The organism is Buchananella sp. 103232 (genome assembly GCF_058725725.1).
In genome coordinates, this window is sequence record NZ_JBZXJM010000002.1 from 1 (window position 1) to 57671 (window position 57671).

Below are 57671 nucleotides of genomic sequence, written 5' to 3' on the forward strand. Positions count from 1 at the left end.
GTGCGTACCTGGTTCATTGCTATCGAACCGATATTAAGCGCGCCTCGCCTACCGTGACAACGAGTCTCTTGGGACCCATCAGAGCGTTTTGCGTGCGCCGCTTCAGCCGGGGTGGCGCCGCTGGTGCGCGTCAGCGACGTGGACGAGAACGCGGTGCTCGCCCGGCTGCTGGCCGAGCAGCCGACCGCCGGGCCGGGCGTGCAGGTGCAGGCCCTGGCCGACGCCAAGGCCGCCGACGTGCTCGCCCGCCTGCGGGCGGACGGCGTAGACCGGGCGGGCTCCGCGCCGGTGCCGGGCGCGCCTGCGGGCCTGGACCTCGCGGCTCCCACCATCGTGGTCGGCTGCGACTCCATGCTGGAGATCGACGGCAAGGTGGTGGGCAAACCGGCGGACGCGCGCGAGGCCCGCGAGCGCCTGCGCGCCCTGTCGGGCGGCAGCGGAGTACTCCACACCGGGCACAGCGTCCGCTTCTGCCCCACCGGCCTGACCGGACCCGCCGCCACGGAGGGCGGCGCACCCGTGAGGGGCGCGGGCGGGACGTCGGCCACCACCGTCCACTTCGCCACACTCACCGAGGCTGAGATCGAGGCGTACGTGGATAGCGGCGAGCCGCTGCACGTGGCCGGGGCGTTCACGATCGACGGGCTGGGCGGCCCGTTCGTGACCGGAATCGAGGGCGATCACCACGGCGTGGTGGGCATTTCCCTGCCGCTGCTGCGCCTGCTCCTGCTCGAGGTAGACGTGGGCTGGCCCGCTTTGTGGAAGTCCTCGCGTCAGCCGGAAGAATCGTTGTAGTCGCACGAGAATCGCCGGGCACCACGCCGCGAAGGTTGTGCCAATCCTCCAAAGGCCGGTTAGGTTGAGCCCATGACTGTGCTGCCCACCTCCGTCCTCATCGCCAACCGTGGCGAAATCGCGGTGCGCGTCGCCCGCGCCTGCAAGGACTCCGGTATCCGCTCCATCGGCGTGTACGCCTCCGGCGACCGCGATGCCCTCCACACCCGCGTGGTGGACGAGGCCTACGCCCTGCCCGGGGCCAGGGCGGCAGACACCTACCTGAACATCCCCGCCATCCTGGAGGTGGCCGAGCGCTCCGGTGCCCAGGCCGTCCACCCCGGCTACGGCTTCCTGGCGGAGAACGCGGACTTCGCGCGCGCCGTCATCGCGGCCGGGCTCACCTGGATCGGCCCGCCGCCGGAGGCGATCGAGGCGCTGGGAGACAAGGTCACCGCCCGCCGCATCGCGGCGGAGGTGGGCGCCCCGCTGGCCCCCGGCACCCCCGGCCCGGTGGCCGACGGCCAGGAGGTGCTGGACTTCGTGGACCAGCACGGCCTGCCCGTGGCCATCAAGGCGGCCTTCGGTGGGGGCGGGCGCGGCCTGCGCGTGGCCCGCAAGCGCGAGGAGGTGGTGGAGGCATTCGAGTCCGCCTCCCGCGAGGCCATCGGCGCGTTCGGGCGCGGCGAGTGCTTCGTGGAGCGCTACCTGGAGCGGCCCCGCCACGTGGAGACCCAGTGCCTGGCCGACGCCTACGGCAACGTGGCCGTGGTCTCCACCCGCGACTGCTCGCTGCAGCGCCGCCACCAGAAGCTGCTGGAGGAGGCCCCCGCCCCGTTCCTCACCGAGGAACAGGAGCGCGTGATCTACGAGTCCTCCCGCGCCATCCTGCGCCACGCCGGCTACGTGGGGGCCGGGACCTGCGAGTTCCTGGTGGCCGCCGACGGGCTGGTCAGCTTCCTGGAGGTCAACACGCGCCTGCAGGTGGAGCACCCCGTCTCCGAGGAGGTCACCGGCATCGACCTGGTGCGCGAGCAGATCCGCCTGGCCGCCGGGGAGAAGCTGGGCTACGAGCGGGCGGAGGTGCGCGGCCACTCCATCGAGATGCGCATCAACGCCGAGGACCCGGCACGTGGCTTCCTGCCCACCCCGGGGCGCGCCACCGAGATCGTCTGGCCCGGCGGCCCGGGCGTGCGCGTGGACGCAGGCATCGCGCAAGGCGACGAGCTCTCGGGCATGTTCGACTCCCTGGTGGCCAAGGTGATCGTGTGGGGCCACGACCGCCAGTCCTGCCTGGCCCGCGCCCGCCGCGCGGTTGGCGAGATGAGCGTGACCGGCCTTTCCACCACGCTCTCCTTCCACCGCGCCATCCTGGAGCACCCGGCCTTCGTGGGCACCGAAGGGCTGGAGGTGGACACCACCTGGATCGACGCGGGCAACCTGAACCTGATGGACTCCCTCTCAGACACCGAGGCGAGCGAGGGAGTGGAGGATGACGCCCCCACCGAGCGCGTGGTGGTGGAGGTGGGCGGCAAGCGCCTAGAGGTCATCCTGCCGGCCGCGCTGCTCTCCCCCCGCCCGGCCGCCACCGGCCCTATCAAGACGCGCACGGCGCGTCCCTCGCGCGGCTCCAGGCGCGGACCGGCCTCCCCCGGCGCCGTCACCTGCCCCATGCAGGCGACCGTGATCGGAGTCGAGGTGGCGAACGGCACCGAGGTCCAGGAGGGCCAGGTGCTGGTGGTCATCGAGGCGATGAAGATGGAGCAACCCATCAAGGCGCCGCGCACCGGCGTAGTCAGCGAGCTGACCGTCAAGGTGGGTGACCAGCTCAGCGCGGGCGCGGTGATCTGCGAGGTGGAGGGCTAAGCAGGTTTTTGGGCGCGCCGAGCGCGGGCGCGCCGGAGGCCTAACTGGCTAGGCTGGCTACGTGGTGAAACGCGGGGCAGACGGCTGGCTGGAATGCGCGTGCGGCAAGCGGCACTGGGGGCTGCTGGGGGCCGCAGGGCTCTACCTGTGGCGCGAGGCGCCTGGGCAGGAGGCTGAGGCGGGCCCGGGCTCTGCGGCGAGCGTGGAGCGCACTGGGGCTGCGGGCGGTGCTTTGCCCCACGAGTACCTGGGCCAGCTGCGCGCGCCTGGCACTCACCTGGGCCGCATGTGGGGGCTGCCCGGCGGGGCGCGCGACTACGGCGAGAGCGCCGTGAGCGCGGCCCTGCGGGAGGCGGCGGAAGAGACGGGACTGGCCCCCGACGCGGTGCGCGTGTGGGGCTGGCGCCGCCTCACCCACCCAGGGCCGGCCCACCAGACGTGGTCCTACACCACGGTCGTGGCGGAGTTGAGCCGCGCGCAGGCGGTTGACTCGATCGGTGCACAGGACTGGGAGTCGGAGGTGGTGGAGTTCGTCCGCCCGGGCCAGGAGGATGGGTTGGTGCTGCCGCAGCTGGCGGAGGTGGCCGGAGAGCTGGCGGCTATGACTGTGCGGCCGCTGGTGATAGTGGACGCGGCGAATGTGGTCGGTTCCCGCCCGGACGGCTGGTGGAAGGACCGCGCCGGCGCGGCCGCCCGCCTGCTGGAGGATTGCGCGCGGGCCCTTTCGAACGGGTTCTCCGCCCAGGAGCTGTCCCTACCCGGCGCGCATTGGTACCCGGACATCCTGGTGGTGTTGGAGGGCAAGGCACGCCCAGCCGGCTTCCCCGGCGAGGTGACTTCGCCCTACGGCGCAAACTTGCGGGTGGAGTTGGCGGCAGGCGAGGGGGACGACGCTATCGCCGCCCACGCCGCAAACGAGGCCGCCACCCCGGGCCGCCACGTGGTGGTGCTGACGGCGGACAAGGCACTGTCCGCCCGCTGCCGCGCGGCGGGGGCTTTGGTGGCGCCACCACGGACCCTGATCCGGCAGGCACGCGCCGTGCACTAGCGCAAGGTGCCCCGGTGCAGCGAAGCAGCGACGTCGCACAAACGCGCCGACCGGCGGGGCGGCACCATGGCGGCACCGGCTCGGAAGAGTGGTTAGCGACGGCCGTGAGTCGTCCTGGCGTTTCCGCAGTTTCCACACGGCGGGGTGGCTGGTTGCCCCGTTCAAGCGGGGAGGGTTCTAATTGAAACTCGATGGAACCACGAGGAGGTGTGCGTGTCTGAGCGTCCCAGTGACTGGTCTGCGGTGGGTTGGGAGCGGGACCCGGTCCCGGGGGACCCAGCCGTTGTCCGCCAAGGGGGCAGGAACTACATCGAGGTAGCTGACCGGATCAAGCAGTGCGCCGAATCCTTGCGAGCGCTGGAGGCTGGGGCCTCCACCCGTGCCCAATCAGTCACGGCACTACTGGAGCAGCGCGACGAACTGGTGGACGGCATCTGGCAGGTCGAAGGCCGCTACCGCAGCGCGGGTGAGGCACTGGAGGCATACGCCAGCGCTCTAGACCTCGCTCAGTCCCAGTCATTGACCGCGCTGTATGCCGCCCGGAACGCGCAAGACGATCTTGCCGAAGCCAGGCAGAGGAGTGCGTTCTACCAAGAACTGGCCGAAGACTACGACCCCGGCACCGAGGAGCCGGGAGCTTACGACTCTCACGTGCGATATACCCGTTTGGCTAGTCAGGCAGATCAGGACGCCATTGCTGCCCAAGGGGCGATAGACAATCAGGCCATCCTCGTGGCCGAGGCAGTGGAGCAACGGGATCGGGCCGCCGATGACGCCATCTCCCGTATCCAGCGTGCCACTAGTGCCGACGGGCTAGCAGACGGTATTTGGGAGAATTGGGGCGCCCGGCTCTTTGAGTGGGTCGAAGCTATTTCAGCCTGGGTCGCCTCCGTTGTCGGTTTGCTTGCCCTAGTGCTCTGCTGGGTACCGATACTCGGCCAGGCCCTGGCGGCCCTGGCCGCCATCGCCGGAGTAGTTAACGCGTTAGCCAATATTGTGTTGGCGATTGGAGGAGAACGCACCTGGCGCGAGGCCTTCATGGCGGTCGGCTTTGCCGCCCTGGGCTGCGTTGGCCTTAGTGGTCTACGCGGCACGGTCGGGGCTTTCAAGAACCTAAGGCACTTCCGGTCGGCCTTGAAGGAAGTAGGAGGTCTCAGCGGGGCGTTTGGTCTTTTCGCCCGCAACATCCCGGCCGGCGCCCGCGAAATCCTCACCACCATCCGCCACCCCTTCAAAGCACTCAAACAAGGCGCGGGCACCCTACGCACCCCCAAAACGAAACCCCACGGCGCACCAAAGACCGGTAACAGGACGCCTAAGTACGCCAAGGAACAGCCGGCGAAGAGCATCGACCAGGCACCGAAACCGACCACTCCAGAAGAAGTGGACGACATCGTCAATAGGATGAAGGAAGAGTCAACCCCGGGAAGAAACACAAAAGGACGAACGACGCAATTTATTCGAGAAGGCGGCCTCAGGCAAGCGGAAATGGATTTCGCAGAGCTAACCCGCGGACACCAAACGACCATAGATATAAGCAAAGGCCCAGCAGTGCAGATCTGCAATATATCCAATGGGCCAACAATCAACCTTAGGCAAGTCAGCACCCAAGGAAACGTAACCCTAGAAATACAATACACGACTAAGAGAAAAATCAAGTTCAGGTACCCATAATGCTAACAACAATATTGGACCGAGACACCATTAATCACGCTCGCGCACTGCGCGACCACATCTTCACCGACAGCCAACACCTGAACCCCAAATGGGTGGAAGAGACGGATGCCACAGTGATCGCCCAGGAGAATGAGTCTTCACTCCACCCAGACTATTTCCCGGCCATCATCCGCGCCTGCAACACCATCAGCCCAGGCGCCACCTGGTGGGCCATCTCCCACGACTTCACCCCTGAAGGCAGGCACCAACCCACGTCCCCAAAATGTTGGAGGATTATCCCTACCGAAGAAAGCCTGGATTCACTCTCGCTTAACATCTTCCCGTTCGACTGCATGATATTCACTGATGACCTCAATGCCGCATTCTCGTTTGTAAACGCCTACGAATTCACTCTGGTCGCGGGGCCACGCAGATTCATCGACGCCTACGCAGGGTCATACGCAACCGCATTGAAGGACATTTCCGAATATATCGACTACTGCGTACAACAAGAATTAGAACTTGGATTTCCCAAGGCTGCAGAGACAATTCGCGCCACCTATGCCGTTCCCATGTCACAGATGAGGCTGGGCAACGCCTAGTTCCCGCCCAGAATTCCTCACTAGGCGAGGCAGAGGATTGACACAATCGAACCCGATCGGAGCCGATCATGCTGAACCGAATCACCGATCCCGCACTCATTGGTCACGCCCGCGCAATGCGCGACACAATTTTCCTGAACAGCATGCATTTGAGGCCCGAATGGCTTAGAGAAACGGACGCTACTGTAATCTTTCAGGAGAACGAATATTCGCTCCATCCCGAATATTACCCGGCCATTATCCGCGCCTGCAACATCATCAGCCCCGGGGCAACCTGGTGGGCAATCTCCGAAGATTTCGAATATGGCGGAATGCCCCGACCCACGGATCCAGATTGTTGGAGGATTATGCCCAACGAGGAAAGCTTGAAAACACTTTCATTCGACATCTCCCCATTCGACTGCATGATATTCACTGACGACCTCAATGCCGCATTCTCGTTCGTAAACGCCTACGAATTCACCCTGGTCGCGGGGCCACGCCGATTCATCGACGCCTATGCGGGCTCATACGAGGCCGCAGTAAAAGAGTTCTCAAGGTTCGTCGACGACTACATCCAACATGACCAAAAACTCGGGTTCCCGAAGGCCACAGAGGCGATTCGCACCAACTACGTCACTCTCTTATCTCAGGCGAGGCTGGGCAACGCCTAGCCCCCACCCCGCCCCACCCGGACTTCCTCACTAAGCGAGGCAAAGGATTGACACAATCGAACCCGATCGGAGCCGATCATGCTGAACCGAATCACCGATCCCGCCCTCATTGATCGCGCCCGCGCAATGCGCGACACGATTTTCATGGACAGCATGCACTTGAGGCCCAAATGGGTGGAGGAGACGGATGCCACAGTGATCGCCCAGGAGAACGAGTCTTCACTCCATCCGGACTATTTCCCGGCCATCATCCGCGCCTGCAATACCATAAGCCCAGGCGCCACCTGGTGGGCAATCTCCGAGGATTTCAACTCCGGAGGCGAGCCACGCCCCACAGATCCAAAATGCTGGCGGATCATACCCACCGAAGAAAGCCTAGATATGCTTTCATTCAAGATCTTCCCATTCGACTGCATGATATTCACTGACGAGCTCAATGCCGCGTTCTCGTACGTAAACCCCTCCGAATTCACCCTGATTGCAGGCCCGCGCCGATTCTCCGAAGCCTACGCAGGCTCATACGAGGCCGCAGTAAAAGAGTTCTCCGAGTTCGTAGAAGACTGCATTCAGCAAGAGCAGGAGCTTGGATTCCCACGGGTCGCAGAGGCCCTCCGCGCCAACTTCGCCATCCCCATGTCACAGATGAGGCTGGGCAACGCCTAGCCCCCACCCCGCTCCCGCCCGAACTTCCTCACTAGGCGAGGCAAAGGATTGACGCAATCGAACCCGATCGGAGCCGATCATGCTGAACCGAATCACCGATCCCGCCCTCATTGATCGCGCCCGCGCAATGCGCGACACAATTTTCCTGGACAGCATGCACCTAAATCCCGCATGGGTATCACAACAGGACGCCACTGTCATTGCCCAAGAAAACGCATACTCACTTCATCCTGCATACTATCCATCTATCATCCGAGCCTGCAACACCATCAGCCCAGCCGCCGCATGGTGGGCGATAACCGAGGACCGCTGCATTTCGGACCCACCGGAAGATATGCGCTCAATGTGCTGGAAGATTCTCCCAACGGAGGAGGCCTTGTCCGAGATCGAGCGTGCGGCTACCCCTTTTGACTGCATGCTTTTTTCAGGCGAACTCAATGCAGCGTTCTCATTTGTGCACCACCAGGAGTTCACGCTAGTAGCTGGACCGCGTAGATTCATCGACGCCTACGCAGGCTCATACGAGGCCGCAGTAAAAGAGTTCTCCGAGTTCGTAGAAGACTGCATTCAGCAAGAGCAGGAGCTTGGATTCCCACGGGTCGCAGAGGCACTCCGCGCCAACTTCGCCATCCCCATGTCACAGATGAGGCTGGGCAACGCCTAGGTTTCCCGGAATCAGAACCGGGGCGGGTAACCCCTCGGAAGGTGCACCAATCCCTCGAATGGTCGCGCAACCCCACAAAAGGGCCTGCATCTACTGGCCACTCCGAGGCCCCCAATACACTCCCTTTTGGGAAGAGCCGGATATCTGCACGCCCTTCTGCTTCTCCCTCTCCCCTCCTCCGTCAACACTAGGATGGGGGCATGCAAGCAGGATCTACTCCCGACCAGCCCTCTGAACAGGGCACCGAGATATGGATACGTAACGGGGGCCTGCCGCAGGCCGAAGCGGACTTCGGCGAGCTAACTCGCGGACACCCGATCGCTTCCGAGTTCAATCAGGGCAACCCGCTCCACGTCTGCAACGTACCCAGCGGTCCCACGATCATCCTTCGCGGCCTCAGCTCTTTGGCAAGCCCCAGGCTCGACATCATCCAGCCCTCCGGTGCGCGCGTAAAGTTCAGGTACCCCTAATGCTGACCAAAATCCTCGCTCCCTCTACCGTCGACCACGTTCGCGCACTACGGGACCAGATCTTTGCGGACAGCACGCACTTCAATCCGGAGTGGGTTTCCCGGCAGGACGCGACCGTCATCGCGCAAGAGAACGACGACATGCTCTGCGCCGCCTTCTACGGGGACCTGATCCTGGCTTGTAACATCGCCAACCCGGGGGCCACCTGGTGGGTCATCACCAACGACTACCTGCACCAAGCCCCGCCCAGACGGCCGGCTCCCTATTGCTGGCAACTGATTCCCACCGAGGAGAGCCTGGCGCAACTGCGCGGCGAAGTCGCACCCTTCGACTGCATGCTATTCACGGACGACCTCGGTACCGCCTTTTCGTTCTCAGACGAGGCGGAGTTCACCCTCATTGGCGGGCCGCAACGCGTCATCAACGCCTACGCCGGTTCCTACGAGGCAGCCTTCCAGGACTTCTCCACCTACACGCAGGAGTGCGTTGACGTATTGACGAACTCCCAGATTTCGAATGGGCGGCCCGCGACCCCGGAGCGCTTCCACCAGCAGTTCCAAATGGCCATGTCGCAGTTCCGACGCGGCAACAGCTAGCGCGGCCGCCCACCAACCCGCTGTCCACCCCTCGCCTTCGCCTGCCGGGGCTCGAGACCTGCCCATAGACTTGCAGACATGACTTCTCGACTCGCATGGGGATACGGACTGGCAACGATCTCGCAGTCCGGGCAGACGCTCGATGTTTGGTATCCGGCCCCGCAGCTGGGGCCACTGCCGCAGGAATCTGGCAGCGAGCTGCGTCAGCAGCTGACCTCGATGGAGGCCAAGGACGAGGCCCGTGGGGTCTACACCTCCGTGGTGCGCACTCAGGTGGACCTGGACGACGCCCCGCAGTCCACAGCGGACGCCTACCTGCGCCTGCACCTACTGTCGCACCGCCTGGTGCAGCCCAACACGGTGAATCTGGACGGCATCTTCTCCCGGATGGCCAACGTGGTGTGGACCTCTGCGGGCCCGTGCCCGGTGGAGGGATTCGAGGAGACCCGCCTGCGCCTGCGCCGCAAGTTCGGTGCCGTGGAGGTGCGGGGCATCGACAAGTTCCCGCGCATGGTGGACTACGTGGTGCCCGCCGGCGTCCGCATCGGTGACGGCGACCGCGTGCGCCTGGGCGCCTACCTCTCCGAGGGAACCACCGTCATGCACGCTGGCTTCGTCAACTACAACGCCGGCACGCTGGGAGTCTCCATGGTGGAGGGCCGCATTTCCCAGGGCGTGGTGATCGGCGACGGCTCGGACATCGGTGGCGGCGCCTCCACGATGGGTGTCCAGTCCGGCGGTAGTGGGCGCAAGGTGAGCGTGGGCGAGCGCTGCCTGCTGGGCGCCAACTCCGGTCTGGGCATCGCGCTGGGCGACGACTGCGTGGTGGAGGCCGGTCTCTACCTCACCGCGGGCACCAAGGTGTCCTTCCTGCCCACCGGTGGCGTGGTTCCCGGCCAGCACGGCCTGTTCCGCGACCCCAAGATCGTCTCCGCCCGGGACCTGTCCGGCGCGTCGAACGTGCTCTACCGCCGCAACTCGGTCACCGGTGCCGTGGAGGCGCTGGCCCGCGGTGGCAGGGCCATCGAGTTCGCTCCGGACTCGCCGCTCGCCTGACGGCAAACACTGCCTCCGCACGCAGGCGTGGGCCCGGGGAAGGAAACCGCTTCCCCGGGCCCACACTCCGTTTCGCGCCGGCTCAGTCCTTGGCGACGCGCTCGCGCAGCGGAACGTAGTCGCGCTCGGCGTAGCCGGTGTAGACCTGACGCGGGCGGCCGATGCGGGTGGTCGGGTCGTTGATGAGCTCGCGGTACTGCGCGATCCAGCCCGGCAGGCGCCCCAGCGCGAACAGCGGGGTAAACATCTTGGTCGGGAAGCCCATGGCCTTGTAGATCAGGCCGGTGTAGAAGTCCACGTTCGGGTAGAGCTTGCGCTCGATGAAGTAGTCGTCGCTGAGCGCGATCTCCTCGAGCTCCATCGCGATGTCCAGCAGGTTGTCGCGGGCGCCCAGACGCGAAAGCACGTCGTGGGCGGTCTCCTTGACGATGGCGGCGCGCGGGTCGTAGTTCTTGTAGACGCGGTGGCCAAAGCCCATCAGGCGCACGCCGTCTTCCTTGTTCTTCACCTTGCGCATGAAGTCGGCCACGGTCATGTCGGACTCGTTGATCTGGCGCAGCATGCGCAGCACGGCCTCGTTGGCGCCGCCGTGGAGCGGGCCGGACAGGGCGCCCACGCCGGCGGCCACGGAGGCGTACATGTTGGCGTTGGAGGAGCCCACCAGGCGAACGGTGGAGGTGGAGCAGTTCTGCTCGTGGTCTGCGTGCAGGATCAGCAGCATGTCCAGCGCCTTCACCAGGGCCGGGTCGATGTCGTAGCTCTGGTAGGGCAGGCCGAAGGTCATGCGGATGAAGTCCTCGACGTAGGAGCGCTGGTTGTCCGGGTAGAGCAGCGGCAGGCCGGCGGCGCGCTTGGCGATGTAGCTGATCATGGTGGGCACCTTGGCCAGCAGGAGCACGGTGGCGAGCTCCACCTGCTGCGGGTCCTTGGGGTCAAGGGTCTGCTGGTAGTAGGTGGCCAGGCCGGCGATTCCGGCCTGCAGGATGGCCATCGGGTGACCGTTGGCGGGGAAGGCGGTGAAGAAGGCCTTGAAGTCCTCGTGCAGCAGGCGGTGGCGCTTGATGCGGCGGATCACGGCCTCCAGGGTGGCGGCGTCGGGCAGCTCGCCGAAGATGAGCAGGTAGGCCACCTCCAGGAAGGAGGACTGCTTGGCCAGCTGCTCAATCGGGTAGCCGCGGTAACGCAGGATGCCGGCGTCGCCGTCGATGTAGGTGATGGACGACGCTGCCGGGGCGGTGTTCATGAAGCCCGGGTCCAGCGTGATCAGGCCGGTTTCCTTCAGCAGCGGCGCGATCTGCAGGCCGTCGCTGCCTTCGGTGGCGGCGACGCGGGGCAGGTGGAGCACCTTTTCCCCCACGGTGAGCTGTCCGTCGGGGCGGGCGTCTTGGGTGCGCTCTTCGATTTCAGACATGGTTCCTCGTTTGCTTCTCGCCGCCCCGTGGGGCGCAACCTCGGTCCTGGGCACAAGGTCCCAGTAGCTTCCCTCACTGTAGCGGCACGCCCCGCCTATCGCACAGGTTTGCGGCATTTGGGCGCTCTTGCGCCCCGGGTTTGGACGGCGTTTGGACGACGCTGCCGCCTGCCCCTCTTTCGACCGTTGGCCGCGCGGTTTTGCGGCCGATGGGAGCTGCCCGCTCGGCTCCACCGACCGGGCAGCACAGGCTCGGGCGGCCCGAGCCCGGTAGCCGGTTCAGGCCAGGCTGGCCCCGGCTAGGCGTTCGACGGCGGCGTCGATGCGCTCGTCGCTGGCGGTCAGGGCGATGCGCACGTAGGGGGCGGCCTGTTCCCCGTAGAAGTCGCCGGGGGCGGCCAGGATGCCCAGCTCGGCTAGGCGGTCCACCAGCTCGCGCCCGCTCAGGCCGGGCACGCGGCCCCACAGGTAGAGGCCGGCCCGGCTGTCCGGGTCCAGTTCCATCCCGGCGGCCTTGGCGGCGGGCACTAGGGCGTCGCGGCGGCGGCGGTAGACCTCGCGCTGGGCGTCCACGTGGCCGTCGTCCCCCAGGGCGGCCACGAGGGCGGCCTGGACGGGGCCGGGCACCAGCAGGCCCAGGTGCTTGCGGGTCTCGACCACCGCAGCCACGGCGGCCTCGTCGCCGGCCAGCAGGGCGGCGCGGTAGCCGGCCAGGTTGGACTGCTTGGACAGGGAGTAGAGGGCCAGGAGGCCGGTCAGGTCGCCGTCGGTCACCCGGGGGTCCAGCAGGGAGGGAACGTCGTCCACCTCCCAGGCCAGCTCGGCGTAGCACTCGTCGCTGACCACCATGGCGCCGCGCCGGCGCGCCCACGCCACGATGCGGCGCAGCTGCTCCACGCTCAGCACGTGCCCGTGGGGGTTGCCGGGGCTGTTGAGCCAGACCAGGTCGGCGTCGGGCCACTGCTGCGGGTCGTCGCCCACGGGGATGGGGGTGGCGCCCGCCAGGCGCGCGCCCACGTCGTAGGTGGGGTAGGCCATGGCGGGCAGCAGCACCGTGTCGCCGGCCGCCGCGCCCAGCAGGAGCGGCAGGAGCGCCACGGCCTCCTTGGAGCCGATGGTGGGGATGACCTGGCTGGGCTTGAGCCCGGGCACGCTCCGCCTGCGCGCAAACCAGTCGCAGATCGCCTGCCTCACCGCAGCGGTGCCCACGGTGAGCGGGTAGCCGGGCGAGTTCGCTGCGGCGGCCAGGGCCTGCGTGGCCACTGCGGGGCTGTCGTCCACGGGGGTGCCCACGGAGAGGTCAACGATCCCACCGGGGTGGGCCTGGGCACGCAGCCTGGCGCCCTCCAGGGTGTTCCACGGGAACTCGGGCAGCGGTAGCGCTCGGGGCAGGCGGGCCATCAGTCGAGCCCGTGCTCTGCGCGGTACTCGAGGTTCTGCGGCGGCAGGGCGGCGATCATGGCGTCGTCGTGCGCGATCTTGCCCATCGAGGCGGCGCCTCCCGGCGAGCCGATCTCGCTGAAGAAGTCGGCGTTGGCCCGGTAGTAGTCGCTCCACTCCTCGGGCAGGTCGTCCTCGTAGAAGATGGCCAGCGTGGGGCAGACGGGCTCGCAGGCGCCGCAGTCCACGCACTCGTCCGGGTGAATGTAGAGCGAGCGTTCGCCCTCGTAGATGCAGTCCACCGGACACTCGTCAACGCAGGCGCGGTCCTTGACGTCCACACACGGCTGGGCGATGACGTAGGTCATGAGGTAGTTCCTCTCCCGGTTGGTTCAACTGTTCTCTATTATCCCCCACCATGGAAAGCTCGCAGCGGAGGAGTGCGCCACGCCCCTTGCCTTGGTTGGAATGGCGCGTCGGCGAGCGCGTCACCCTGCTCTACCGCGAGGCGGGAAATCTGCAAGAGGTGGTGGGTGAATTACTGGAGTGCGGCCCCCACGGGGTGCTGATCCGCTCCCGGCGCGGCGACGTTTCCGTCCACGCCACCCAGATGGTGGTGGGCAGGCGCGTGCCTTCTTTGCCCGACGTTCCGCCCCGCGTCCCCTAGAGGTTCACGCCGCCCAGTGGCGGCCAGACGCCGGGGCGGGGCGCGGCGGTCCCGGTGCTCTGTTGCAGGGGCGGGGCGCGGCGGTCCCGCGGCGGGGAGCCGGGCCTACTTGCAGACGATCTCGTCCACCGCCTGGTAGTGGGTGGTCCAGTCCTGGCTCTCCTTGACCTCGCCGTGGCTGCGCACGCGCGTGACGGTGACGGAGAATCCGGCCCCGCCCTCCTCCTGCGGCTCGCACGGCTTGGTGAAGACCTCGCGCTTGGTGGGCGGACGATAGCTAAAGCGCTCTGAGGTCCAGTGCTCCACGTTCCAGTGCTTGGTGGACCAAACCTTGATCCAGGCGACGTCGTCCGTCACCCCCGCCTCCAGCAGGGCGGCGTAGGGGGTGTCGTTAGTCCACTTCACGTCCAGGTGGCCGGTCCACAGCGTGGCCTCCCGCCCCTCCGGGTAGCGCGAGAGGTACTCGGTGTGGGGGCGGTGCTCCACGTCCACGAAGCCGGCCAGGAAGCCCGCATTGAAAACGTTGGTGGCAAGCTGCGAGAGTCCACCCCCCATGGAGTCGGTGTGGATGCCGTTGATGATCACCCCGGCGTCCACGAAACCGGTGTGCGCGTCCACCTCGCCAAGGGTCTGCTCCAGGGAGAAGGTCTCCCCCGGGCGCACGATCGTGCCGTTGACCAGCTCGGAGCCGCGGGCGATGTTGGCGGTGCGGCGCGTCTCCCAGGTGAGCGGGGTGGAGAAGTCCGCGATCACCTCCTTAATGCCCAGGGCCTCGGCGTCCTTCGTGCTGAACTCGGCCGGCTTGGCCTCCAGGCTGACCGGGGCGTTGCGGTTCTGGTTAGACACGGCGGCCTTCTCGATGGCCTCGGCCAGGGCCTGCGCCGTGACCTGCTTGCCGTCCACGGCGGGCACCACGCGCGGCTTGCCGTCCGCGATCTCCACCTTGGCGTCCTTCGGGGCCACGTTGTGGGCAGCAAGCTGGGAGGCCAGCAGCTGCTGGACCGCCTCGCCGTCCACCTTGGCCACCAAATCCCCGTCCACGGGCTCGAAGGAGACCACCTGCCCCAGCTGCTCGGCGGAGAGCTGCAGGGCGGAGCCGTCGATCTGCACCGTCACCGGCGCGCCCAGCACCACCTTGGCCTGCGCGGCGGCGCTGTCCACCGCCGCCTGGCCCACCTGCGGCTCCACTGCGTCCCCCGGCAGGGGCAGGCGCTGGCCGGTCATCCAATCGTTGCTGAGCGTCTCGACGGCCCCCGCGATGTTCGGCTTCAACCCGGCGGCTGCGTCGGTGACCTGCACCTGTCCCGCCACCAACGCAACCGCGCCCTCGGTGGGGGCGGTGGTCAGAGCGTCGGACACCTGCTCCAGGGCGGTCGTGAGGGCGGCCGCGTCAGCACCGGTGGCGACCTCAACGGACGCGCCCCCAAAGAGGTGCTGCCACAGCACCACCGGGGAGAAGGACAGGCCGGTGTAGGGGGCCAGGGTCGCGGCAGCGTCGAAACGCAACCCCGCCTGCGCGGGCACGATCTGCGCCTCCTTCTCCCCCAGCGTCACAGTGAGCGGGTCCTGCAGCCGCGCGGCCAGGGCCTCCTCGATAGCGGCGGCCGCCTCCCCCGGCTCCATTCCACCCACCGGCACACCGCTCACCGTCATGCCGTTGGGCAGCTCGTCGGAGACCGCGAACGCGGTCCCCACGTAGCCGGCCACCAGCGCGGCGCCCGCCACGGCCCCACCGATCAGCCAGCGTCGGCCGTGCTTGCGCGCGGGCTCACCGCTAGCGTCGCCGCTCTGCTGCGCCGCTACCTCGCCAATCTCCGCCACTGCCGTCATTGTGTCCTCACCCGCGCCGCTTGCGGGCGGCAATCTTGGCGCGCTCGGTGGCGTCCAGCACCACCTTGCGAATGCGCACGTCCTCGGGGGTGACCTCCACGCACTCGTCGTCGGAGGCGAACTCGATGCACTCCTCCAGGGTCAGCGTGCGCGGCGGCACCAGGTTCTCAAAGGAATCGGCCGTGGAGGAGCGCATGTTCGTCAGCTTCTTTTCCTTGGTGATGTTGACGTCCATGTCCTCGTTGCGGGAGTTCTCGCCCACAACCTGGCCCTCGTAGACCTGGGAGGTGGGCTGCACAAAGAACGAGCCGCGCTCCTGCAGGTTGATCATCGCGTACGGCGTGACGGCCCCGGCGCGGTCAGCCACCAGCGAGCCGGTGTTGCGGTGCTCGATGTTGCCGGCCCACGGCTCGTATCCCTCCGCGATGGAAGAGGCGATGCCGGTGCCGCGCGTCTCCGTCAAGAAGCGGGTGCGGAAGCCGATCAGGCCGCGCGCCGGCACCAGGAACTCCATGCGGATCCAGCCGGTGCCGTGGTTAGACATGGTTTCCATGCGGCCCTTGCGGGCGGCCATCAGCTGCGTGACCGCGCCCAGGTGCTCCTCCGGCACGTCGATGGTCATGCGCTCCACCGGCTCCATGACCTTGCCGTCCACGGTCTTCGTGACCACCTGCGGCTTGCCCACCGTGAGCTCGAAGCCCTCGCGGCGCATCTGCTCCACCAGGATCGCCAGCGCCAGCTCGCCACGGCCCTGCACCTCCCAGGCGTCGGGGCGGTCCGTGGGCAGCACGCGCAGCGAGACGTTGCCGATCAGCTCGCGATCCAAGCGGTCCTTAACCTGGCGCGCGGTGACCTTGGCGCCCTTGACGCGCCCGGCCAGCGGGGAGGTGTTGATGCCGATCGTCATGGAGATGGCCGGGTCGTCCACGGTGATCAGCGGCAGCGGACGCGGGTCTTCCGCGTCCACCAGCGACTCGCCGATCATGATGTTCTCAATGCCTGCCACGGCCACGATGTCACCGGCGTGGGCTTCCAGGGCGGGCACCCGCTCCAGGGCCTCGGTGCGCAGCAGCTCTGAGATGCGCACGGTCTGGCTGGTGCCATGCTGGCGGTACCAGGCCACGTTCTGGCCCTTCTTCAGCGTGCCGTTGTGGATGCGCAACAGCGCCAGGCGGCCCAGGAACGGGGAGGCATCCAGGTTCGTGACATGCGCCTGCAACGGCGCGCCCTCCTCATAGGTGGGGCCAGGAATGCGCTCCAGGATGGTGGCGAACAACGGCTCCAGGTCAGTGTTGGTCGGCAAGGTGCCATCTGCTGGCTGCACCGTGTCTGCCCGCTGTGCCTTCGCGGAGGCGTAGATGACGGGCACGTCCAGCAGGGCGTCCAGGTCCACCTCGACCTCGTCGGCCAGGTCGCTGGCCAGGCCCAGCAGCAGGTCGGTGGCCTCACCCACCACCTCGGTGATGCGGGAGTCGGGACGGTCCACCTTGTTCACCACGATGATGACGGGCAGGCGGGCGGCCAGGGCCTTGCGCAGCACGAATCGGGTCTGCGGCAGCGGCCCCTCTGAGGCGTCCACCAGCAGCACCACGCCGTCCACCATGGACAGGCCGCGCTCCACCTCGCCACCGAAGTCGGCGTGGCCCGGGGTGTCGATCACGTTGATGGTGACGCCCTCGGTCAGGCCCCGCTCCAGCGCCGACGGCCCCGTGTAGTGGATCGCCGTGTTCTTCGCCAGGATCGTGATGCCCTTCTCGCGCTCCAGGTCACCGGAGTCCATCACGCGCTCGCCGGCCTTCTCCGCGTCGTGCGCCTTGAAGGCACCGGCCTGCCAGAGCATGGCGTCGACGAGCGTGGTCTTGCCGTGGTCGACGTGGGCGACGATGGCTACGTTGCGGAGGTTTTCGCGCTGGGGCATTGCTTTCCTTGTTGTATTGAGGCGGTTCTTTTTGCTCCGCCATAGGCAGATTAGTGGTTGGGGGCCGTGTGCGCCCGGAGAGCCTGCGGCCTGTGGAGGCCCGGCCCTGGCGCGGGGCGTGCCGCCCGGTCAGGACCGGTCAGAGGCGGCGAGCGCACGCCCCCGAGAGGATCGGTTCCCTGCGATCCCGCTCGCCACGCGGCCGTTCTTCGTGGCGGCAAGAATTGGGGTGGCCGGTTGGTTTGTGCGGCTTCGTGGCCGACGTCGTCCATCCCGCGCCACTCCCGCCTCACCGCCACTCGTTGCGGCTAGAAGATCGTGGCCACGCGCACGGCGATGGCCGCGAGCGCGGCGGCAAGGACGGCCAGGGCCGCCCAGTTCCAGGTGGAGCGCACCTCGGTGCCAAGCGCGTTGGCGTTGGTGGTCTTCACGCGGGGGCCCAGGCCCTCCTCCTGCCACCGCGGGGAGCGACGCTCGATGAGCATGCCGGCGGCGCGGGCGTCGGCCCCAAAACGCAGCTGGGGCAGGTCGCTGTAGAAGTAGGCCTCGGGGATTTCCGGGGCCACGTGGTCGCGGCGGGTGATGCCGCCAGTGGCGGCGCACGCGGTCGCGGTGATCGGGCGGCGGCCCTTCAGCTTGATCTTCAGGGCCCACCTAGTGTCAACGCCGTCGTACGCGGCCCAGGGGATCACGTGCGTGCGGGCCAGGTTGCGCACCAGCAGGCCGCCATCTTCCAGCACCACCACCGGCCACAGCCACCACAGCACGGCCCCGACCAGAGCCGCCACGGGCACCACGCCGTCACGGGCCAGCTCGCTGAAGCCGCCATGACGCACCTGCAGCACCCACACCACCACGGCCGCCACGGCCACAACGGCCGGGCCGGCCACGGCGAAGCGGGAGCGCATCACGACTCGGGGGCTGCTGGACATGCCTGTAATTCTCCCACGCCCGCCGCCGCGTGCCGTGGTGAGCCTGCCCACCCCGGGTGTGGGCTGACCCGACCCCGCCGGGCCCCGCGTAGAACCCGCTGAACTGCCCACCCCGGGTGTGGGTGGGCCGCCCCAGCTTCTCCAGGACACAGCAAAGCGCGGGGGATGAAGCGTGTTTGCTTCATCCCCCGCGCCACTCAGGCTGCGGGATCACCCGGACCTACCGGGCACTTCCCTTTCGCCTAGATCGAGGCTCAGCTTGCGCTGGCTAGATCACTTGGCGTCAGCCACGTAGCCGCGAACCTCGGGCGTGTTGGAGGAGATACCGAAGGAGCCGTAGTTGGCCAGGTCCTTCGGGACACCCACGAACAGCACGCGGTTGTAGATCGGCAGGGTGTGGACGTTGTCCCAGATCTTCTGGTCAACCTCGTTGGTGAGCTTAATGCGCTCGGCCTTGTCGAGGGTGGTGGAGATGATGTTGGCCTTCTCGATGATCTCCGGGTCGTCGATCTGAGCGTAGTTGGAGCCACCGTTGCCGTAGATCTGGTTGATGTTGTTCATCGGGAACGGGGTGCCGATCCAGGTGAACGCGATGATCTCGAACGCACCGCTGGACAGGGTGGTGGAGAAGGTGGCCGGGTCGATCGGAACGAGCTCGATCTCGACACCGATCTCCTTCATCTGGGCCTGCAGCAGCTTGCCCTCGTTCTCGGAGGTGAAGACACCGGTCATCATGGCGTACTTGATGGTCAGGCGCTTGCCGTCCTTCTCGCGGATGCCGTCGGCGCCCGGCTTCCAGCCCAGCTCCTCGAGCTCGGCCTTGGCCTTCTCCTGGTTGAAGGCGTACTCACCAGCGTTGTCCTGGTAGCCCTCCTGGCCCGGCATGAAGAAGTGGTTGTTCAGCATCAGGGTCTCGGGCTTCACCGGCAGACCAGCCAGGTCGGACTCGGCGATGGCGGCGCGGTTGATGCCCTTGACGATGGCGCGGCGCAGCTCGACGTCCTGCAGCAGGCCGGCCTTGGAGTTGAAGGTGAAGTGACGCCACTGCGGGGACAGCGCACCACGCAGGTCAGCGTCGGCGCGGCCCTTCAGCAGCTCGTACTGGGAGGAGTCGATGGCCTGGGCCACGTCGAGCTCCTTGTTGGCGAAGGCGTTGCCCTGGCCCTCGCCCGGGACGACCTTGATGACCATGGAGTCCAGCTTGGCCGGCTCGCCCCACCACTTCGGGTTGCGGCCGTACTCAACGGTCTTGGCGCCCTTGTCGATCTTGGTGATCACGAAGGCACCGGTGTGCCAGTTGAGGTTGGGCTCAGAGATCTGGGCCTCGTTGAAGACCTGCGGGTTGGCAACCGCGTCGCGGTGCTGCACCTGGGAGAACGGGGCCTGCCAGTCCGGGTAGGCGGCGGCGAAGGTGGCCACGACCTCGAACTCGTTGGCGCCCTGCTCGATGGACTCGATCTGGTCAAAGCCGTCGGTGGAGGGGACCACGAACTCCGGGTTGGAGCCGTTGGAGGCCTTCCAGGTGGCGACGTAGTCGGCAACCGTGATCGGGGTGCCGTCGTTCCAGATGGCCTTCGGGTTCAGCTTCAGGGTGACGACGGTCTTGCCGTCCTTGTCAGCAGCCTCAGCGGACTCAAGGAAGGTCGGGTTCGGGGTGAACACACCGGCGTCGGTCACGGTGAAGTTCTGCGGCAGAACGGGGTCGATCAGGTCGCCCACGTCGCCGGTGTTGCCGTTCAGGTGAGCGCGGTTCCACTGCTCAACGTCAGCAGCGATGGCCATGCGCAGGGTGCCGCCATCCTTGAGCTCGGAAGCTTCCTTGGGGTTGATGTTGGAAGCCGGGTGGCCCTCAGACCCCGCAGCGCCACCCTCGGTGCTGCCGGAGCAGCCGGCCAGCAGCAGGGCACCGGCGGCCGCGAGAGCAAATACGCCCTTGTTGAGTCGCATGTGTTGCTTCTCCTTCGTTTTTTGGGACTACGCAGCGACGCTGCGCGTACGTAAGGCAAAGCCAACCACATCAGTTCTCGTTTGCTAAGACGCGGGTGCATAAAGATTCCAAACCGTGACCTTCGTCCGGGGTCACGAAGGGCGGGAACTTGTGAAGCGTTCCGCATGTTTATGCACATACGGGTCAGTTTCGGGCGGAGTTTCGGGCGCCACACCCGCGCGGCGCACGCGCCACTGCTCACCCGCCACCACCCCACTGAAGGACTGCTATCTACGTCACACCGCAAGGCCTGTCCCAGATGCTGAGAAAGACGGGAGGAGGTCAACGCCGCACCAACAGCAAGCCCTCCACCGACACCTGCACGCCAACGCGCCGCCAAAGCAAGTCCACACCCCCACGCCAATGCGCCGCGCTCCCCCAGCCACACCACTGCACCCTCCGCAGCCACGCCCCGTCCACGCCCGAGCCTCAATGCCGGCCAGTTGGGGCCCGAACAACGCCAAGCGGCCCAGCCCCCTGCATCTCACCCCAACAAAGCACGGCCAATCTCGACGTTTGCGGCTTCAACTCGACGAAGGGCAGCGAATCTCGACGTTTGCGGCTTCAACTCGACGAAAGGCAGTGAATCTCGACGTTTGCGGCTTCAACTCGACGAAAGGCAGCGAATCTCGACGTTCGCCTGACCCGAAACGTCGAGTTGAACACCTCAACGTCGAGTTGAAGAGCCAAACGTCGAGTTTCAACAACCCAAGCACCAGCCCCCGCCGCCACGCTCCCCCAGCCACACCACTGCACCCTCCGCAGCCACGCCCGGTCCACGCCCGAGCCTCAATGCCGGCCGGTTGGGGCCCGAACAACGCCAAGCGGCCCAGCCCCCTGCATCTCACCCCAACAAAGCACGGCCAATCTCGACGTTTGCGGCTTCAACTCGACGAAGGGCAGCGAATCTCGACGTTCGCCTGACCCGGAACGTCGAGTTGAACACCTCAACGTCGAGTTGAAGAGCCAAACGTCGAGTTTCAACAACCCAATCACCAGCCCCCGCCGCCACGCTCCCCCAGCCACACCACTGCACCCTCCGCAGCCACGCCCTGTCCACGCCCGGGCCTCAATGCCAGCCAGTTGGGGCGCGAACAACGCCAAGCGGCCCAGCACCCTGCATCTCACCCCAACGAAGCATGGCCAATCTCGACGTTTGCGGCTTCAACTCGACGAAGGGCAGCGAATCTCGACGTTCGCCTGACCCGAAACGTCGAGTTGAAGAGCCAAACGTCGAGTTGAAGAGCCAAACGTCGAGTTTCAACAACCCAAGCACCAGCCCACGCCCCACCCCCACACCAGCGTCCGCACACCCGCGCGCACACAAAGGCGGGGCGGGGGATCTTCTCCCCCGCCCCGCCGAGCTTGCCCATCAGGGACCTAGATGACGGAGACAACCTCCGGGTAGTGGCAGGCCGTCTGGTGGTCTGCTTCCGCCTGCTGGCTCAGGTCCGGCATGGAGCCGAGGCACGCCTTGCGCTCCTCCTCGCCCAGCATGAGGAACTTCTGGCAGCGGGTGCGGAAGCGGCAGCCCGAGGGCGGGTTGGCCGGGGAGGGCAGGTCGCCCTTCAGCACGATCCGCTCACGCGAGCGCTCCTTCTCCGGGTCCGGGAGTGGAATGGCGGAGAGCAGTGCCTGCGTGTAGGGGTGGGTGGGGGCGTCGAACACGGAGTTGACGTCGCCGATCTCCACGATCCGGCCCAGGTACATGACCGCGACGCGGTCGCTGACGTGGCGGATCACGGACAGGTCGTGGCTGACGAACAGGTAGGACAAGCCCATCTTGGACTTCAGCTCTTCGAGCAGGTTGATCACACCGGCCTGGATGGAGACGTCCAGGGCGGAGACCGGCTCGTCCAGGATCAGCAGGCGCGGCTCGAGCGCCAGGGCGCGCGCGATACCGATGCGCTGACGCTGACCACCGGAGAAGTTACGCGGGTAGCGGTTGACGTGGCTGGCCTCCAGGCCCACCAGCTCCATCAGCTCCTTGACGCGCGACTCGATCTTCTCCTTGGGCACGCCGTTGTAGCGCATGGGCTCGGCGATGATGTCGAAGATAGGCATGCGCGGGTCCAGGGACGCCATCGGGTCCTGGAACACCACCTGCACGTCGCGGCGCACCACGCGGCGCTCGGAGCGGGACACGTTGGCGGTGTCGCGTCCCAGCACCACCACGGTGCCCTCTTGGACCTTGGTGAGGTTGAGGATCTCCAGCAGGGTGGTCGTCTTGCCACAGCCGGACTCGCCCACCAAGGCCAGGGTCTCGCCGGTGCGAACGTCGAACGAAAGCCCGTCCACGGCGTGCACGGTGCCCACGCGGCGCTTGAACACGGCGCCCTTCATGAGCGGGAAGTGCTTCTTCAGCCCCTCCACCTTCAGCACCGTCTCGCGCTCCTCGCGCGGCACGTGCTCGATCTCCGACTCCGGGATCTCCGGCACGGGGTAGATGTCGGTGTAGGTCAGCGAGTTGTCGCCGATCTCCTTGGCGCGCCTACAGGCCACGGCGTGGCCCTCGCGGCCCAGCGCCGGCGTCAGCTCGGGCTCCTCGGTCAGGCACTCGTCGGTGGACATCGGGCAGCGCGCGGCAAACGGGCAGCCCGGGGGAAGAGCCAGCAGCGAGGGCGGGTTGCCCTCGACCGGGGTGAGGACTTCCTTGTTGCCGTCCAGGCGGGGCAGGGAGCCCAGCAGACCGATGGTGTAGGGCATCTGGGAGCGGTAGAACACGTCGCCCACGTCGCCGGTTTCCACCACGCGGCCCGCGTACATGACGGCCACACGGTCGGCGATGCCGGCCACGACACCCAGGTCGTGCGTGATCATGATGATCGCCGCACCGGTCTCCCGCTGGGCGGTGCGCAGCACGTCCAGGATCTGCGCCTGGATGGTCACGTCCAGTGCGGTGGTGGGCTCGTCGGCGATGATCAGCGACGGGTTGTTGGCGATCGCGATGGCGATGACGGCGCGCTGGCGCATACCGCCGGAGAACTCGTGCGGGAAGGCCTTGGCACGCACGTCGGGGTTGGGGATGCCAACCAGGTCCAGCAGCTCTACGGCTCGCTTCCAGGCGTCCTTGTCGCTGATCTCCTGGTGGACCTTCAGGGCCTCCACGATCTGGTCACCGACGGTGTAGACCGGGGTGAGCGCGGAGAGCGGGTCCTGGAAGATCATGCCCATCTGGGCGCCGCGCACGTGGGAGAGGTAGTTGTCGCTGCGGCCCAGCAGCTCGGTGCCGTGCAGCTTGACGGAGCCGGAGACCTGCGCGGTCTCGTCCAGCAGGCCCATGACGGACATGGAGGTGACGGACTTACCGGAGCCGGACTCACCTACGATGCCCAGCACCTCACCGGGGTTGACGGTCAGGTTGACGCCACGGACGGCGTGAACAACGCCGTCCTCGGAGGGGAAGCGGACGTTGAGGTCCTTGATCTCGAGCACCGGCACCCCCGGGGTGGGGGTAGGCAGCTCCAGCCGAGAGATGGTTGCGGCCTTCTTGCTCATGCGTTGCCTCCGGCAGACTTAGAGGACGGGTCGAGTGCGTCACGCACACCATCACCAACGAAGTTCACGCACACCAGGGCCAGCGTCAAGACGGCGGCCGGCGGCATGAAGAGCCACGGGTGGGTGGTGGCACGCGCCTGTCCGTAGGAGATCAGAGTACCGAGGGACACTTCCGGGGCCTGCACGCCGAAGCCGAAGTAGGACAGCGTGGTCTCGGCCAGCACTGCGGAGGCGACGCCCAGGGTGGCGTCGATGATCAGCAGCGAGGAGATGTTGGGCAGGATGTGCTTGGTGATGATGGAGAACGCGGGCACGGACATGTACTTGGCGGCCGTCACGTAGTCCAGGGTGCGCACGGACAGGGTCAGGGAGCGCACCACGCGGGAGGAGAGCATCCAGCCGAAGGCACCGAGCAGCAGGATCAGCATCCACACGCTGCCGCTGGCCTTTCCGGTGGAGTGGGCCAGCACGGCGATGATCAGGAAGGAGGGGATCACCAGCAGCAGGTCGACCACCCAGAGGGTGACGCGGTCGAACCAGCCGCCGAAGTATGCGGCGGAGGCGCCCACGAACGCGGCGATGGTGGTCTGGATGGCGGCGACGGCGAAACCGATGAGGAGCGACTTGCGCAGGCCCTCGATGGTCATGGCGAACATGTCGAAGCCGCCGGGGTCGGTGCCGAACCAGTGCTGGGCGCTGGGGGGCTTGAGGAAGGCGGTCTGGTCCGGGACGGTGTAGTCCCACTTGGACAGGTAGGGCGCGAACAGGGCGATCATGACGATGATGCCCAGGCCCACGGCGCCCACGAGGGCGGTCTTGTTGCGGCGGAATCGGCGCCACAGGATTACGCGGCGGGACAGACGCGCCGGGGAGTTCGCGTCGGCCTGCTTGCCTCTGCTGGCCTTCTTCTTGGCCGCAGCCTGGGCGACCACACTCTTCTTTTCAGTCATTTCAGCTCACCCTGACTCGCGGGTCGATGATGGCCACGAGCACATCTGAGAGGAAGGCACCGGTCAGCGTGGCGGTGCCGGAGAAGGCCACCACGGCAACCGTGCCGTGCACGTCGTGCTTTTGGATGGACTCAACGCCGTAGATGCCCATGCCGTGCCAGGCGTAGACGCGCTCCGTGATGGAGGCGCCCAGCACCATGGAGGTGATGGCGAAGGCGAAGTAGGTGCCCATCGGGATGAGCGCGGTACGCAGGGCGTGACGGCGAACGGCCACTCCCTTGCGCAGTCCCTTTGCGCGGGCCGTGCGCACGTAGTCGGCCCCCAGGGTGTCCAGCATGAGGTTGCGCTGGTAGCGCGAGTAGCTGGCGATACCGCCCAGCGACATGGAGATGGTGGGCAGGAGCAGGTGCTGGAGTCGGTCGACGATCGCCGCACCCGGGTAGTCACCTATCTCGCCGGTTTCGCCGGAGAACTCGAAGAACTGGGAGTCGAAGGTCTGGTTGAACCGCACCGCCAGGACCTGCAGGAGGATCGCGATAACCATCGCCGGGGTGGAGATGATGATCAGCGAGATGATGGAGATCACGCGGTCTGAGACCTTGTACTGGCGGGTTGCCGTCCACGCGCCTAGCGCCACGCCAACGCCCATGCCGAGGAAGGCGCCGAGCACCACGAGGCGCAGGGAGACGAACACGCGTCGTCCGATTTCCTCGTTAACGGAGCCACCGAAGGGGGACTTGCCCCAGTCCCAGTGCATCACTACGCCCCTGGCCCAGGTGACGAATCGTTCGAAGATCGGCACCTGGTCGCTGAGGTTGTAGTTCCGCAGCGAGGTCTCGATTGAGACTGGGTCCAGCGGCGGGTTGCGCAGCTCGTAGAGGGAGCGGGGCTCCAGCTGGCTGGCCGCCAGGAAATACGCCAAGGTCACGGCAATGAGCAGCAGGATCGCGTAGTTCACGATCCGCCTGGCTAGGTAAAAGAACATTTGCAGGACTTCCTGAGAGTGGGACGGCTCCCGTACGAGACATGCGTGCCCCGCGAGGACTGCCGGCTTGCTGGCCACCACTCCTCTAAGGACACACAAAGCTACGGGTCAGGCCCCGACGCTCGGGCAACCTTACCGCGCCACTTGTTTGGACTCATCCCGGCGGGTCCTTGCGAGGAACTTGCCGGGCTTTTGACCGGGGCGGGACGCATGATTATGCACCCACACGACACCCGATTTTGACAACCTTCTCCTTTCTTATTTTCCGAAGGGGGTGAATGTCAACCCCGTCCCACCCCTCGGCAAGGGACGCACCGTCTGCGCGTAAACAGTTTGAAAAATCAGGGTGGTCGACGCCCCGCCGGCCCCGTCCGCCAACGCGCCGCCCCCAGCGCGGCCGCATTGCCCCTTTCGCCACCGCGCTTGCGGAGATTGCGTGCCCCGGTTCCGCTAACCTGGCCGGGTGCACAACAGGGTGCATGTCAAGGGAAGAAGGGCCCGCGCAATGTCCCGGATCATCTACACGTACACAGACGAAGCCCCCGCTCTGGCCACCGCCTCTCTGCTCCCGATCGTGGAGGCCTTCCTGCGTCCCGCCGGCGTCGAGGTAGCGGTGAGGGACATCTCTCTGGCGGGCCGCATCGTGGCCGCGTTCCCGGACTACCTGAGCGCCGAGCTGCGCGAGGACGACGCGCTGGCTGAGCTGGGCCGCCTGGCCAAGGAGCCGGACGCGAACATCATCAAGCTGCCCAACATCTCCGCCTCCGTCCCGCAGCTGAAGGCCGCCATCGCGGAGCTGCAGTCCAAGGGTTACGCCGTGCCGGACTACCCGGACGCGCCGGCCGATGGGACGCAGGCTGAGATCAAGGCCCGCTACGACGCGGTCAAGGGCAGCGCCGTGAACCCGGTGCTGCGGGAGGGTAACTCTGACCGCCGCGCCCCGCGGGCCGTGAAGGACTACGCCCGCTCCCACCCGCACCGCATGGGGGCGTGGAGACCGGAGTCGAAGACTAACGTGGCCACCATGACGGCGGAGGACTTCCGCGCCAACGAGGAGAGCGTGGTGCTGGCCCGGGACGCCGCGTTGACGATCCGTTTCACCGGCACGGACGGCGCCCAGCGCACGCTGGCAGGCCCGATCGCTGCCGTGGCGGGCGAGGTGGTGGACGCCACCGTGATGCGCGCGGCCGCGCTGGATGAGTTCCTGCGCGCCCAGGTGGAGCGGGCCCGGGCCGAGGGGGTGCTGTTCTCGCTGCACCTGAAGGCCACGATGATGAAGGTGAGCGACCCGATCCTGTTCGGACACGCGGTGCGCGCTTTCTTCCCGGCTACCTTCGCCCGCTTCGGGGAGGACCTGCGGGCGGCCGGCCTGAGTGCCAACGACGGCCTGGGCACCATCCTGCCGGGCCTGGAGAAGCTGGAGAACGGCGCGGAGATCCGCGCCTCCTTTGAGGAGGAGCTGGCCAGCGGCCCGGCGCTGTCGATGGTGAACTCTGACAAGGGGATCACGAACCTGCACGTGCCGAGCGACGTGATCGTGGACGCCTCGATGCCGGCGATGATTCGCGGCGGCGGAAAGGCGTGGGGGCCGGACGGGCAGGAGGCGGACACGTTGGCCGTGATACCGGACTCCAGCTACGCGGGCGTCTACCAGGCGGTTATCGACGACTGCCGCGCCCACGGCGCCTTTGACCCGACCACGATGGGCACGGTCCCGAACGTGGGCCTGATGGCGCAGAAGGCGGAGGAGTACGGCTCCCACCCCACCACCTTCCAGATCGACGCCGACGGCTTGGTTGAGGTGGTGGACGACGCTGGCGCCGTCCTGCTCTCTCACGCGGTCAGCGGCGGGGACATCTGGCGCTCTTGCCGCACCAAGGACGCGGCGATCCGTGACTGGGTGGCTTTGGCGGTGCGGCGGGCGCGCGCGACCGGCGCACCGGCCGTGTTCTGGCTGGACCCCGAGCGTGCGCACGACCGCGAGGTGGAGAAGCTGGCCCGCACCTACCTGGCGGAGCACGACACCGACGGGCTGGAGATTCACTTCCTCTCCCCCGTGGAGGCAACGAAGTTCTCCGTGGAGCGCATCCGGCAGGGCCTGGACACGATCTCGGTGACCGGCAACGTGCTGCGCGACTACTTGACCGACCTGTTCCCGATCCTGGAGCTGGGTACCTCGGCCAAGATGCTCTCTATCGTGCCGCTGATGAACGGCGGTGGCCTGTTCGAGACGGGCGCGGGCGGCTCGGCTCCCAAGCACGTGCAGCAGCTGGTGGCGGAAAACTACCTGCGGTGGGATTCGCTGGGTGAGTTCCTGGCTTTGGCGGAGTCGCTGCGCCAGGAGGCGGACACGAGCGGCAACCAGCGCGCCGCCGTGCTGGCCGACGCGCTGGACGAGGCCACCGGGCGGGTGCTGAACGAGGAGCGCTCCCCCGCCCGCCGCCTGGGCAGCATCGACAACCGCGGCTCCCACCTATGGCTGGCGGTCTACTGGGCCCAGGCGCTGGCAAACCAGCGCGAGGACGCCGAGCTGGCCGCCGTGTTCGCCCCGGTGGCCGCAGCCCTGAGCGAGCGCGCCGAGGAGTTCGCCGCGCAGCTCGTGGCGGCGCAGGGTAGGCCGGTGGACCTGGGCGGCTACTACCGTCCCGATCCGGTCAAGACGGCCGAGGTCATGCGCCCGGTGACCGGCTTCAACGAGATCCTGGCCTCCCTCTAGGTTCCCGCCGGGCCGGGGCGGGAAGCGGCTTAGCCGCCTACGCCCCGGCCCAGAAGGCCGCCAGCGCCCGCGCCAGCGCGGGCCCGTCCTCCACGCCCGCCATCTCGCGAGCCGAGTGCATGGACAGCAGCGGCTGGCCCACGTCCACCGTGAGCATGCCCAGACGGGTGGCGGTGATCGGGCCGATGGTGGAGCCGCACGGCACGGCGTTGTTGGAGACGAAGTCCTGGCTCTCCACCCCGGCCGCCTCGCAGGCCCGGCGCCACAGTGCCGTCCCGCGCGCGTCGCTGGCGTAGCGCTGGTTGGCGTTCAGCTTCAGCAGCGGACCGCCGTTGAGCAGGGGGCGCACCCCCGGGTCGTGCATGCCCGCGTAGTTGGGGTGCACCGCGTGTCCGGCGTCGGCGCTCACACAGGCCGAGCGGGACAGGGCGGCGCGGGCGGCAGCGTCGTCCCACCCGAAGCAGGCGGACAGGCGGGTCAGGACGTCGGCCAGGAAGGGGCCGGCGGCACCCGAGCGCGTCTCGGAGCCCACCTCCTCGTGATCGAAGGCGGCCAGCACCAGCACGTCGCCCTGCGCCGCGCCGCTCTCTCCCCGCGCGGCGGCCAGGAAGGCGCTCAGGGAGGCGAAGACGGAGGAGAGGTTGTCCAGGCGGCTGGAGGCGAAGAACTCGCCGCTCAGCCCGAAGCGGGCCGGGACCTCGGTGGCGTAGGTGAGCACGTCGAATCCGCCCAGCTCGGCTGGCGCGATCCCGGCCAGCTCGCACAGGTGCTCCTCCAGCTGGCGCGGCCCGGCCACGCCGACCGTGAAGATGGGCAGCATGTGGCCCTGCTTGTCCAGGTGCAGGTTCTGGTCCACGGAGCGATCCAGGTGGGGGGCCAGCTGGGCGGTGCGTGCGATCGGCCCGGTGCGCACCAGGTGGGAGCGGCCGTCCTTGGTGACCAGGCGGCCGGCCAGCCCCACCTCCCGGTCCAGCCAGGAGTTCAGCAGGGGGCCGCCGTAGACCTCCGCGTTGACCATGCCGTAGCCCTCGCGGTCCAGCGCCCCGGCGGGCTTGAGCTTCAGCGCGGGCGAGTCCGTGTGGGAGCCGACCACGCGAAAACCGGTGCGCTCACCGACCTCGGCGGGGAGAATCCAGGCGATCACGGCGCCGTCACGGACAGTCAGGCCGCGCGCGGGCAGGTCGCTTCCCTTCCACGGCTCCTCCTCCACCAGGCACACGAATCCGGCGGCCTCTAGCGCGCTCGCAACCTGCTGGGCGGCGTGGTAGCTAGAGGGGCTGGCCTGAACGAAGGCCGACAACTCATCACAGTAATTAGATGCATCTATATGGAAGGACATACCTGCCATTGTGGCACTGCCGCCGCCGCGCCACCCGGTGGCACAATCGCAGCGTGATCGAAAAGCGCCCGTTTCGCCGCGGCAGCGGCCCCTACACCCTCGACTATCGCGGCTGGGACCAGGACCGCGTGGTGGTGCTCCGCCTCCGCCTCGACGGCCATGGCCCGCACGACGCTGCCGCCGTGGCCGCCGCGTTCAACACCTGGCTAAGCGAATCCACCTTCCCAATGGACGACGCCCCTCACGTCAGCAAGCAAGGTGCACCTTCCTCCGGGGAGGCAGGGAAACCACGCGAACGCGCGTGCGGCGGGTGCCGCCTGACGTGGTTCTTCCACGGCGATTCGATCACCGTTTCCCTCTGCTCTGGCGGCGAGGACGGCCTGGATTCCACCTACTGGTGCAGCCAGGAAATAGTGGAGGCGGCGCGCTCGGCGGCGAGCGGAGTGCAGGTGAACTGGCAGGAGTGGCGCGGCAGGCAGTTCGGGCAACTGGAGGAGATCTACTTCCGCGCCCCTGGGAGCTAGGCCCGCGCACTTACTGACGCCCTTACCCGGACGACCTATTGGGTTGCCCACACTTTCCCCAAGAGCGATTCATCAAGCACCTCACCTTAGGTTAGGTTGCCCTCGGTTAGGGCGCGTCTGTTCCCAGGCGCGCCTTAGTTCTTGAAGGAAGGATTCTTAAGTGAACAACGCCCTGCGGCGACTCACTCTGGCGGCCGGTTTCTCCCTGCTGGCTGCGGCGGCGCTGAGCCCGGCGGCCCACGCGGCCGAGGCCACCGTGACCGTTGACAACGTCACCTACACCTATGACCCCGCCGCCCCCGCTGCCGGCGCCAAGGTGACCGGTTACACCCGAGGCGTCTCCAAGGAACTGGAGATCCCGGCCAGCATCACGGCGGAAGGCGCCCAGTACGCCGTCACCTCCGTCGGGCAGGGGGCGTTCGAGTTTGCCTCCCTCAGCTCGCTGACCCTGCCGGCCAGCGTGACCACGGTTGGGGACAACGCCTTCAAGTACGCCGGTTTGAAGACCGTCTCGCTCCCCGCCGGACTGACCAGTGTTGGCGCGCGCGCCTTCGCCAACAACAAGCTGACCGCGCTGGAGCTGCCCGCCGGCCTCACCACGCTGAAGACTGAGGCTTTTGCCTCCAACAGCCTGACCAGCCTGACCGTGCCTGCCACCGTCACCGAGCTGGGCCAGGGCGCCTTCCAGTACAACGACCTCGCCGAGGTCTCGCTGCCGCAGACGCTCGCGCAGATCCCGGCCAGGGCCTTCAAGAACAACAAGCTCACCGCCCTGGCTCTCCCGGCCGGCCTGACCGAGCTGGGCGAGAGCGCCTTTGAGTCCAACAAGATTGGGGCGCTCGCCATTCCGCAGGGCGTAACCGCCCTGGCGGCCAACGTCTTTAGCGGCAACTCGCTCACCAGCGTCACGCTGCCCGCCGGCCTGGAGTCGATCGGCGAGAAGAGCTTCTACAGCAACCAGCTCACCGCCGTCGACCTGCCGGCCTCGCTGCGCACGGTCGGTAAGTCCGCCTTCTCCTCCAACTCCCTGCAGACAGTGACCATCAACGGCCCCGGCCTGCAGATCTACGTTTCCACCGGCTTCCTGAAGTCCAACTCCTCCTTCGACAACCCGGCCGACGGCGTAGTGCTCAAGTTCCCCGCCAAGTACGGTGCGGACGTGTTCGAGGGCGGCTACACCACCCCCAAGTGGAACGGCTACACCACCGAGGCATTCGGACAGGCTCCCCCGGCCACCTCGCCGCAGCCCAACCCCAGCGCCAGCGCCTCGGCGTCCGCCTCGGCCGGCGCCTCCGCCTCCGTGAGTGCCAGCGCAGGTGCCGCACCGTCGGTCTCGGCAAGCGCGTCGGCCAGCGCGGCAACGTCGTCCACCCCGAGCGCATCGGCCACGCCGGCGCAGACCGAGACGACCATCGACAACGTCATCTACGCCATCGACCCGCAGGCCCCCACGGCGGGTGCCAAGGTGGTCGGGCACGTGCGCGCCGGCATGCCCAAGTCCATTGCGATCCTGGACAAGGTCAACATCGGCGGCACCGAGTACCCGGTCAAGACCATCGGTGAGAGCGCCCTGCACCGCTCCGGCATCACGGCGGTCACCATCCCCGCCTCGGTCACCGAGATCCAGGAACGCGCCTTCTACATGACCTCACTGGCCGACGTGACGATCCCAGACTCCGTCACCGTCATCGGCAAGCAGGCCTTCGCCTACGCGGACACCAAGACCCTCACGCTCTCCCGGCACGTCGCGGAGATCGGCGAGTCCGCCTTCGCCAACAACAAGCTGACCGCGCTCACCCTGCCCGCCTCCCTGCGGACGCTCGGCGCCCAGGCCTTCGCCTCCAACAAGCTCACTTCCCTGGAGGTTCCCGCCACCCTGGAGACCATGGGCGTGGGCGCGTTCCAGCGCAACCAGCTCACCTCCCTGACGTTCGCCGACTCGATCAAGCACATTCCGGCCGACGCTTTCGCCAACAACCGCCTCACCGAGGTGGAGCTGCCCGCCGGCCTGCTCACCCTGGGCGCCGGCGCGTTCATCAGCAACCAGCTCACCAACGTGACCGTGCCCGCCGGGGTGACCGCCCTGCCGGAAAAGGTGTTCTTCAGCAACGCCATCACCTCGGTGCAGTTGCCCGCCCAGTTGGTTTCCATCGGCGAGAGCGCGCTGGCGAACAACCGCCTCGCGGACGTGGACATTCCCGCCACCGTCACCTCCGTTGCCAAGCGCGCGTTCGCCGGCAACTCCCGCCTGAAGACCATCACGGTCAACGGCCCGGCCATGGAGATCGAGGACGCCAGCGGCTACAAGCGCTTCAACGGCGCCTTCGGCGACCCGAACGACGGCATGGTCATCAAGTTCCCGGTCCAGTTCGGCGCAGACCAGGTGGCGGGCGGCTACACCACCCCCACCTGGAAGGGCTACAAGACCGAAGCCATCGGAGCCACCCCCTCCGCTTCGGCCAGCGCGTCCGCAAGCGCGTCCTCGTCCGTCAGCGCTTCGGCCTCGGCAAGCGCGTCTGCGTCCGTCAGCGCGTCGGCCTCGGCGAGCGCGTCGGTTAGCGCGTCTGCGTCCGTCAGCGCGTCTGCCTCGGCAAGCGCGTCGGCCAGCGCGGCAACGTCGTCCACCCCGTCGGTTTCCACCTCCGCCAGCGCCTCGGCAAGCGCGTCGGTTAGCGCGTCTGCCTCCGCGAGCGCATCGGTTAGCGCGTCGGCCTCCCCGAAGGCCACGGAGGCGACCCTGGAGAACATCACCTACTCCTTTGACCCGGCCGACCCCGCTGCGGGCGCCAAGATCACCGGCCACGTGCGCTACGCGCTGCCGAAGAACCTGGTGATCCCGGCCCAGATCGAGGTCGAGGGCGTGAGGTACGCGGTCAAGGTGATCGGTGCCAGCGCCTTCCAGTCCGGCCGCCTGGAGGCCGTGACCATCCCGGACACCGTGGTGACGATTGAGGACGCCGCCTTCTACAGCAACTCGATCGACAACATCGTGATCCCGGACTCGGTGACCTCCATCGGCAAGAACTCGTTCATCAACAACTTCGCCTCCACGCTGAAGCTGTCCGCCAACCTGACCACCATCCCGGTGGCCGCGTTCGTGAACAACAAGCTGACCCAGGTGGAGCTGCCTGCCTCCCTGAAGACGGTGGGGCCGGCCGCGTTCGCCTCCAACCTGCTCACCAGCGTCTCCCTGCCGGAGGGCGTGACCTGGGTGGGGCCCGGCGCGTTCCAGGCCAACAAGATCGCCCGGCTGGAGCTGCCGAGCACGCTGAGCTCGATCGCCTCCAACGCCTTCAAGACCAACGAGCTGACCCAGGTCACCCTGCCGGCGGCCCTGAAGTCCATGGGCGACGGCGCCTTCTCCGGGAACAAGCTCACGAGCGTGGTGGTCCCGGCCGGCGTTACCGAGCTCAAGCCCTACGTGTTCTCCTCCAACGCGCTGAAGACCGTAGAGCTGCCCGCCGGCCTGACCACGATCGGCGAGTACGCCTTCGACGGTAACCAGCTCACCGAGGTGGCCCTGCCTGCTGCCGTGGCGAGTGTTGGTAAGCGCGCGTTCAGCGACAACAACCTGAGCACCGTCACCGTGGCCGGCCCGGCCTTCACGATCCACGAGCCCAAGGGCTTCCTGAAGAGCTTCGGCTCCTTCGGGGACCCGAGCGACGGCGTGGTCATCAAGTTCCCGCCGCAGTTCGGCGCGGGCGCGGTCGAGGGCGGTTACACCACCCCGACGTGGAAGGGCTACAAGACCGAGGCCATCGGTGCCGCTCCTTCCGCCTCGGCCTCCGCGAGCGCGTCGGCCAGCGCCTCGGCAAGCGCGTCGGCCAGCGCTAGTGTGTCGGCCAGCGCGTCTGCCTCGGTGTCCGCGAGCGCGTCCGTGAGCGCTGCGCCCTCTGCTTCGAGCTCCGCTTCGGCCAGCGCCAGCGCCTCGGCAAGCGCCTCCGCCACGCCGGTCCCGTCGGTGTCCGCTGCCCCGTCGGTGTCCGCTGCACCGTCCGCTTCGGCCACCGCTTCGGCCTCCGCAGGGACGACGCTCAGCCCGGCCCCGTCCGCCACGCCGGCGCCCTCTGCCAAGGCGACCGTGGTGGAGGTCGCGGGCAGCGACCGCTACCAGACCTCCTACCAGGCGGCCGCAGCCGGCGACTTCACCTCCGGCGCGGCGGTGCTGGTCTCGGGCGAGTCCTTCGCCGACGCGCTGGCGGCCGGCCCGTTGGCGGCGGCGCTGGACGCCCCGCTGCTGCTCGCCCCGCGCGGTGGTCTCACCGCCGCGCTGTCCAAGGCCCTGGACGGCAAGCAGAACGTCTACGTGGTGGGCGGCACGGGCGTTATCTCTGAGCAACTGGTCCGTCAGCTCCGCTCCGGCGGGAAGCAGGTCACCCGGGTCTCTGGCCCGGACCGCTTCCAGACGGCCGTCTCGGTCGCTCAGGCCGCCGCCGCCATCGCTCCGGCCAAGCGCGTGATCGTCGCGGACGGCAGCAACTTCGCTGACGGCCTCGCGGCCGGATCGCTGACCAAGGCCGCAAACGCCGTGGTGGTGCTCTCTAACGGCCCCAAGCTGCCGCATAGCACGGCCACCTACCTGCGCGACTCCAAGCTGGAGGTCCACACGGCCGGTGGCGCCGCCACCGCCGCAGTCCGCACCGCCGGCTGGGGCGCGCAGGACGTCACGGCCCACGTGGGTGCCGACCGCTACGCCACCGCCACTGCGCTGGCTCAGGCGCTCGCCCCCAACGCCGCTGCGGTGGTGCTGACCACCGGCGTAAGCTTCCCCGACGCCCTGGCGGGCGCGGCCCTGGCGGCCAAGCACGGCGGTGTCCTGGTGCTCACCAGCCCCGACTCGCTGCCGGCTAGCACCAACGCCTGGCTGAAGGAGGCTAAGCCGGCCAAGGTGTTCATCCTGGGTGGCCCCTCCTCCGTGGCCAGCCCGGTGCGCGCGGCGGTGGCTGCCCTGCTGAGGTAGCCCAGCTGGCCCAAAAAGCTGTGGGGCGGCGAACCATCCGGTTCGCCGCCCCACACCGTTGCCCCGCGAAAACAGCGGGCGAAAGCGGATCAGTCGTCCTCGAAGTCGTCCTCGGTCAACGTGGAGGGGTCCCACACCAGCCCGGGACGCCCGTAACCGGCCTCCTCGATCTCGGCCTTCGCCTGGGACAGGTAGGGCTCCTCCAGGCGTTCGGTGAAGAGCACGCCCTGCAGGTGGTCGAACTCGTGCTGCCAGATGCGCGCCAGCCAGCCGCGCGCGTCCAGGCGCACCGGCGCACCGGTCACGTCCTGCCCCTCCAGCACCACGTCGTTGTAGCGACGCACCGGGTAGTAGATTCCCGGGATGGACAGGCAGCCCTCGGCGTCCAGGTCCTCGTCCAGCTCGCCCTGACGCAGATCAGAGAGCACCAGGCGCGGGTTGATGATGACCCCCACGCGCTTTTCCGCGTCCTCGGGCAGCTCCAGGTCCGGGAAGAACTCCTCGTCGTAGTCGGCCACCCCCTCGTAGCGCCACACGAATACCTGCTTGCCCACGCCCACCTGCGGGGCCGCCAGGCCCACGCCGTGGGCGGCGTCCATGGTCTCCACCATGTCCGCCACGAACTTCTCCAGGTCCGCGTCGAACTCCGTCACCTGGTCGGCCACGGTGTGCAGCACCGGCTCACCCAACACCGTGATCGGCAAAATAGCCATTTGTTTCCTTTCCCCGCGCCCCGCACTCGCTAGGGGGCGCCTCAAACGATTCCGTTGGTAAGTCCGGGCGGCGCTTACTCAGACACGCCCACTGCGGCGTCGTCGGCCACCACCTCGACGTCAAAAACCTTGGTCGCACCATCCGGGCCCTTCAAGGTCACCCGCGTGGTGCCCTCCTTCAGGCCCACCACGCCCGGGGCGTACACCGTGCCGCCTTCCTCCTTGCCGGCACGGAACTCCGCGATCTGCGGGTCCTCCACCTCACCGCTCCACGCGGTCACGTCCTCCACGTCCAAAACCAGCGGCAGGTTCAGGGAGACGGTGACCTTCTTGTTCTCCACTTCGTCGGGCGAGCCGATCGCGGGCGGCACCGCCGGCACCACGCTCGCAGCCGCGCTGGTCGAAGCGGCAGCGGTGGCATCCGCGTCGCCGGACTTCGAGCTGCAGCCGCCCAGCAGCAGGCCGGCGCTGACACCAACGGCCAGCAAAGTCACGGGAACAAGGCGCTTGGTTCGCATTGCAGGTCCTTTCCGTCAAAGCCAGCGTCGACACTAGCGCGAAAAGCTGCGCCCCACCTGAATGCGCCGCTAGCTTCCCGCGCCGGCCAGGAGGGCCGGGATGACGTGCTCGCGCAGCAACGGCGCCAGGTCCGCAGGAAGCGGGTTGGCACCCAGGTCCTGCCAGCGCAGCTCGGCGATCTCCGCCGCCGGGCTCGGGGTCTGCCTACTGGGGTGGGTGAAGATGGTGGATGCCACGCGCCGACCTGGCTCGTTGGCGGCCGCCGCGTCGAAACGGCCCAACAGTTCCAGCCCCGCCGGGTCCAACAACAAGCCCAGTTCCTCTCGCACCTCACGCAGGGCGGCCGCAGCGCCGTCCTCCCCGGGCTCCCACTTGCCACCCGGCAGCATGAAACGCCCGGTCCCCCGTTTGCGCACGGTCAAGAGTTGCCCGGCGGCGTTACGCAACACCACCCCGCTGACCACGATCGGTTCGTTCTCCACGGTCCCAAGGCTAGCGCCCGCCTCGCTGCGGCCCCGTCGGCTCCCCCTCCGCCTGCGGCCCGTGCCCTTCCTGACCAGGGCTTCTCCCCACCCTCGCCCTCCTCAACCGACGCGGCGCTACCCTTTGCCCCATGCAGATCGTTCCCGTCCAGACTTCCGATTCCGCCCGCTTGGGCCAGTACGTCTCCCTGCTGAGCGACGCGCTGCTGGAGAGCGGGGAAGAACCCACGCCGCTGGATCCGGCGATCCTGGTTCCTCGGTTGCAAAAGCCCGTCGAGCAATATCCGGCGGCCTACTGGCTGGCTTTCGTGGACGGGGAGGACCGAGCGGTCGGTTACGGCGCGGCCTTCTGGACCACGGGCAGCGCGAACGCGGACCTAGCGTCGGTGCGGGTTTGGGTTTCCCCGTCCCACCGCAATCGGGGCTACGGCCAGGCGCTCATGGAGCGCGCCCTTCAGCACCTGCCCGGTTACGTCACGCGGCTGGATGGCTACGTCTGCGCGGCCACAGATGGCACGCAGCTGGAGACAAGCGACCTGCCCGGCGTGCGCTTTGCCCGCGAGTGCGGCTTTCGCGTCAGCCAGGTGTCCCACGTGCGCCGCCACCCCTGGCCCATCGACGCCGCCCTGCTGGAGAGCCTGGACCCCTCCACGGCCGATCCGGATGGACGACGCCGCCTCGGCGCCTATTCGATTCACACCTACGTGAACGGCGTTCCCCTGCAGTACCAGGATGGTTTGGTCCGCCTTGAGAACCAGGTCGAGTGCGAGGCCCCGCACGGCGACGTGGATTTGGAGCCGGAGGAGATTACGGCGGAAATGTACCGCCAGGCAGTGGAGAACACCCTGAGCACCAAGGGCACCCGGGTGGAGAGTGTGGCCGTCCTGCCCCACTCCGACGGCCGGGAGGAGGTGGTCGCATTCTGCTCATACGGCGCCCCGTTCAATCCTGACTCCTTCATTCATGTCAACCAAACATTCGTGGACCGCGCCCACCGGGGCAACGGCCTGGGCTGGGCCGTCAAGTGCGCGGTGGAGCGCAGCCTGTTGGAGCTGAACCTTCCCCACAAGGCCGTGGAGTCGCTAAACGCCAGCACGAACGAGGCGATGCTGGCGATCAACAACGCGTTCGGTTTCGAGAGTGTGCTTCGAATCGGAGATCTCTACTCGGAGCGCGCAACGGTCTCGGAGCGGCTGGCGGAACGTCGGGCAAAGTGGCAGCGGCAGGAAGGCTAAGCAAGCGGTCCCGGGCGATGCCCCGAAGGCGGCAGGTGCCCGCCTCGCTTGCCGTAAGGCACCACGATAGGGTTTGCCCCATGCAGATCGTTCCCGTCCAGACTTCCGATTCCGCCCGCTTGGGCCAGTACGTCTCCCTGCTGAGCACCGCGCTGCTGGAGAGCGGCGAGGAGACCGCCGCGCTCAACGTGGAGGACATGGTGGCCCGCATCCAGCGGCCCGTCTCCGGCTGGGAGGAGCGCTTCTGGCTGGCCTTCCCCGCCGGCGCCAACCCGGCCGAGCCCGGCGTCGAGCCGATCGGTTTCGCCATCGCCTCCTGGTCCATCGGCGCCGCCAACGCGGACGCGGCGAACCTCAACTTGTGGGTGAGCGCCGCGCACCGAGGCCGGGGAATCGGCACGGCGCTGCTGGAGCACGTCGTCAGCGAGCTGCCCGCCCACCTGACCCGATTCTTCTCGTACGTCGCGGCTGACATGAGTGGCGGCCCGATCGCGTCCAGCGACCTGCCCAGCCCGCGCTTTGCCCGCGACAGCGGATTTCGGGTCACCGAGCTGTGCCATCTGCGCCGCCACCCCTGGCCCATCGACGCCGCCCTGCTGGAGAGCCTGGACCCCTCCACCGTCGATGTGGATGGACGACGCCGCCTCGGCGCCTATTCGATTGAGACATACGTGGACGGCGTACCGGCCGACCTGCAGGACAGCTTCGCGCGCCTGCTTGGTCTGGTGGAGGCGGAAGCGCCGCACGGCGACGTGGATTTGGAGCCGGAGGAGATCACGGCGGAGATTTACCGCCAGGGACTGGAGCGCACCCGCACTGCCAAGGCCACCCGGGTGGAGAGCGTGGCCGTCCTTACCCACCCCGACGGCAGCCGCGAGGCCGTGGGCATGTCCTCCTACACCGCACCGGCGCAGGCCGACGCACTGATCGAGGTCAACGCCACCATCGTGGATCGCGCTCACCGGGGCCACCGCCTGGGCTGGGCCGTCAAGTGCGCGGTGGAGCGCCGCCTGCTGGAGCTGAACCTGCCCCACAAGCAGGTCAACTCCTGCAACGCGGACTCCAACCAGGCGATGCTGGCGATCAACCACGCCCTCGGTTTCCGCGAGGTGCTGCAGATCGCGGACCTCTTCGGGGAGCGCGCAACGGTCTCGGAGCGGCTGGCGGAACGTCGGGCACGTCACCAGGCGGCCAACCAGGAGAGCCAGTGACGCTGATCCACCACGTCGAATACTGGCTGGCCGACCCCGCCAGCGAGCTACCGGCCTGGCGTTGGCTGCTCTCCCAGGTGGGGCTGGCGTGCCTGTCCCGGTGGGAGGGCGGCGAGACGTGGGGCGAGGCCGGCGGTGCCTACCTGACGCTCACCGCCAGCCCCAACACCACTTCCTCCGCCCACGACCGCAGGCGGCCCGGCGTCAACCACATCGCCTTTGCGGTCGGCGACGCGCGGCGCGTGGACCGGATCATGGCTGAGGCTCCCGGTGCCGGTTGGCGGCCGCTCTACCAAGAGCGCTACCCGCACGCGGGCGGGCCGCAGCACTACGCCGGCTGGCTGGAGAACCAGGCGGGCTACAAGGTGGAGCTGGTGTCCGTCGAGGGCGCGGGCGAGCCCGCGCGGGACCGGACGACATGAGCGGCAGTCTCATCGCCCTGCTAATCCTAGCCCTGCTCACCGTCCTGGACTGGCTACACGACCCGCGCAAACTGCGCGTCGGCCTCCTACTGTTCGTGACCCTGCTATACGGGGCGGCGCTAACGCTGCGGCTGTTCATTTCGTCGGCGCAGGCAGCCATGGGCGTGTACTTAGCCGAGCTGTCCACCTGGCTAGCGTTATTGATCATTTTGGCCACAGTGCTTGGCGTGGCGGCGCTGGGTGTAGCGCTCGTACTCAACGGGGTAACGCTGCTGAAGGCGGAAGGCTTCGCTCCCGCGCACACGCTCTCCCTGCTGCTCGGGATGGGAATCCTGGGCTACCTGGGGGCGGGGATCTACACCGTTTTCACCGGCCGGCAATTGGCGTTTGCCTTCCTTCTGCTAATCGCCCTCCCCCTCGGCTGGTTTGGCTACGGGCTCGTCGCCTACGTGGGATACTCCGCCGTCTACGGCGCCTACACGCGTCGCTTTGGCGGCCCGGTTGACGCCGTGGTGGTCCTTGGGGCGGGCGTGCCAGACGGGGAGGTGCGGCCGCTGCTCGCCTCCCGCATCCGGCGCGGAATCGAATGGATGGACCGTGACCACGACCGGGGAGGCCGCGCCGTTCTAGTGATGTCCGGCGGCCAGGGAAGCGACGAACCCATCCCGGAGGGACAGGCCATGGCACAGTGGGCTGTCACGCGGGGCGTCGACCCCGGCTGGATCCTCATCGAAGCGGCCTCCACCACGACGGAAGAAAACCTGCGATACTCCGCGCTGGAGCTGCGCCGGCGCACGCTCACCGGCCCCGTGGCGATAGTGACCTCCAGCTACCACGCCTTCCGGGCCGCCACCCTCATGCGGTCCCTAGCCATACCCGGCTACGCGATCGGCGCCAGGACCGCGCGCTACTACGTGCCATCCGCCATGCTGCGCGAGTACGTGGCCATCCTGCGCGACCACAAGGCCATAAACATCATCGCCCTGCTGTTCCTCTCCATGCCGGTGCTGATAATGACGGCCGTCCACCTGACGCGCTAGCACCGGACGGGCCGGTGGCGGCGGTTGGCGGGCCACTGGCGGGCGGTTGGCGGTAGAGGGTTGGGGTGAGCCAGTGGCGGCGGTGTTTTAGGCGCCCAGTCCCGCCCAGATGCCGGCAGCGACGATAGCGATGATCGTGGCAGTCGCCAGCAGGCTGAGGACCACAGGCTTCCACCCCAGCTTGATGAGGGAGCGGATGTGAACGCCCATTCCCAGGGCAAACATCGCGGCGGCCAGAAGGAAGAGCTGAGCCTGCTTGGCGTACTGCAGCGCGGTGGGCGGTAGCCAACCGGTGGTGGCCAGCGCTATGGCGGCCACGAATCCGACGACGAACAGTGGGACCAGCGGCGGCCGCTTACCACCCGGCGTGGCTGCCTGGCTGCGCCTTTGTTCCAGCGAGGTCACGGCGATCATCGGGGCCAGGAGCACCACGCGGGCCAGCTTGATGGGTACCGCGATGGCGAGCATGCCCTCTCCCCCGGCTATCCCCGCTGCGGCCACTACCTGCGCCACCTCGTGGGTAGAGCCGCCGATGAAGGTGCCGCCGCTGCCGACACCGAGGTCAAGGGCGGTGACCACCGCCACCGACAGCGGGATCATGGTGGTGCCGAACAGGACCACCATCGCCACCGCGGTAGCTACCTTTTCCTGGCTGGCCCGCACCACGCCCTGCATTCCCGCTACCGCAGCTGCCCCGCAGATGGAAAAGCCCGCCGCGATCAGGTGCGTCAGCTCGCGGTCCACGCCCAGCCACCTGCCCAGCAGGGTGGTCGCGGCGAAGGTGCCGCCCACAGCGAGCGCCACGATGACCAGGACCCCGGCTCCCAGCTTGAGCAGTCCCGGTAGGGAGAGCTGGAGGCCAAGCAGCACCACGCCGGCGCGCAGCATGGTCCTTGCCGCCACAGCCAGCCCCGGCTGCAGCGCGACCGGCACGGGCAGTAGGTTTCGCAGCGCCACGCCCGCCACGATCGCTACCAGCAGGGGACTGACCGCACCCAGGTGCGGGGCGGCCCACATGCACGCCAGGGCCACCGCGCTGGCCAGGGCTATCCCCGGCAGGGCCCGGGGCTGTAGCAAGGAAACGGGCTGGGGCTGCGTAGCGGGTTCAGGCACGGCGGCAATTATCCCTCCCCAAACAACCGTGTCGGTGGGGCGCCCCGTTAACGGGGCGCCCCACCGACACAGTTTTGCGCTACCGGACTTGTCTACGCGGGGCCCTGGTCTCGCGCGGCTCGTGCCGGAGCAAACGGGGGGCTTTTGCCTACTTGTGCAGCTTCTCTCGGATCACGATGTCAACCATGCGGAGGTTCATGACCGCGAACTTGAACAGCTGCGTGATGCGGCAGCGGCGCATGCGCAGGTTGCCCTTGGTGGGCAGCGGGGCCCGAGCGATTCGCTGCTGCATCTCCGGGTCGAGCTCGTCGACACTCACGCGGTGTGCCATTTTGGTTTCCTTTCCTGTGTCTGACGCTCTTACTCGGGGATGATGGTCCAGCCGATGCGGCCCTTGGCCTTGTGCAGGAACATGTAGTGCAGCAGCACCTTGATCCAGTGGCCAAACAGGCCGATCTCACCACGAGTGTGGTACGGGTGGCGGCCGGTGAGCGGGTACTTCCGCTCGTCGGGCACCACGGGGAACATGATCATCGCGGCGGCGGAGCCCTTGCCCATGGAGGCACCGGTGGAGGCGACGCAGGAGGCGCCCATGTGGGCCATGGAGGCCTGACGTGCCGGGCGGCCACGGCCCTTGATGCGGTCGATGATGGTGTCAGCCACCGCACGGCCGATCGTGCCGGAGGGCTGGCCGGTGCGCGGCGGGGCCGGCGCGATCAGGGTGCCGTTGACACTCTTGCGCGGCTTGGAAATCGCGTGCGGCGGGGCGAAGGCGATACCCACGGCGAACATGTTCTCGTAGGTCGGGTTCTGGTAGGTGTGCGGCCAGTCGTCCGCGCTCCACTCCTCGTAGGAGGTCTTGGAGTAGTCCGCATCCACCTTCATGAAGCCGGAGGGCGCGAACACCACGTCGGTGATGTCGTTGCCGTCCTTGTCGTATGCCTTCATGGGCTGACCACTGAACGGGGGCAGCAGCATCGCGAAGTCGAAGTCGAGGTCGTGCTCCTCGCCGTCCAGCGTCTCGTAGGTGAGCTGCCCCTTTTCCACCTTCTTCACGGCGGCACCGGAGATGGCCTTGACGCCACGCTCACGGAACAGGGACTCCGTCCACAGCTGCGAGGTGGTCATGAAGCCGTTCTGCTTGAACCGCATGCCGCCCACACCGAAGTCACCCAGCTCGGTCTCGTTGGTCAGGTAGACCACCTCGCACAGGTCACGCACCCCGGCCTCGCGCAGCTCGAACTCCACGTTAAAGGTGTACTCAAACGCGGCGCCCTGGCAGGTGCAGGTGCCGTTACCCATGCCGATCACCAGGCGCTGGGGCGTGCCTCCCCTGGCGGCCTCGACGATCTTGGCGAACTCCTTCGCGGTCTCCTCCGCGTGTGCGGCGGTGCAGACGGACAGGGAGTTGCCCTGGTCCGGGCCCAGGCCCGGCGTGGCCTCGAACTTCAGCTTCGGACCGGTGGCGTTGATCAGGTAGTCGTAGGACAGGCGCTCCACCTCACCGGCACGCTCCTTGGAGGTGTACTCGAACTCCACCTGCGGAGACGGGTTCTCCTTGGTTCCCTCAGGGTGCAGGGCGACAGCCTTGGCCTGAACGTAGGTGATCCCACGCTTCGCATACAGGGGCGCCAGCGGGAAAAGCACCTTCTCCTTAGGCATTCGACCGGTGCCCACCCAGATGTTGGACGGGATCCAGTTCCACTGCGAGTTCGGGGTGATGACAACTACCTCGTGCTTGCGAGACAGCTTGCGGCGTAAATGCATCGCGGCCGTGTGCCCTGAAACGCCAGCTCCAAGAACCACAACACGTGCCATTAGAGGCTCCTCAGATAACTTGATTGCATCAGCATCCTTGCTGATCAGGATTACCTTAACCCTACCACCCATGAAATGGGTCACTTGAAGGGGCGGGACTTTTGAACTAGCCCCGGGGAGCCGTCAAGACCGAGCAGATCCCCTCCGCCTGGGACCATAGCCCCACCTTCCGATAGGGCGCCCCTATTCACCCCAGGAGCGGCAGCAAATCACGCAGGCTCGCCACAACAAGGGCGCCGGGGGCGTCGTCGGGCAAAGTAACCGTCAATCCAGGCCGCACCAAGAGGGCGGCCACCATGCCGGCGGATCGGGCCGCCACCACGTCGATTGGGCGGTCCCCCACACAAAGGACGTCGGCGGGGGCGATCCCATGCCGCTCCACCAGCAGGAGGTTCATGGCGGGATCGGGTTTGCGCGCAAAACCGTCGGGCGCGCACACCATGTCATCCACGGACAGACCGAGCGCCGAGAGCAGGTGGGTGGCGCTGACACGGTCGCGGTGGGTCGCCACGAGGTTCAGGCCGCCCAACTCGGCAACGCGCGCCATTACCTCCCGGGCGCCATCCATCACGGGGGCGGGGTCGTCGCGCCAGCGCTCCTTCAGTCGCTCGTAGGCCTCCAGGAGGCACGCCGGAGCAGTCCCAGTCTCCGCCGCCAGCGCCTCAATCGCATGCGCGATCGATCGGCGCGTGAGCCCGGCGACGTGCCGCAGGCGCTCAGCCTCACAATTGCCGTAGGCGGCCTCGCAGAGAACCCGGTCCACGTCCGGGTAGGTGTTGATCAGGGTGCCACCCATATCCCAGATGATGTGATGCATGACACCATTGTGGCCGCTGGGGCTCCCGCATGCGACGAAATGGGCCACCACACACTCAGGCAAGTACCAAAGCAATGGGAAAGGCGGCCACAGAGTGCGAGCGCGCGCAAACGACTGGGGGCTTAGTGCACCTCTCGTAGGGTTGGCCCACCGATCGTGGGCTTAGTGAACCTCTTGCGGGCCTACCTGGACTGACCCCTGTTTGTTAGACAGTGAGTTTGTAGTGTTGTTGCCGGTAGTTTACCGGACTTGTGTGTAGTTTGCTTACGATTCGTTCTTCGTTCCACCATGTGATGTATTGGCTGATTAGTTCCTCCAGGCTTTCATAGTCGTCGTGGGGGTTTGAGTTGAGGTTTAGTTCGGTTTTCAGGCGGGCGAAGAATGCTTCGGCGGGGGAATTGTCCAAGCAGTTGCCTTTACGAGACATTGACTGGCAAGCGCCTAGGGATTCAATCAGCTCGCGGTAGTCGTATGAGAAGTATTGCCCGCCTTGGTCGGTGTGGATCACTGTCCCGGTCAAGTCTGCTTTGTAGGCATACTGTTTGATCATGTTGGTAACTAGTTGTGTGGTGGCGCTTTTGCCTAGCTGCCAGGCCACGATCTCGTTGTTGTACAGGTCTAGCAAGGGCGAGAAGTAGTACCAGGAGCCCGCCCAGGAAATCTGGGTGATATCAGTAACCAGGCATTTACCGGGCTTGTCGGCATGGAACCGACGTTGGAGACGATTAGGGATTTTGGCTTGAGTGCCAGCAAACGAACGGTAGTGCTTACGACGCGGACAGGCCCCCTTCAGTCCGGCCATCCTCATCAGTCTGGCGACCTTCTTGTGGTTGAACACCTGGGGTGGGTAGTTGCCAAAGCCCTGAGCGATCAACGCGGTGATGCGCCGACACCCATAGCGGCCTTGGGCGTAGTCAAAGGCTGCCTTGACTACCTCTAGGTCCGGGTTGGGCTGGTTCGAGCGTTTCCGGGCCCAGTAGTAGGTCGAGCGAGCAAGCCCCACGATCGCGCACAGTCTTGATACCGGGTGTATGGCTTTGAGGGTAGTGACCAAGAGGATCAAGAGCTCTTGCCACGTATCAACCTCATCCCTCAAAGCACAAGATTTTTCCAGCAGCTCCACGTGTAGCGCGTCCAAAGCCTGGCGTTTTTCTTCGTTGGGGGCTTGAGCCTTGGCTGTTTCGATGTGGTGGCGCATTTCTTGCAGCCATTTACCCCAATGCTCGAATCGATATCCTGCTTTCTGGGCGCGGTTAATGCGCTCGTATGCGGCTTTAGCGCTTGTTTCAGGGTCGACCATTTTTCTGTCCTCTAGCCAGCGTCCGAAAATGATCGGGTAAGAACCGGCCGGTAGTCCGTACTCGCGAGTGAGTTTGCCCGCGTTTTCACCAGCAAGCCATCTCATCCCGATCTCGGTCTTTAATTCTACCGGCCAGAAACGCGGCACGCGTTCTTGACGGGCTAGGTCAAAACCATCACGATCAGCTTCCCGACAAATCCGGCGTGCTGTCTCATACGACACGCCCGCACGCGCAGCACACTGACTAACCCGCAAGCCCTGCTCATACAAATCCAGCACCATCAACCGACGCTGAAAACGCTCCTCTATCGACACAATCCCTCCCAAGACCAGGACTGTCCAACAACAAGGGTTCGGTCCATACCCGAGCGGGTAACCCCTCAATCGGTGCACCAACCCCGCAATAGCTGCAACAAAGGCTCAAAAGGTCGGCAAACCCCTCAGCCGTTTGCGCAAGCGAACCAACTGCGGCTGGTCTCGCAGATGCTGGACCCCGCCATTCGCGGCGAAGTCAACGGCCTGGTGTGGGAGCCCGGCCCGCGCACGTGGGCCCGGCAGGGAACCTAGCGCGGCCCCAAGCCCCCATGACGCCGGTGGCCGCAGCGCGTCGAGGCTCCCGCCCCGCCCGCTGCGGCCACCGATTCTTCACCGCCTTGCTCAGTGAGCGGCGCGGTAGAGCTCCTCTAGGGTGTTGCCCACCTCTTCGTCGATGTTGCGCCAGTAGGCGAAGACGCGAGAGAGCACCGGCTCCTGCACTCCCTCCAGGGAGCCCAGCACGGTCTGGATCAAGCGGGCGCGCTGCTCGTCGTTGTAGACCTTGCGCACCAGGGTGTGGGCCTGACCAAAGTCGTCGTCCTCGGAGTGCAGCGCGTAGGCGGCGCGCACCATGGCGCCGTCGGACTCCCAGCCGTTCTCCACCACCATCTCCTCGGCCTGGTAGGCGCGGCCGTAGGAGTTGGGGGCGTACACCGGGGCGGCACCGGAGTGGTGGTACTGCATGTGCCCCTCCTTGTCGTAGGAGTTCACGGGGCACACCGGGGCGTTGACCGGCAGCTGGTTGTAGTTGGTGCCGATGCGGTGACGCTGGGCGTCGGGGTAGGAGAAGATGCGGGCCAGCAGCATCTTGTCCGGGGAGACACCGGTGCCGGGCACGGTGTTGGACGGGGAGAACGCCGCCTGCTCGATCTGCGCGAAGTGGTTGACCGGGTTCTCGTTCAGGGTCAGCTTGCCCACCTCGATGCGCGGGTAGTCGGCCAGCGGCCACACCTTGGTCAGGTCGAAGGGGTTGAAGCGGTAGGTCTTGGCGTCCTCGTAGGGCATGACCTGCACGTAGAGGGTCCAGGACGGGAAGTTGCCTTCCTTGATGGAGTTGAACAGGTCGCGGCGGTGGAAGTCGGCGTCCTTACCAGCCAGCTCGACGGCCTCCTGCGCGGTCATGTTCTCCACGCCCTGGTCGGTGAGGAAGTGGTACTTGACCCAGAAACGCTCCCCTGCGGCGTTGACCCACATGTAGGTGTGGGAGGAGTAGCCGTTCATGTGGCGCCAGGTGCGCGGCAGGCCGCGGTCTCCCATGAGGTAGGCGACCTGGTGGGCGCTCTCCGGGGAGTGGGTCCAGAAGTCCCACTGCATGTTGGCGTCGCGCAGGCCGGAGTCGGGCAGGCGCTTCTGGGAGTGGATGAAGTCGGGGAACTTCATGGGGTCGCGCAGGAAGAAGATCGGGGTGTTGTTGCCGACGATGTCGAAGTTGCCCTGCTCGGAGTAGAAGCGCACGGCGAAGCCGCGCACGTCGCGCCAGGTGTCCGGGGAACCCAGCTCGCCGGCCACGGTGGAGAAGCGGTGGAGCACGCGGGTGGTCTTGCCGGGCTGGAACAGGTCGGCCTTGGTGTAGGCGGACACGTCACCGGTGACGACGAACTCGCCGAAGGCGCCCGATCCCTTGGCGTGCGGGGAGCGCTCGGGCACGCGCTCGCGGTCGAAGCGGGCGAGCTTCTGCACCAGGTTGACGTCGTGCAGCAGCAGGGGGCCGTTGGGACCGACGCTCATGGAGTACGAGTCGGACTGGCGCGGCTCGCCGCTCTCGGTGGTGGACGGGACGGTGGGGTCAAAGTTAGACACTGGGGTGTTCCTTGCAGGCTCGTGTGGGCAGCACAAAGCAACCCACTGGGGGACGGTGCGGCTGGGGCCGCTGCGATTGGGGGTGGGGCGCCGGCGGTGGGCGCCGTGAAGTTAACTGGGGGTCAGTTCTCCTGCTTGGCCAGGGATTCCTGGCATTGCGGACAGATTCCCCGGTAGACGATGTCCGCCATGTTGATGGCAAATCCCTTGTCGTCCGCCGGGTAGGCGCATGGCGGAGCGCCGACCACGCAGACCGCGTCTTCGTACCGGCCGCAGGAGGTGCACCACAGGTGGTGGTGATTGTCCTCGCGTTCCAGTTCGTAGCGCGCCCCGCCGCCTTCCACCGCGTTTCGGCGCACTAGCCCGGCCAGGGTGAGGGCGGAGAGGACGTCGTAGACGGCTTGCTTGGAGACCGCTCCTAGCTGGTCCCTTGCGTGCCCTACCACTACGTCTGCGGTGGCGTGGGGGTGGCGTTCCAGGATTTCCAGTACCGCCAACCTGGGAGCCGTGACCCGTAGGCCGGCCTCCTTGAGGGCTGCGCGATACTTTTCTGACGTCATGCCACCATGCTAGACCCTAATCTTGACCGAGTCAATATTAGAAGTGGATCAAGTCAGCGTGGGGGCCGCCACCGCCCGCAGGGGCGAGAGGAGCGCTGGCTCGACTCCGCCCCCGACTCCGCGAAGGCATCTCCACCCGCAGGGGCCAGAGACAAGCCATCCGCAAACCGGCTTAACCCGACACGAACCCCAGCTCAACCGCAGGATAAGCACTATCCTGACATCCACCCCCCGTTTCCACACCCCTAGCACTAACCCCACCCACTTATCCACGCTCGAGGCTTGGAGACAACATGGGCAACACGATTCAGCTCCAGTGGGACAACCCCCACACCAGCGGGCTCAGGCGACACGACCGCCGCTCCGGCCCCTACCTCGCCTACGTCCCCTCCCCGTTGGCAAAGGCGGCGCTAACCCTGCCCACCGAGCTCTCGCTTGCCGCTGCCGAGGTAGAGCGGCGCATCCACCGCCTACGGCAGAGCCCCCTACTCAACTCGAACAGCCGCTTTCTGCTGCGCAGCGAGGCCATCGCGTCCTCCCGGCTCGAGGGGATCACGCCCGCCCCGCAACAGCTGGCCCTCGCCGAGTTGGCGCAGAGCGAGCTCGTCCAGAAGGTCAACGAGTCGGCGCGCCTAGCCGCCAACAACGTCAAGGTGGTTAGGGCCGCAGTGGAGGAGATCGCCGCTGCTCCGCTCATCACGCTGGAGCACCTGCTCTCGCTTCAGCGCAACCTGCTGCCCGACTCCCCGGAGTTACACGGCGTGCGCCAGAAGCAGAACTGGGTCGGCGGATCCGCCTATCACCCCCTCGACGCCGACTTCGTGCCCCCGCCCCCGGAATACGTGGGGCCCCTGTTAGAGGACTTGCTGCGCTACGCCAACGGCGCCGACCACTCTCCCGTGGTCCAGGCCGCCCTGGTCCACGCACAGTTCGAGACGATTCACCCGTTCGCCGACGGCAACGGCCGGGTGGGGCGCGCCCTGATTCACGCGGTGCTCGCCCGGCGCGGCCTGGTGGCGGGAATGGTTTTGCCCGTCAGCCCGGTGCTGGCCACGCTGAGCCGGCGCTACGTCGCCGCCCTAACGGCGTTTCGCGCCATCCCGCCCGGTGACGCGCCCGCCCCCGCACACGACGACGCCGCCCACTCCGGTCGGCTCCAGTGGATCGCCTTCTTCCTGGAGGCCTGCACCGCCGCCTGCGAGCAGGCGGAGATGATCGAGGCGGAGTTGGCCGACGTCGCCGCCGACTGGAAAGAAAAGCTGGCCGCCCTGCCAGGCAGCGGTGGCCGCGAGCGCGCGCTGCGAAAGGACAGCGCCGCGCTGCGCATCCTGGACGGCCTAGCGGCCACGCCCGCCCTGACTGCTAGTTCCGTCTCGAGCGCCTACGGGCTGTCCTTGAACGCCGCGCGGGGTGGGCTGGAGACGCTGGAGGCGGCTGGGATCCTCACCACTGTCTCGATCGGGCCGGGCAGGCGGGCCTACCTCTCCCCGGCCGTCCTGGACACGCTCGCGTGGGCCGAGCGCCGCCTGGCCAGCACACAGTTCGACACCCGCACCTCCCCGCCCGTCGGCGGGGCTCCCGCGCCGCCGCACGCCCAGGGGTAGCGAGCGGTTAGAGGTAGCGGGCGCGCAGGGGGTAACGCGCACCTAGAGGTAGCGGGCGCGCAGCTCCTCCTGGCTGAGAGCGGACAGGTCGGCCAGGGTGACGTCGAAGACGGTGCGGGCACCGACCTCGCCGCGCGCAGCCATGCGCGCGGCGGCCCGGCCCATCGCGACCACCACCGAGCCCGTGAAGCCCGGGTTCGAGCCCAGCTCCAGCTCGAAGCCCACGTTCGCCGCCACCCCCGGGGCAGTCTCGCCCCGGCGCAGCACCGTGCCACCGTGCGGGATACCACCGTGCTCGGCGGCCAGCTCCTCCGCGGAGACGAACGTGACCGTGGTGTCGTAGTCCGCAAAATAGTTGGGCATCTGCACGATCTCTTGCTCGATGCGCTCTAAGTCCGCGCCCGGCGCTGCGACCACATAGCAGTCACGCCGGTGGGTGCTGCGGGGCGTGAGGGCAACGTCGTCCCCATGCTTGAACGCTGCCACGGTTTGCTCCACCGGCAAGGTGTACTGCTTGGCGTCCACCACGCCCTCGATGCGACGGATCGCATCCGAGTGCCCCTGTGAAACGCCCGGCCCCCAGAAGGTGGTGGAGGCGCCGTCCGGCAGCACCGCCTCGCCCAGCACGCGCAGCATGGAGAACAAGCCGGGGTCCCAGCCGGTGGAGATCAGGGCGAGGTTACCGGCCGCGCGGGCGGCAACGTCGACGGCCTCAAAGTACTGCGGGATCTTGGCGTGGGTGTCAAAGGAGTCCACGGTGGTGAAGAAGGCTGCCGCAGCCGGCCCCTGCTCCTCCAGGTCAGTGGCCGAGCCGCCGCAATTGAGACACACGTCCACCTTGCCCACCCAGTCGCCCATCTGGTCCACGTGCACCACGGGCGCCCCAAGAGTCTGCACGCTCGCTGGGTCTCGCCGAGAGAAGACCACCACCAGTTCCATGTCGTCGTTCTTGGCGATGGCGGCCTCCGCACCGCGGCCGAGGTTGCCGTATCCGTTAATTGCGACCCTGATCATGAGACCTCCTGGGGGACGACGTTCCGCCCGCAATTATCCGCCCGCAGGCCAGTCTGTGAGCGGCCGCGTCTCATTTTCTGGGAACCGGGGGCGCTACTCGAAGCGAACATGCTCCATCACGCGCTTGGCAGTCTCCAAGTCCACGAGCATGCGCGAGCGGAACGAGACGATCGCCTCCGGGATGCGCCCCTGGGCCACCAGCTCCCGCTCGTGAGCCGAGACCCCGGAGCCGTCCACACCCTCAACCGCGTCGCGCAGCTTTACCTTCAGACGGTCGATCTCCATTCGCTGACGAGCCGACTCAGCCTCCAGGCGCTTTACCTCCTGACGCAAAGAGTCGATCTCCCGCGCCTGTGCAAACCACTTGCCCATGCCCACCCCGTTTCAGCTCGGCTGCGCTGACACTAGCCCTTCTGCTCCGCCTCCGGGGCGGCGGAGGCGAACACGAACTCCAGCTGGATCTCCGGGTCGATCCCGCGCACGATGCTCTCGTAGAAGTTGCGGCACTGGTACTCCAGCAACTCCATGCTGTCCGTGATGTGCTTTTCCTTCTCCGTGTCGTTCAGCACCCGGGTGATGAGCGCGGGCAGGTCCACGTCCGGGGTGATGAAGGAAATGACGCCGTTGTCCTCCACGATCGTCTTGAATTCGGCGTCGCTGTGCCCCAAGAATTCAAACGCCGGGATGGAGAGTTTGAACCGCTTGTCCCCGGTCTTCTCTACCTTCACATCCCCGCCATCAATGCCGAGCATGGCCGAGTAGTCGTACTGCAGGAAGTGGTTCTTGGCGCTGCCCGGGATGGACATGCCCAGGAAGGAGGCGTCCACTTTCTCCGTGGCGATTCCCTGCACGCCCAGGCGCAACAGGACCACATCATCCTCCAGGGTCAGGGACTGCACCACGCGCTCGTCGGCGCTCTGGCGGTTGAAATACGGGAAAAGCTGAGTAGCACCAAAGACCGCGAGCCCCAATACGACCAGGCTCGCAACGATGCTGATGATCTTTGCCTTTACCGACCACTTGCGCCAGTGCATGGGGGGGCCTTCTTTCTAACGAATCTTTTCTCCGGTGGAAACCGCAGATATTGTGCCACGCGAACTTAAGCACTCGGCTCTACGACCATTTTTTAACCACCCCTCACGGATACGGGTACCCGGGAGGGCGTTGAGGTGGTTAAACGCGAAGAGGTCGGTGCAGCGGCGGTGGTGGGCGGCGGCGCGGCCCGGCTCGCGGCTGAAGGGGGCGCGCACAAAGCGCGGCGTCAGGCCCGCTCGCTCCATCGCCTGTTTGTAACCCAGGCCGCGCCGGTGGGTTGCCACACCGTAGGTGCCCTCGTGGTCAAGGCAGCCCACGTAGGCGATCGAGGCCGGGCCGACGTTGCGCAGGTAGTTGGTGGCCATGTGCCCGACGGCGACGTCGTCTATGCCCACGCTCGCCACGCCCTCCACCACCGTGCCGGCGATCACCACGGGGACCGGCAGGGCGTTCAGAGCCTGGGCGGAGAAATCTCGCGGGGCGGGCACCAGGATCACCAGGTCGGTCTCGTCGGCCAGATTCGGCCCGGCCAGGAAGCTCGCCCGGGCGGAGGCGGACAGGCCCTGCTTCACGCGCAGCGAGGCGTCCAGCGGGCCAAGCACGTCGTGGATCCCGGCCAGGATCGAACCGAACACCCAGCGGTCCGACTCCGGGACCACCGCCGTGATCCGGGCGGGTGGTGCAGCGGGAGGTGAGGTGGCGGGAGCGGCTAGCCGGGCGCTGCGGGGAGCGTTGGTGGGACGCGGGCCGGCGGGGCGCGGGGCAGAGGGAGGCGGGCCAGCGGGGCTTGGGGCAGAGGCAGGCGGGCCAGCGGGGCTTGGGGCAGAGGCAGGCGCGCCGAGGTAGCCGAGCCGGCGGGAGATCGCCAGGATTTCCTCGCGCTTCTGGGCGGAGACGCCGGGGGCGCCGCTCAGCGCCCGCGAGACCGTGGAGACGGCAACGCCGGCGGCGGCTGCGATGTCAGCCATTGCAACGTTGCTGTCCGTGGGCGCCATGGCGCTACCTTCTCACGGGGTCTTTGGGCGGGCAAGCAAAAACGTCCGGGGGGCGGCTACCGGCTAGATGGCGGCGGAGTGGAAGTGCACGCTGGGAAGAAGGGCACGCCGGGCAGCCGGCTGCGTCTACCGGCTAGGTGCGGTGTCTTTCCCGGTCCAGTCGGGGCCCGGCCCCAGCAGGAACTCCCATTCGCGCCTAATCAGGCTGTCCTCGAACTCGAAGATGTCCAGGGAGCGGTTGCCGTCGCTGTCGATCAGGAGGGCCGCCACCGTTTGCCCGTCGGCGGAGGGCAGCAGCTGGTGCGCGCGGAAGGTGGCGCTGGAGCCCGCGTAGGCGGCCTGGATCCGCCGCAGGTACGCCTCACGGCCCTGGATGATGTCTCCGCCCAAGCGCCACTCGACCTCCGGGTGCAGGAAGGCTGCATAGCGGTTCCAGTCCCGCCGGTTCTCGGCGGCGAAGAACTGGGCAAGAGCGTCGCGCACGGCAACAGCCTAACGGGCGGGGCTGCGGTCAGGCGGGGCCGTGGTCAGGCGGGGCCAAGGACAGTCAGAGGCCAGCTGCGGGTCAGACTGCAAATCAGACTACAAATCAGACTGCAAGCCAGACTCAAAATCTGGCGCACACTCAAACCACAGACTCAGAGTTTTGCAGTGTTACTTGCAGTCTCTTGCAGTGTGAGGTGGCGACAAACATACGAGCGGCGAAGGAATCGCCGATGCGGCCCACCAGAGCCTCAGCGAAATCTGACGAAGCGCAACGATTCCCGGGCAGGTCGCGTCCCGGCGGCTTCCGCATTGCCCGACCACACCAGACTGAGAAAGACACTACAAATGAAACTCAAACTTTCACAGTCTTAGTTGTAGTCTTGTCACATGGAGTGGGATGAGCAAGATCTACACCGGGTCCTTACCGAGCTGCGCCTACGACGCGGCGACACAACTTCTGTTGAAGTCAAGCGCGCGGCAGGCGGCGTCCCACGTATGCCAGAAACACTGTGTGCATTCGCGAATATGCCAAATGGAGGCACTGCCGTCCTTGGTGTCGACGAAGCCGACGGACGTTTTGAAGTGGTAGGTGTACACGACGTAGCGAACCTGGAGGCTGGCCTAGCTGCTCAGGCTCGTTCCGCAGTGACACCTTCTCCTCATCTCGAGTTCCAAACCTTTGAGGTGGATGGGAAGACCGTAGAGGTAGTTCACGTTTCGCCCCTTCGCCTCACGGACAGGCCTGCATTTACTGGGGGACGCGCTTATCTGCGGCAAGCCGACGGCGATTACGCCATGCAGCCCCATGAGCTCCGCATGATCGAGGTTGCCAAGCTGCACGTGGACGAGCAGGTTGACTACGACATCGCGCCTGTCCAGGGCCACAGCCAAGAAGACCTCGATACGAACCTGGTTACCAGCTATGTAGAGGCTGTTCGCACCCATGCCCGTCGGCTGCGTGACATGACTGATGAACAAATCCTTCGCGCGACCAACGTCTTGACAGCCTCCGGCGAGCCGACCGTTGCCGGACTGTACGCGTTGGGCCACTATCCGCAAGGGCATTTCCCGGCCCTCACCGTCACTGCCGCTGTGCAGCTGCCGGGCGGCGAGGGTAGCGCACGCAACCGCAATTTGGAGGACTTCACTGGCCCTCTTCCAGTCTTGCTGAGCGACTCGCTCGGATGGGTGGAGGAGAATCTGGCTTCCATCAACCGTTACCGCCCCGATGGCCACATGGAGGTAGTCCCCGAGCTGCCCTTGAACGCTGTGCGCGAGCTGATCGCCAACGCCCTAGTACATCGGGATCTTGGACCAAACACCTTGGGAATGGGCAAGCAGGTCCAGATCAGGATCACGCCAAAGAGCCTGTTCATTCAAAGCCCCGGCGGACTGAAGGGTGTTTCACTTTCGCAGCTGGAGAGTGTGGAGCACGCCCAGGCAGCCGTAAACCAACGGCTCTACCAAATCGCCAAACGTCTCACGACACCTGACGGTGGCTCGGTCATCGAAGGGGAGGGCGGGGGCATACGTGAGGTGTTCCGCTCAGCCCAGGAGCGCGGACTTCACCGGCCACAGCTAATCGACACTGGCGTGCAGTTCAAGGCGCTACTTTGGCGCCCACTGGAAGGGGAAACGGATGAGGGGGCCCCGAGCGAGCCACACCGGGTCACCTTGTTGCCCGGCGAGAAGAACGTTGATCCTCTAGAGGTATCTGCACACGCAGGTGCCTCGAGTACGACCGCACCGCTTTACCTGGTTAGCTCCGCGCCGACTGTGAATGAACCGGTAGTGCTCTCAGCGCTGGCCAGGAATCCCGGCCCTCATACGATCCACGAGCTCGCGGCGGCCACGGGCTTGACCCTCGGCCAGCTGCGCTACGCATTGGCTCAACCTCTGCGCGAGGGAATCGTTGTCATGGAAGGAGGCCAAGGCCTGAAGTCCACCAGGTACAGCGTCAAATCCCCGACCAATATGGGCCGCTGAGTGCGCTTTCTCCCCGAAGGGCTAGATGACACCACCACCGACGATGTGGCGAACTCGGTCAAGCGACCTGCAGCGGCGTGATGACATCGATCTGGTCCCCGGCAAGGTCCCTGGCCAGATCGAGCTCGTACTGGCTCTGAAGGTTGGTCCAGAACTCCGCCGTGGTGCCGAAGTACTTTGCCAGGCGCAAGGCGGTGTCCGCCGTGATCCCCCTCTTGCCGTGCACGATCTCGTTGATGCGACGCGGAGGCACACCGATGGAAACAGCAAGCCTGTTCTGGGTGATCCCAAGACCGGTAATGAAGTCCTCCATGAGCACCTCGCCCGGGTGGATCGGAGGAATCAGGTCAGTGGTAGTCAACGATCTCCACCTCCTCTGGACCAGCGGGGCGTCACCGAATTCATTCAAGAGTAACGAGCGGAAGACAGACCCTGGTTGACGGGCGAACCACTTGTGGATCTGGATGATGAGGCGATATGACTGCTGCACTTGCTTCTCACGCAGGGCCATACGCGCCACGAATACAGGGGCGTAACGGTCTTCAAGCCTCATGGGACAGCCCCCTGAATCTCTTGTTCACAACTTATCCGCAATCTCTTGCAGATAGGACCGGATCGTGCGTACGGAGCCTCCCACCTGCTGCACCTCGTACGCGTCCTTGAAGCTCTCGCGTTTCCGATTGAGCGGAGGGTCAGTGATAAGGATTATGATCGCTTCGAGCGTATCGACCATGTCCTCGACCGTCAGGTGCCTGCCACCAGTCTTTGTCACGCCCAGTTTCGTCACACCTGGCTTCGCCAACGAATACCACGAGAACATATCCCAACGGGCCAAGAGACGATCTGACAGGTGGTCGGAGAGTCTCTTCCCCACCCCTGACTGGTCCGCCAGCGCCTTCCCAACGTAAATCGGCTTGAAGTCTGCATAGAGGACGTAAATTCCTTTGGCATTCCAGAAGTTGTTCGTCCTCCTCTCCCCCTTTTCCGTCCTCCACTCGCCCATGAGTTTCTTGTCCTCCCAGTCGACCGCATCCGGATTCCAGAACTCGCCGAAGCTCCTAATGATCGACACAGCGCCTCCTATTTCTTCGATCCAGACGTAAGCCCGCTTGGACCTACACGTTAAACCTGAATTCTACTGGGCCTCCGACAGATCTAGTTCCTTGCCACCGCACCAGACCCATGGCCGATTGGCGTCCACAAGCGGTCGATGGGGATCACATGCAGACGATCCTGGTACGTATAGGAGCGCTTACCGGTCGTCATCATGATGCCGCCCAAGAAACGGTCGCCGAGCAGATCACGCAGTTTGGCCATGCCGCGAAACTCCGCGCCCGGTGCTCGCTCGCTCGCTTTTACCTCTATAGCCAGTACGCGTCCGTCATCGCGCTCGATCACCAGATCGACTTCGTCGCCGTCGCTGGTACGCCAATGCCCGAGCGCAACCGGCTCCGCCAGCCATGAAGCCTGTTTGCGGACCTCCCCGACCACGAAGGTCTCCAGAAGATGACCGAAATCGGTCAACGCCGCCGGGTCGAGGCCTCGCAGCCTGTCGGGGGTGAGGCGAAGCAGCCGTGCGGCAAGTCCGGAATCAACGACATGGACCTTCGGCTTGACACTTACCCGGGAGCGCAGCGTCTTGCCCCAGGCAGGCAGCCGCACGACCAGAAACAGATCCTCCAATAGGCGCAAGTGATTCTCGGCGGTGGCCCTATTGATCCCCAGTTTCTGCGCGCCGGCGGAGATATTCAGCAACTGCCCGGTCTGCGAGGCAAGATACCTAAGTAGATCGGCAAGAGCCTGACGCTCCCGAATTCGACTGAGTTCGACGGCGTCGCGTTCGACGGAGGCACGGACGAAGTCGTCAAACCATCGCGCGCGCGACGCCCCGGTCCGGCGCAGCGCCAACGGCATGCCGCCTGAGCAGGCCCGATCCACGTACTCGTCCCTCGTGGTCGGCGAAGTGGGGACCGCCGCCACCGTTTCCGCGACATCCATAAACAGACGCGCAAGGAAGTCCTCTCGAACGCCGACGATCTCCCCTTGCGACAAGGGCCAGAT

50 protein-coding genes and 1 pseudogene (1 of these 51 running past the window's edge) are annotated in these 57671 nt (G+C 66.7%); 22 read left to right on the forward strand and 29 right to left on the reverse strand.

What is annotated here, in order from left to right; all coding sequences use genetic code 11:
* Positions 1-111 precede the first annotated feature (111 nt).
* The 11 genes from AC4PWQ_RS00235 to dapD all read left to right on the forward strand — a co-directional run bounded on the left by AC4PWQ_RS00235 (position 112) and on the right by dapD (position 10048).
* Complete coding sequence (locus tag AC4PWQ_RS00235; RefSeq protein WP_492089432.1) at positions 112-795, forward strand: Maf family protein; 684 nt, start codon at positions 112-114, stop codon at positions 793-795.
* Between the two features lie 72 nt (positions 796-867).
* Entirely contained in the window at positions 868-2640 is a 1773-nt protein-coding gene (locus AC4PWQ_RS00240; protein ID WP_371177129.1) for an ATP-binding protein, read from the forward strand.
* A 61-nt stretch (positions 2641-2701) separates the two neighbouring features.
* A complete protein-coding gene (locus AC4PWQ_RS00245) occupies positions 2702-3688 on the forward strand; it encodes an NUDIX domain-containing protein (RefSeq protein WP_371164281.1) in 987 nt (328 codons plus the stop codon).
* A 213-nt stretch (positions 3689-3901) separates the two neighbouring features.
* Positions 3902-5362, forward strand: coding sequence for a hypothetical protein (locus AC4PWQ_RS00250; RefSeq protein ID WP_492089433.1), 1461 nt, complete (start codon positions 3902-3904; stop codon positions 5360-5362).
* Positions 5363-5376: 14 nt separating this feature from the next.
* Positions 5377-5946: a hypothetical protein gene (locus AC4PWQ_RS00255; RefSeq protein WP_371177132.1), complete on the forward strand. Its 570-nt coding sequence runs from the start codon at positions 5377-5379 to the stop codon at positions 5944-5946.
* Positions 5947-6014: 68 nt separating this feature from the next.
* A complete protein-coding gene (locus AC4PWQ_RS00260) occupies positions 6015-6599 on the forward strand; it encodes a hypothetical protein (protein WP_492089434.1) in 585 nt (194 codons plus the stop codon).
* Between the two features lie 78 nt (positions 6600-6677).
* Entirely contained in the window at positions 6678-7262 is a 585-nt protein-coding gene (locus tag AC4PWQ_RS00265; protein ID WP_371177134.1) for a hypothetical protein, read from the forward strand.
* A gap of 79 nt (positions 7263-7341) precedes the next feature.
* Positions 7342-7926, forward strand: a complete 585-nt coding sequence (locus AC4PWQ_RS00270; RefSeq protein ID WP_371177135.1) for a hypothetical protein — start codon at positions 7342-7344, stop codon at positions 7924-7926.
* Between the two features lie 200 nt (positions 7927-8126).
* Positions 8127-8396: a hypothetical protein gene (locus AC4PWQ_RS00275; protein WP_492089435.1), complete on the forward strand. Its 270-nt coding sequence runs from the start codon at positions 8127-8129 to the stop codon at positions 8394-8396.
* Positions 8396-8992, forward strand: coding sequence for a hypothetical protein (locus AC4PWQ_RS00280; RefSeq protein WP_492089436.1), 597 nt, complete (start codon positions 8396-8398; stop codon positions 8990-8992). The genes AC4PWQ_RS00275 and AC4PWQ_RS00280 overlap by 1 nt, the downstream gene beginning before the upstream one ends.
* A 78-nt stretch (positions 8993-9070) precedes the next feature.
* Positions 9071-10048: a 2,3,4,5-tetrahydropyridine-2,6-dicarboxylate N-succinyltransferase gene (gene dapD, locus AC4PWQ_RS00285; protein ID WP_371174446.1), complete on the forward strand. Its 978-nt coding sequence runs from the start codon at positions 9071-9073 to the stop codon at positions 10046-10048.
* Between the two features lie 82 nt (positions 10049-10130).
* Here dapD and AC4PWQ_RS00290 read toward each other — a convergent pair whose 3' ends face one another.
* The 3 genes from AC4PWQ_RS00290 to fdxA all read right to left on the reverse strand — a co-directional run bounded on the left by AC4PWQ_RS00290 (position 10131) and on the right by fdxA (position 13207).
* Positions 10131-11459 carry a citrate synthase gene (locus tag AC4PWQ_RS00290; RefSeq protein WP_371151655.1) on the reverse strand — a complete coding sequence of 443 codons (1329 nt, stop codon included), beginning with the start codon at positions 11457-11459 and terminating at the stop codon, positions 10131-10133.
* Between the two features lie 279 nt (positions 11460-11738).
* On the reverse strand, positions 11739-12860 hold the full coding sequence (dapC, locus tag AC4PWQ_RS00295) for a succinyldiaminopimelate transaminase (RefSeq protein WP_371177138.1): 1122 nt from the start codon (positions 12858-12860) through the stop codon (positions 11739-11741).
* Positions 12860-13207, reverse strand: a complete 348-nt coding sequence (fdxA, locus tag AC4PWQ_RS00300) for a ferredoxin (RefSeq protein WP_371151653.1) — start codon at positions 13205-13207, stop codon at positions 12860-12862. Before fdxA ends, dapC begins: the two co-directional genes overlap by 1 nt.
* Before the next feature lie 86 nt (positions 13208-13293).
* Here fdxA and AC4PWQ_RS00305 point away from each other — a divergent pair, with 86 nt between their 5' ends.
* The gene (locus tag AC4PWQ_RS00305; protein ID WP_492089437.1) at positions 13294-13506 is read left to right on the forward strand and encodes a putative acetyltransferase; all 213 of its coding nucleotides are present in this window, start codon (positions 13294-13296) and stop codon (positions 13504-13506) included.
* 105 nt (positions 13507-13611) lie between these two features.
* Here AC4PWQ_RS00305 and AC4PWQ_RS00310 read toward each other — a convergent pair whose 3' ends face one another.
* From AC4PWQ_RS00310 to AC4PWQ_RS00340, 7 genes are all read right to left on the reverse strand, one after another.
* On the reverse strand, positions 13612-15327 hold the full coding sequence (locus AC4PWQ_RS00310) for a VanW family protein (protein ID WP_492089438.1): 1716 nt from the start codon (positions 15325-15327) through the stop codon (positions 13612-13614).
* Between the two features lie 16 nt (positions 15328-15343).
* A complete protein-coding gene (typA, locus tag AC4PWQ_RS00315; protein ID WP_492089439.1) occupies positions 15344-17254 on the reverse strand; it encodes a translational GTPase TypA in 1911 nt (636 codons plus the stop codon).
* A gap of 308 nt (positions 17255-17562) precedes the next feature.
* Entirely contained in the window at positions 17563-18186 is a 624-nt protein-coding gene (locus AC4PWQ_RS00320) for a hypothetical protein (RefSeq protein ID WP_371151649.1), read from the reverse strand.
* A 273-nt stretch (positions 18187-18459) separates the two neighbouring features.
* Positions 18460-20133 carry an ABC transporter family substrate-binding protein gene (locus AC4PWQ_RS00325; RefSeq protein WP_492089440.1) on the reverse strand — a complete coding sequence of 558 codons (1674 nt, stop codon included), beginning with the start codon at positions 20131-20133 and terminating at the stop codon, positions 18460-18462.
* Positions 20134-21553: 1420 nt separating this feature from the next.
* Positions 21554-23671, reverse strand: a complete 2118-nt coding sequence (locus AC4PWQ_RS00330) for a dipeptide ABC transporter ATP-binding protein (RefSeq protein ID WP_371151647.1) — start codon at positions 23669-23671, stop codon at positions 21554-21556.
* Positions 23668-24621 (reverse strand): ABC transporter permease, encoded by a 954-nt coding sequence (locus AC4PWQ_RS00335; RefSeq protein WP_371177142.1) that lies wholly within the window; start codon positions 24619-24621, stop codon positions 23668-23670. Before AC4PWQ_RS00335 ends, AC4PWQ_RS00330 begins: the two co-directional genes overlap by 4 nt.
* Before the next feature lies 1 nt (position 24622).
* Positions 24623-25606: an ABC transporter permease gene (locus AC4PWQ_RS00340; protein WP_371151645.1), complete on the reverse strand. Its 984-nt coding sequence runs from the start codon at positions 25604-25606 to the stop codon at positions 24623-24625.
* Between the two features lie 505 nt (positions 25607-26111).
* Here AC4PWQ_RS00340 and AC4PWQ_RS00345 point away from each other — a divergent pair.
* Complete coding sequence (locus AC4PWQ_RS00345) at positions 26112-28322, forward strand: NADP-dependent isocitrate dehydrogenase (protein ID WP_492089441.1); 2211 nt, start codon at positions 26112-26114, stop codon at positions 28320-28322.
* Positions 28323-28359: 37 nt separating this feature from the next.
* On the opposite strand, the gene AC4PWQ_RS00350 is transcribed toward AC4PWQ_RS00345, so the two are convergent.
* A complete protein-coding gene (locus tag AC4PWQ_RS00350; protein WP_492089442.1) occupies positions 28360-29661 on the reverse strand; it encodes a M18 family aminopeptidase in 1302 nt (433 codons plus the stop codon).
* A 53-nt stretch (positions 29662-29714) separates the two neighbouring features.
* On the opposite strand from AC4PWQ_RS00350, the gene AC4PWQ_RS00355 reads away from it, so the two are divergent.
* Positions 29715-30185 carry a hypothetical protein gene (locus AC4PWQ_RS00355; RefSeq protein WP_492089443.1) on the forward strand — a complete coding sequence of 157 codons (471 nt, stop codon included), beginning with the start codon at positions 29715-29717 and terminating at the stop codon, positions 30183-30185.
* Between the two features lie 160 nt (positions 30186-30345).
* Positions 30346-35145 (forward strand): leucine-rich repeat protein, encoded by a 4800-nt coding sequence (locus AC4PWQ_RS00360; protein WP_492089444.1) that lies wholly within the window; start codon positions 30346-30348, stop codon positions 35143-35145.
* Positions 35146-35234: 89 nt separating this feature from the next.
* Here the strand turns inward: AC4PWQ_RS00360 and def are convergent, their stop codons facing one another.
* From def to AC4PWQ_RS00375, 3 genes are all read right to left on the reverse strand, one after another.
* Positions 35235-35858 carry a peptide deformylase gene (def, locus tag AC4PWQ_RS00365; RefSeq protein ID WP_371151640.1) on the reverse strand — a complete coding sequence of 208 codons (624 nt, stop codon included), beginning with the start codon at positions 35856-35858 and terminating at the stop codon, positions 35235-35237.
* A 74-nt stretch (positions 35859-35932) separates the two neighbouring features.
* Complete coding sequence (locus AC4PWQ_RS00370) at positions 35933-36376, reverse strand: hypothetical protein (RefSeq protein WP_371151639.1); 444 nt, start codon at positions 36374-36376, stop codon at positions 35933-35935.
* A gap of 69 nt (positions 36377-36445) precedes the next feature.
* A complete protein-coding gene (locus tag AC4PWQ_RS00375; protein WP_492089445.1) occupies positions 36446-36859 on the reverse strand; it encodes an NUDIX hydrolase in 414 nt (137 codons plus the stop codon).
* A gap of 131 nt (positions 36860-36990) precedes the next feature.
* On the opposite strand from AC4PWQ_RS00375, the gene AC4PWQ_RS00380 reads away from it, so the two are divergent.
* The 4 genes from AC4PWQ_RS00380 (at position 36991) to AC4PWQ_RS00395 (ending at position 40767) form a co-directional block, all read left to right on the forward strand.
* Positions 36991-38094 carry a GNAT family N-acetyltransferase gene (locus AC4PWQ_RS00380; RefSeq protein WP_371177147.1) on the forward strand — a complete coding sequence of 368 codons (1104 nt, stop codon included), beginning with the start codon at positions 36991-36993 and terminating at the stop codon, positions 38092-38094.
* A gap of 80 nt (positions 38095-38174) precedes the next feature.
* A complete protein-coding gene (locus tag AC4PWQ_RS00385; protein WP_492089446.1) occupies positions 38175-39305 on the forward strand; it encodes a GNAT family N-acetyltransferase in 1131 nt (376 codons plus the stop codon).
* On the forward strand, positions 39302-39727 hold the full coding sequence (locus AC4PWQ_RS00390) for a VOC family protein (protein ID WP_492089447.1): 426 nt from the start codon (positions 39302-39304) through the stop codon (positions 39725-39727). Before AC4PWQ_RS00385 ends, AC4PWQ_RS00390 begins: the two co-directional genes overlap by 4 nt.
* The gene (locus tag AC4PWQ_RS00395; protein ID WP_371164263.1) at positions 39724-40767 is read left to right on the forward strand and encodes a YdcF family protein; all 1044 of its coding nucleotides are present in this window, start codon (positions 39724-39726) and stop codon (positions 40765-40767) included. The genes AC4PWQ_RS00390 and AC4PWQ_RS00395 overlap by 4 nt, the downstream gene beginning before the upstream one ends.
* 87 nt (positions 40768-40854) lie before the next feature.
* Here AC4PWQ_RS00395 and AC4PWQ_RS00400 read toward each other — a convergent pair whose 3' ends face one another.
* The 7 genes from AC4PWQ_RS00400 to AC4PWQ_RS00430 all read right to left on the reverse strand — a co-directional run bounded on the left by AC4PWQ_RS00400 (position 40855) and on the right by AC4PWQ_RS00430 (position 48490).
* A complete protein-coding gene (locus tag AC4PWQ_RS00400) occupies positions 40855-41880 on the reverse strand; it encodes a YeiH family protein (RefSeq protein WP_492089448.1) in 1026 nt (341 codons plus the stop codon).
* Positions 41881-42028: 148 nt separating this feature from the next.
* Positions 42029-42211, reverse strand: coding sequence for a hypothetical protein (locus tag AC4PWQ_RS00405; RefSeq protein ID WP_371151633.1), 183 nt, complete (start codon positions 42209-42211; stop codon positions 42029-42031).
* Positions 42212-42240: 29 nt separating this feature from the next.
* Complete coding sequence (locus AC4PWQ_RS00410) at positions 42241-43698, reverse strand: NAD(P)/FAD-dependent oxidoreductase (RefSeq protein ID WP_371164261.1); 1458 nt, start codon at positions 43696-43698, stop codon at positions 42241-42243.
* Positions 43699-43885: 187 nt separating this feature from the next.
* Entirely contained in the window at positions 43886-44515 is a 630-nt protein-coding gene (locus AC4PWQ_RS00415) for an HAD family hydrolase (RefSeq protein WP_492089449.1), read from the reverse strand.
* A gap of 205 nt (positions 44516-44720) precedes the next feature.
* A complete protein-coding gene (locus AC4PWQ_RS00420; RefSeq protein WP_492089450.1) occupies positions 44721-46130 on the reverse strand; it encodes an IS3 family transposase in 1410 nt (469 codons plus the stop codon).
* Positions 46131-46472: 342 nt separating this feature from the next.
* Positions 46473-47930, reverse strand: a complete 1458-nt coding sequence (locus tag AC4PWQ_RS00425; RefSeq protein ID WP_371151630.1) for a catalase — start codon at positions 47928-47930, stop codon at positions 46473-46475.
* Positions 47931-48052: 122 nt separating this feature from the next.
* A complete protein-coding gene (locus AC4PWQ_RS00430; RefSeq protein WP_371174460.1) occupies positions 48053-48490 on the reverse strand; it encodes a Fur family transcriptional regulator in 438 nt (145 codons plus the stop codon).
* Between the two features lie 293 nt (positions 48491-48783).
* Between AC4PWQ_RS00430 and AC4PWQ_RS00435 the strand changes: the two genes are divergently transcribed.
* Positions 48784-50094 carry a Fic family protein gene (locus tag AC4PWQ_RS00435; protein ID WP_492089451.1) on the forward strand — a complete coding sequence of 437 codons (1311 nt, stop codon included), beginning with the start codon at positions 48784-48786 and terminating at the stop codon, positions 50092-50094.
* A 42-nt stretch (positions 50095-50136) separates the two neighbouring features.
* Here AC4PWQ_RS00435 and AC4PWQ_RS00440 read toward each other — a convergent pair whose 3' ends face one another.
* From AC4PWQ_RS00440 to AC4PWQ_RS00460, 5 genes are all read right to left on the reverse strand, one after another.
* Positions 50137-51108, reverse strand: a complete 972-nt coding sequence (locus AC4PWQ_RS00440) for a diaminopimelate dehydrogenase (RefSeq protein WP_492089452.1) — start codon at positions 51106-51108, stop codon at positions 50137-50139.
* 93 nt (positions 51109-51201) lie between these two features.
* Complete coding sequence (locus tag AC4PWQ_RS00445) at positions 51202-51480, reverse strand: hypothetical protein (RefSeq protein WP_371164256.1); 279 nt, start codon at positions 51478-51480, stop codon at positions 51202-51204.
* 32 nt (positions 51481-51512) lie between these two features.
* Positions 51513-52142: a hypothetical protein gene (locus AC4PWQ_RS00450; RefSeq protein WP_371177157.1), complete on the reverse strand. Its 630-nt coding sequence runs from the start codon at positions 52140-52142 to the stop codon at positions 51513-51515.
* A gap of 15 nt (positions 52143-52157) precedes the next feature.
* The gene (locus AC4PWQ_RS00455) at positions 52158-53111 is read right to left on the reverse strand and encodes a LacI family DNA-binding transcriptional regulator (protein WP_492089453.1); all 954 of its coding nucleotides are present in this window, start codon (positions 53109-53111) and stop codon (positions 52158-52160) included.
* Between the two features lie 153 nt (positions 53112-53264).
* Positions 53265-53621 carry a nuclear transport factor 2 family protein gene (locus tag AC4PWQ_RS00460; protein ID WP_492089454.1) on the reverse strand — a complete coding sequence of 119 codons (357 nt, stop codon included), beginning with the start codon at positions 53619-53621 and terminating at the stop codon, positions 53265-53267.
* Positions 53622-54011: 390 nt separating this feature from the next.
* Between AC4PWQ_RS00460 and AC4PWQ_RS00465 the strand changes: the two are divergent.
* Both AC4PWQ_RS00465 and AC4PWQ_RS00470 read left to right on the forward strand, forming a co-directional pair.
* Positions 54012-54410: pseudogene (locus AC4PWQ_RS00465) on the forward strand (AlbA family DNA-binding domain-containing protein); the annotation flags it as partial.
* 30 nt (positions 54411-54440) lie between these two features.
* Positions 54441-55610: an ATP-binding protein gene (locus tag AC4PWQ_RS00470; protein WP_492089464.1), complete on the forward strand. Its 1170-nt coding sequence runs from the start codon at positions 54441-54443 to the stop codon at positions 55608-55610.
* Positions 55611-55668: 58 nt separating this feature from the next.
* On the opposite strand, the gene AC4PWQ_RS00475 is transcribed toward AC4PWQ_RS00470, so the two are convergent.
* From AC4PWQ_RS00475 to AC4PWQ_RS00485, 3 genes are all read right to left on the reverse strand, one after another.
* A complete protein-coding gene (locus AC4PWQ_RS00475) occupies positions 55669-55971 on the reverse strand; it encodes a HigA family addiction module antitoxin (RefSeq protein ID WP_492089465.1) in 303 nt (100 codons plus the stop codon).
* Between the two features lie 216 nt (positions 55972-56187).
* Positions 56188-56682 (reverse strand): GIY-YIG nuclease family protein, encoded by a 495-nt coding sequence (locus AC4PWQ_RS00480; RefSeq protein WP_492089455.1) that lies wholly within the window; start codon positions 56680-56682, stop codon positions 56188-56190.
* Positions 56683-56765: 83 nt separating this feature from the next.
* Positions 56766-57671: the 3' portion of an ATP-binding protein gene (locus tag AC4PWQ_RS00485; protein ID WP_492089456.1), read on the reverse strand. The gene runs 363 nt beyond the window's last position; only the last 906 of its 1269 coding nucleotides appear in the window; its start codon lies off the right edge, out of view; the stop codon is at positions 56766-56768.

Coding starts and splice junctions, on each gene's coding strand:
- AC4PWQ_RS00240 (WP_371177129.1), top strand. CDS start 868: ATGACTGTGCTGCCCACCTCCGTCCTCATCGCCAACCGTGGCGAAATC.
- dapD (WP_371174446.1), top strand. CDS start 9,071: ATGACTTCTCGACTCGCATGGGGATACGGACTGGCAACGATCTCGCAG.
- AC4PWQ_RS00410 (WP_371164261.1), bottom strand. CDS start 43,698: ATGGCACGTGTTGTGGTTCTTGGAGCTGGCGTTTCAGGGCACACGGCC.
- AC4PWQ_RS00470 (WP_492089464.1), top strand. CDS start 54,441: ATGATCGAGGTTGCCAAGCTGCACGTGGACGAGCAGGTTGACTACGAC.
- AC4PWQ_RS00320 (WP_371151649.1), bottom strand. CDS start 18,186: ATGTCCAGCAGCCCCCGAGTCGTGATGCGCTCCCGCTTCGCCGTGGCC.
- AC4PWQ_RS00385 (WP_492089446.1), top strand. CDS start 38,175: ATGCAGATCGTTCCCGTCCAGACTTCCGATTCCGCCCGCTTGGGCCAG.
- AC4PWQ_RS00350 (WP_492089442.1), bottom strand. CDS start 29,661: ATGTCCTTCCATATAGATGCATCTAATTACTGTGATGAGTTGTCGGCC.
- AC4PWQ_RS00340 (WP_371151645.1), bottom strand. CDS start 25,606: ATGTTCTTTTACCTAGCCAGGCGGATCGTGAACTACGCGATCCTGCTG.
- AC4PWQ_RS00405 (WP_371151633.1), bottom strand. CDS start 42,211: ATGGCACACCGCGTGAGTGTCGACGAGCTCGACCCGGAGATGCAGCAG.
- AC4PWQ_RS00450 (WP_371177157.1), bottom strand. CDS start 52,142: ATGCACTGGCGCAAGTGGTCGGTAAAGGCAAAGATCATCAGCATCGTT.
- typA (WP_492089439.1), bottom strand. CDS start 17,254: ATGCCCCAGCGCGAAAACCTCCGCAACGTAGCCATCGTCGCCCACGTC.
- AC4PWQ_RS00435 (WP_492089451.1), top strand. CDS start 48,784: ATGGGCAACACGATTCAGCTCCAGTGGGACAACCCCCACACCAGCGGG.
- AC4PWQ_RS00440 (WP_492089452.1), bottom strand. CDS start 51,108: ATGATCAGGGTCGCAATTAACGGATACGGCAACCTCGGCCGCGGTGCG.
- AC4PWQ_RS00380 (WP_371177147.1), top strand. CDS start 36,991: ATGCAGATCGTTCCCGTCCAGACTTCCGATTCCGCCCGCTTGGGCCAG.
- AC4PWQ_RS00270 (WP_371177135.1), top strand. CDS start 7,342: ATGCTGAACCGAATCACCGATCCCGCCCTCATTGATCGCGCCCGCGCA.
- def (WP_371151640.1), bottom strand. CDS start 35,858: ATGGCTATTTTGCCGATCACGGTGTTGGGTGAGCCGGTGCTGCACACC.
- AC4PWQ_RS00395 (WP_371164263.1), top strand. CDS start 39,724: ATGAGCGGCAGTCTCATCGCCCTGCTAATCCTAGCCCTGCTCACCGTC.
- AC4PWQ_RS00260 (WP_492089434.1), top strand. CDS start 6,015: ATGCTGAACCGAATCACCGATCCCGCACTCATTGGTCACGCCCGCGCA.
- AC4PWQ_RS00325 (WP_492089440.1), bottom strand. CDS start 20,133: ATGCGACTCAACAAGGGCGTATTTGCTCTCGCGGCCGCCGGTGCCCTG.
- AC4PWQ_RS00335 (WP_371177142.1), bottom strand. CDS start 24,621: ATGACTGAAAAGAAGAGTGTGGTCGCCCAGGCTGCGGCCAAGAAGAAG.
- AC4PWQ_RS00265 (WP_371177134.1), top strand. CDS start 6,678: ATGCTGAACCGAATCACCGATCCCGCCCTCATTGATCGCGCCCGCGCA.
- AC4PWQ_RS00290 (WP_371151655.1), bottom strand. CDS start 11,459: ATGTCTGAAATCGAAGAGCGCACCCAAGACGCCCGCCCCGACGGACAG.
- AC4PWQ_RS00370 (WP_371151639.1), bottom strand. CDS start 36,376: ATGCGAACCAAGCGCCTTGTTCCCGTGACTTTGCTGGCCGTTGGTGTC.
- AC4PWQ_RS00280 (WP_492089436.1), top strand. CDS start 8,396: ATGCTGACCAAAATCCTCGCTCCCTCTACCGTCGACCACGTTCGCGCA.
- AC4PWQ_RS00430 (WP_371174460.1), bottom strand. CDS start 48,490: ATGACGTCAGAAAAGTATCGCGCAGCCCTCAAGGAGGCCGGCCTACGG.
- AC4PWQ_RS00415 (WP_492089449.1), bottom strand. CDS start 44,515: ATGCATCACATCATCTGGGATATGGGTGGCACCCTGATCAACACCTAC.
- dapC (WP_371177138.1), bottom strand. CDS start 12,860: ATGGCCCGCCTGCCCCGAGCGCTACCGCTGCCCGAGTTCCCGTGGAAC.
- AC4PWQ_RS00455 (WP_492089453.1), bottom strand. CDS start 53,111: ATGGCTGACATCGCAGCCGCCGCCGGCGTTGCCGTCTCCACGGTCTCG.
- AC4PWQ_RS00275 (WP_492089435.1), top strand. CDS start 8,127: ATGCAAGCAGGATCTACTCCCGACCAGCCCTCTGAACAGGGCACCGAG.
- AC4PWQ_RS00445 (WP_371164256.1), bottom strand. CDS start 51,480: ATGGGCAAGTGGTTTGCACAGGCGCGGGAGATCGACTCTTTGCGTCAG.
- AC4PWQ_RS00345 (WP_492089441.1), top strand. CDS start 26,112: ATGTCCCGGATCATCTACACGTACACAGACGAAGCCCCCGCTCTGGCC.
- fdxA (WP_371151653.1), bottom strand. CDS start 13,207: ATGACCTACGTCATCGCCCAGCCGTGTGTGGACGTCAAGGACCGCGCC.
- AC4PWQ_RS00330 (WP_371151647.1), bottom strand. CDS start 23,671: ATGAGCAAGAAGGCCGCAACCATCTCTCGGCTGGAGCTGCCTACCCCC.